The following is a 57,671-nucleotide window of genomic DNA, read 5'->3' as shown; positions in this document are numbered from 1 at the left end:
AATACTCATTTTACCAAAATCTTCTGTCGGTAAAAGTTTAATGATAAACAATGAGGAAAGAAAAGCACAAAGTTTTCCAATCAATAAAGAAACAAGAACATACTGCCCCTGATTTTTAAGAAAGTTCTGTAAAAAAATCTGTAGACTTTTCATTCATTAAAAGTACAGTTTAAAAATAGATAAAATATTAATTGCCTGACATTTATGGTAAAACAATTTTGACGAAAAAAGATTAATGACATCATCACGAAGTTCAGGATACTCTTGTAATCTATCCAGATTTTCTTCAAAATAATCATTATAATTTTTTTGAATGCTGATATCAGAATCATAATAATATTGATAAGGATACATGCTCGTTTTCTCTGGTTTTTTTAATATTTTATCATAGAAAGCATTATAAGCTCCTTTTAAATATTTTTCACCGAAAGGAATTTTCCATTGTGCATCAGGCTTCATTAAAGTACGTTCCCAAGTATATTTTGAGGCTTCATTACAATGTTTTAAAAGCCATTGAAGATAAAATTTATGTTTATACTTCCACTGTTCCGGAAGACTTATGGAGAATTTTATAAACTCTTTTGTCATAAAAGGAGAAAGTAGATATGCTTTATCCTGCATTACCTGGACTCCTAATACCGTTCTATTGTAAGCAAGATTTTTCAACAAGAAAATCTCTTCTCTTTCATAATTTTTAAAAACTTGATCTAAATTTTCCTGTATTTTTGGCAGAAATGATTTATTCACAATAATTTTATACTGTGAAGGAGCTTTACTTTTAGGCTCAGAATTGAACCCTCCTAAAATACCATCCCCAATCTGTCCACCATGAAAGATTGAAAAACCATCAAATTTTAATTGGTCTAAAGCGTAACTTACATGCACTCCGCCTGTATAAAGGCTTGTACCCTCGGAAATTCTTGTAAGTTCATCAATTTTATTTAAAAAAGAACCTTTATCCAGCGGAACAAATTCATAATTAATATTATAATTAGAAGCTATTTTTCTGGATATTTTTTCATCAAAATAATCTTTTTGAGAAAAACATAATGCACAATCGATATCAAAATTATTTTTAATTGCATACATCATTGCCATACGGCTATCTAAACCACCACTGAGTAAAGCTAAATGTGACCCACCAAGTTCAATATCTTTTTCATATTCCATTTTTACACCTTCTGTAAAAATTTCATGAATTTGGTCTAATGCACTGTCTTGAGATTTGTTATAATATGGGATATTATTTACATCAAAATACTCTATCTTCTTAAAATTCAGACTCTCGCAATCAATTTCTAAAATTTGAGAATCTAACATTTTATAAGCGTTTTCAATTGGAGTTCTGTCTTCTAAAAGATTTCCAATGGCAAGGATTTGATAGATCGATGTCATATCTGGTTTCAAAGTATAACCGTGATTTTTAATCGTCTGGCTTAATCTTACAAGATCAGAATCTATAAAAAAAGTGTCCTTAATTTTAGAATAGAAAACTCTTTGTGTCGCAGTAGGATTGGTAAAAACATAAAGTTTATTTTGTTTTTTATCCCAAATACATCCTCTGAATTCACCTTCAAACTGTTGTATAATTTTCCACCCGAATTTATTATATTTTTTTTTGATACAATCATTGAAATCAGAAACTGAATCTTCTTTTAAAAGCTGTTTTTTATTCAAAATAATTCCTTCCAGCAAAATATCAAATTCTGAGGATTCAATCAATACAGAATTAAAGCTATTTTCATTGAAAAAGCTTTTTGTATCAACCTGATTTTTTTTTATAATAACAGAAAAGCCTTTTGTCATGATATTATTTCTTTATAAACCTCTGTAAACTGATTGGCAATAGACTCTCTTGAATAGCCGTTTACAGAAAACTGTCTGATTTCCGATTCATTTTTAAAAGAATATTCCTGATTACAGATTTTTTCTAAAACGTTATAAAGCTGATCTGTATTGTTTTTTTCAATTCCAATTCCTAAACCATCAATGATAAATTCGGCAGCACCACCAACTTTTGTTGAAATTACAGGTTTTCCACATGCATAAGATTCTAAAATTACACAACCTTGAGTCTCATTTTCACTGAATAAAATGAAATAATCTGAGTTCTGCATTTTTTCAGCAACTTCAGCGTAACTTATTGCATCAAAAACTTTTATATAATTTTCAGCACGTAAATCCTTAACCAAATTGATTAAAGATTCAGTTTCACCATCGCCTCCGATTTCTAAACTAACCTGAAATCCGTTTTGATGTAACAAATGGACAGCATTAATGATATCTTTCGGTCTTTTGCGGGGAATTAAGCTTGATACGTGGAGAAATTTGATTTCTGATTGTACAGTTTTAGGCTTAACAGTAAAAAGCTCAGTATCAACAACATTTGAAATTACTTTCATTGGAGTTGTAATTCCTAATTGTTTTAAACTGTCTTTTAAATTATAACTTACAGGCAGAATATAGCCCGCATTTTTTGCTATATATTTTGCAATTCGTTTAACAGTATTGGATGTTTTGTCAAGATTCTGCTCCTGTAAAGCCGTCCAATGTTCTGTAACAACGAATGGAATTTTATATTTTTTCTTCAAATAGACTGCAAAAAGCATGTTATTATGAAGAACACTGGCATGAACCAAATCTGGCTTTTGCATCTTGGCAAATCCCATTTTGTAGGCCTTCATTCGCCTGAAAAAATTTAGAGCCGGATTGTTGGAATTTTTATAATAAATAATAAGCGTTTTGATTCCGTTTATTAATTTATCATCAAAAATAAATTCTTCTTTTTGGTTGATATCTCCGATCGTATGCAGTATTTCCACATCATGTAACAATGCAGCCGCTTCCGCATGACGCTGCACAAAATTACCGTTTGTAGGCTCCAATTTGTTCGGGAACCATGAGGAAATAAAAAGTATTTTCAAGAGAAATTATTTTATAGAAGCAGCCCAGCTTTTATCGATCGGTAAAAGAAAATGACCTAAGAAATCAAGATACGTGTTTTTTGAAAAATCAAAAACCTCGATGTCTCTTGATAATTCTCCGTTTCTCAATTTTGTTTTAAAATCGATCAATTTTAAGGTTTTAATTTCGCCATTCTCTACAAAACTCGCCTTCATTCTGTCGAATAAACCTAATTGATATTCTTCATCGATCTCTCTCATGATCTTGCCCAGCGCATCGATACTACATCCGGAAGCCATTTCCTTCTCCTCATCCACACAAACCACGATAAACTGATTTTTCTCTATCTTAAAAGATGATGAAAGCGGTTTTCCGTGTGCAGCCCAAGTTGCCAGAAAATCATACAATTTTTCAGTAACTGTCTTTGCTTCTTTCGTTGTGAAAGGTCTTGATGCCGGATATATAATAACTCTGTAGTCGTTAGCTTCTACGATACTTGATTCTTCAATCTTCATTTTAGATGATTTTTAAAGTATAAAATTACGATTTTTTCTTCAAATAGTAAGAGTTGTAACTTATTGCAACCTATCCGAATTATTGAATAAACTCAAAAACAGCGTTATAAGAATTTTCGTTTTGGCTGAGTACTTTTGTTTTGGTGTAGCCTTTTTCTGTAAGTAATTGGATTAATTCTTTTTCGCTGCGGTTGGAAGCTTTGAGGGCGATATTGTTTATTTCTATTATAATTTTTGGACGGATGTCGGTTAATACCTTTTCCATTCCTTTTAAAGCAAAATATTCGGCACCTTCGATGTCTATTTTAATTAAATCTATATGCGAAATTCCATTTTCTTTTACATAATTATCCAAGCTAATGCTTTCAACTTTTTCTTTTGAAGTATATTCCTGAAGGTAAGAAGATGCCATTCCAACATTATCATAAGTTTCGTTATAAAGAATCTCGATAAATCCCTTCTGATCAGAAATTGCCAGATGCTCTAAAGTAATATTTTTAAAATCATTTATTTTAATATGATTTTTAAACTGCTCATAATTTAGTTGAAAAGCTTCAAATGAATAAATATTGCCTTTTTCTTTAACAATTTTAGATGCATTAAGTGAAAATAAGCCAATATTTCCTCCGATATCGATAAAAGTATCGTCTTCTTTTAAGGTCTTATATAAAAAATCGATTTCATCTTTTTCATATTCTCCCAAGAAGTAAATCTGTTGCTGGATCCAATCATCAAGATTGATATTGAGTTTGATAGAATCTCTATAAATTATCGTTTTTTTTACATTCCGAAAAAGATGATATCGCTTAAAAATATATTTATGGAACGCAAAATATTTCTGCCTGAAAAAATTAAAGCTTAAAATAAATCTAAAAAATGAAGCCAGAATACTTCTCATATTGGTTTTCTATGTTCTTGCAAGATACAATTTTGAATTAAAAACAAAAAACTCAAGATCACTCCTGAGTTTTAATACTATATAAAATAATTATTTTCTTATAAATCTTCTGCTTCAGCCAAAAGCTCAACAATATCTTTCACAACAACTTCTTCATTCTTGTTAAAGTGCTTCACTCCATCCGTCATCATTGTATTACAGAATGGGCAACCTGTAGCGATTACTTTGGGCCCTAAAGCTAGAGCTTCTTCTGTTCTTTCGATGTTGATATCTTTAATTCCTCTTTCAGGCTCTTTAAACATCTGTGCACCTCCTGCTCCACAACAAAGACCATTAGTCTTGCAACGCTTCATTTCTACAAGCTCGGCATCTAATTTTTCAAGCAACATTCTTGGAGCTTCATACTCACCATTTGCTCTTCCTAAATAACAAGGATCATGGAAAGTGATTTTTTTACCTCTGAAAGCTCCGCCTTCAATTTTCAATCTACCTTCTTCCATTAGCTTTCTAAGGAATTGTGTATGATGTATCACTTCAAAATTCCCTCCTAAACTTGGATATTCGTTTTTAAGTGTATTGAAACAATGTGGACAAGCCGTTACTATTTTTTTAACATCATAAGCGTTCAGAACTTCAATATTCGTTAAAGCCATCATCTGGAAAACGAATTCGTTTCCGGCACGTTTTGCAGGATCTCCAGTACAGCTTTCTTCCTGTCCTAGAACAGCAAATTCAACGCCTATTTTGTTAAGTATTTTGCAAAATGCTTTCGTAATTTTTTTGGCACGGTCGTCAAAACTTCCTGCACAGCCAACCCAAAATAAAACTTCGGGTGATTTCCCTTCGGCAGCGTATTCTGCCATTGTTTTTATATGTAAATCCATAATTAATTACTAAAAGTTAATTCATTACCAATGAATAAATTTGGACAACCTGTTTCTGTAAGCAGTTTATTAATTCTAACCTGTTCTGCAACTTGAATGCTTTGAGTAAAAGTTGGTAAATTTGGCTTTAGACAAATAATTCCATATATATGTATCAAGCTTATTGTAGGGAACCTTAATTTTATTTTTTTTATTGTCTCTATTATCTGATCTAGGGCATCATCTTTTTTTGAATCAGATTTCCATGAATTAGAAAAATCTGTTAAAGATTTTATCTCAATAAAACAGGCAATCGTATCATCATTTAATAAAAAATCACATTTTCTGCCATCGTTTGCATGATACACACAACTATCTATTTTAGTAAAATCAATTTTTTTATTTTTAGGATTAATAACTTTAAAATCGTAACTAGTCGAGTCTGATATCCTACATGGTATGCCCACGCCCCCATCATCACAAATATAAAATACTTCATCCGTTATCGTTGATAAACAAGTAGAAAAATTAGTATTATTAAATATACTTTTCATATTATTCAACTGAAGCAACCGCTATTTTTCTAAAATCATTCATTATATCTTCTGAAACCTGGTCAATTACATTATTTTCAATTAATCCACTATTTTTATTAAATATTGATTTAGTTTTACCATTAATTATTTGATATGCGGAAAAATCTTTTGGATTTATCCACGATTTGCTAGAAATAATAGAATCAATATTTGAAAATTTTTTCTTTTCATTTTCATTCCCCTTAATGTAGGCAAATAATAAATTATTTAATGACGAAAGAAAAAAAGGACTATGAGTAGTATAAAAATGCATAGTTCCTTTATCTATTTTTCCAAAATCATCCCCTCTTCCACTTTCTAGTAATTTTAAAAGATCATATTGAGCTCTAGGAAATAAATTAGTTTCAGGCTCCTCAATGACGAAAGAATAATTAACATATCCTTTATCTCTATTCTTTACATATTCTATAGGTAGAATAATTGGAATTATACTTTGGAATCCCGAAGCACTTTCAGTTAACTTAATACTTTTTCTTTTAGAAAAATATATTCTATCTTCCCCATTAATATTTTTATAAATAATTCCTTCTTTTAGAAATCCAATATCAAATTCTTTAATTTCAAATGAAGCATTACTATAAATACTAGCAAAATTCAATAAGTGCTTAGGTATTGGTATCTCTAAATTTTGAAATGAAAGCGCTGCTTGTTTTAATAAATTAACTATAACTCTTTCGGCAGGAATATATAAAGGTGATTTAAAAAAATAATCTCTTTTAGTGCTATTTATTGCATCTATAACTCGCAAAATTTCTTCCTCCTTTAGATCCAAATCATAATCGAAAGTACTCAAAAATTCATTATATAATTTAGAAACATTGTCTGACATTTTTTCAGCATGACTTAGTCTCTGCCACATTATTGAAAACTTATAAGAAAAGTCAAAGTTATCGGATATTTTACATAGTTTCCTAAATTCTTCTTTACAATTATTGAAGTCTTTTTTTTCAAAAGATTCATTAATTTTTGATACATCTATTTTATCAATAAACGAAATAGTATTCTTTTTTATTTCAACCTTATGTGTAGTGCTTTCAAATAAAATTTCTGTTTTACTACTTAAACAGTCAATAATTGAATAATCTTCAAGTGCTTCTTTAAATTTATTAAAGCTAGGTTCTTTAAATAATTCTAAATCCTCTTTATTTTTAGTTATTGAGAAAAATGTCTTGCCCCCCTCATTAAAATTATGATAAAGTTTGGGCGAATTACATATTGTATATAATTTTGCTAAAGTACTCTTTCCACTAGCTTGTGGTCCAATAAAAACGTTTACACTTTTTAGATCTAAATTAGCACTTTCTATTGGTCCAAAATTTTTAACTATTAATTTTGATTTCATAATTCAAATTTAATCATTTGCCCAATTCAAACGGTCAGCCTGGTTATATTGCCAAGGAGCAGCATTGTTTTCCACATTCGTCATCATCAAATTCAATTCCTGTGGAGCAGCGGACTGTTCCATTACCAAGAATCTTCTCATTTCAAAAATGATAGAAAGCGGATCTAATAATATCGGACAAGCTTCGGTACAAGCGTTACATGTAGTACATGCCCAAAGTTCTTCTTTGGTAACATAATCATTCAACAGCTTTTTACCATCGTCAACGAATGATCCGTTTTTATCGATATTTCTTCCAACTTCTTCCAATCTGTCTCTTGTTTTCATCAAGATCAATCTTGGAGAAAGTTTTTTACCTGTAATATTTGCAGGACAAACAGAAGTACATCTTCCACATTCCGTACAAGAATATGCATTTAATAACTGAACCTGATTTAAATCAAAAATATCTTCAGCACCAAATTTAGACGGAACATCAGCTTCCGCACCTTCTGCCGGAGCAGCGTAAGGATCTGCATTGGGATCCATCATCAATTTAATCTCTTTAGTTACAGAATCTAAATTGTTGAATTTTCCTTTCTTATCTAAATTGGCAAACCAAGTACTTGGGAATGCTAAAATTATGTGTAAATGCTTTGAATAGTAAAGATAATTCATGAAGAAAAGGATTCCCACAAAGTGAAACCACCAAGCTGCCTTTTCTGTGAATATCAAAAATCCGTTATCAAAACTGAAAATTTCCAAAAACGGAACAAAAATCATTTCACTAATCGGGAAAGATCCAAGATGATGAAAACCTTCCACACCTCTCGTTTGTAGAATAAGATCTGAGGCATTCATTTTAAAGAAAGCCATCATTAAAGCAAACTCAATGATCAAAATCCAGTTGGCATCATTCTTTGGCCATCCGAAAAGTTCTTTCATCGTTAATCTTTTCACTCCGTAAAAATTTCTACGAATAAAGAAAGTAACAACTCCGATTACCACTAAAAGGGCTAAAATTTCTAATGTTGCGGTAAAGAAACCGTAAAAAGTATCTCCAAAAATTGTTGCTAAGAATCTATGTGTCCCGAAAATTCCGTCAACGATGATTTCTATTAATTCAATATTAATGATAACAAAACCAACGTACACGAAAAGGTGTAAAATTCCTGCAACAGGACGTGCTGACATTTTGCTTTGTCCCATCGCAACTCGTGCCATGGTTTCCCAGCGTTCCGGTTTATTATCACTTCGGTTGATCTCTCTTCCTAATCTGATATTTCTATATATCTTTTGCAGACTTTTTGCAAAAAGCCCAAACCCTGCAACTAATAAAATCAGAAAAATAATATTATCGATATATTGCATAAGGTATATTAGTCTTTATTGTTCTTACCAAAAACTGAGAAATTAATGTATCTCTTAGGATTGGCTTTCATATCTTCAATTAACGAGTTCAGGTTGGTAGATGCTGAGTTCAGATTGTTGTAAAGCTGCTCATCCTTCATCAGTTTTCCTAAACTTCCTTGTCCATTATTGATTCCCGCAACAACATCATTTAGTTTGCCAACAGTAGCATCTAGATTAGCAATAGTCGCATTCAATTTTTTAGTATCAATGCTTTCTGCTAAGTTTCCGTATTTATCTAGAGTAACTTTACCTGTCTGCATGGTTACACTTGCGTCATCCAATACTTTTTGAAGTTTCGGATCGTTATTACCAACCAAAGTATTTACACTTCCTGCAGTAGTTTGTAACGCTCCAACAGTTTTGTTAAGATTTGCAAGCAATAATCTGATCTCTTCTCTGTTTTGTGCGTTGACAACCTGATTGGCACTAGACATTAAAGAGTCTACTCTGTATAAAACAGTTTGTAATTGATCTTTAACAGGCCCTACCTGAGAAGAAAGACTTCCCAAAGTACCCAATTTGAAGGCCCCCTGTAAAGTATCGCCATCTTTTGCAGAGGCTCCACCATACGACAAATTAACTCTCATTTCTTTACCAGACATTAATCCCGGTTCAAAAATTTCAAGAGTTGATTGTTTTGAGAATTCAAAATTATTGTCAACAGTAACTTTTACGATAAAATGAATCTTCCCATCTTTTGTTCTTTGAGGAACGATTTTGTCAACCTGACCTACCTTCAATCCATTGATCGAAACAGGGGAAGATTGTGCTAATCCCTCAACGTTATCATATTTTGCGTAAAATATATTATCGGTAGTAAAAAGGCTTCTGCCTTTCATAAATTGGAATAATATCACAAAGCCAACAATGGCTAAAATTGCTATTACACCAGCTTTTAATTCTTTACTGAACTTCACTTGCTAAATTTTTTCTATGAGCAAATATAACACATTTTAAATTAATGTTTTCTTTTATTGCTCTGCGTTAAATACAAAAAATGCGGCAAAAACTTTGCCGCATTTTATATGAATGAAATTAAATTTCTTATTGTTGTTGAGCTCCTACTTTATTCCAGATCTCGATTCTGTAGTCATCGATATCAGAATTGTCTTGTAAGCTCTTTAACCAAGCCTGACCGAACATTCCTGAATTTCTCTGAGTAACAGACTCTGTGAACTGCTTAAGATCTCCAGGTTGTTTGTTAGTAGTTTCGTTCTTTTTGATTAAAACATAAACTCCTGTTCCTCCTTCAACCGGATTAGAAACTTTTCCTTTTGCAACACCAAATGCAGCACCAGCTACTTTAGGCTCCATAGAACCTGCAACTGATGGGTTTAATAAATTAACCTGTGCAGATTGTTTTGTAGTTGCAAATAATTTAGCAATTTGATCTAAGCTTGTTGCTTTAGCAGCAGCAATTTTATCAGAAATTTGTTTTGCAGCTAATTTATTTTTAACGATTGTTTCAATTTGATCTCTTACAGATTCAGGATCTGCAAGACCTTTTTCTTGTTTTCCGTTTAGGTAAACTATAATTTTATCTCCGGTTCCTTCTACAGTAAAGAATTCTGTATCACCTTTCTCTCTTTTCTTATCAAAAGCCCAACCTAGGATTTCAGCATCTTTGTCTGTTCCTAGACCTTGAATCTGTCCGTCAAATCTCTTAGCCTGTTTAGGATTTGAGAATTGATAGTTTGATTTTTTAGCAATATTTACAAAATCGTTGAAAGATTTCCCTTGAACTTGTTGGATAAATCTTCTTGCTTTCTTATCTGTATCAGCTTCAGTAGCATCAGAAGGCTTGATAGCTTTCACTAAGTTAGCTACTTTATAACCCATTGATCCCGCTTTCTTATCTTCAATATTGATGATATGATATCCGAATTGAGTTTCTACAACACCAGTTGCACCTTTAGGATTGTTCGCCAAATACGTCAAGAATTCAGGAACAAAAGGAGTTTCAGGAGTTGTCCATCCTAGGCTACCACCTTGAGCAGCAGAGTTTGGATCGTTAGATAGCTTAAGAAATTCAGTGAATTTAGCCGGAGTTGCTTTTACGATAGCTCCGATAGAATCTGCTAATTTCTTAGCTTGTTCTTTAGACCTTGTAACGCCTTCTCCTGCAGGACTTCCTTTGAATGCAATAAGAATATGTCTAGACAATGTAGAATCCGAAGTCTTTTTACCAACTAATTTAGAAACTACATAGAAGTTTTGCTCTTTGTAAGGTCCAAAAATCTGTCCAACCGCTGCAGTAGCAATCTGCGCTTGCATAGCTTGTGGCAATTGGTTTGGCTTTAAATACTGATTGTTAAAAGGCATATCAGAATTAGCCGTTACAAACATAGAATCGTTTGTTGTATTCTGGAAGTTTTCTTTTCCTCCACTTGCATCAGTACCTCCAGAGAACAATTTCGTGATCTCTTTCTGAGCTGCTGCATCATCAGCTGCACTTGGCTGAGAAGGAAAATAAACTACACCGATATTTCTGCTCGCTTCTGTTTTAAACATCACAGGGTGTTGCTTAATATAGTTCGCAAGATCTTCAGTCTTAACGTTGATTTTAGTTTTTTGAAGATAAGCAGTGTAATCAACTTTCACAAAATCGATATCAGCTAACTGATCTCTTTGTCTCATTAATTCTTCCGCTTCTTTCTTACCTGTTGTAACACCTGTAGAAATATTTGCAAAGACCTGTCTCGCCATTAGTCTGTATTCAACAGATTTTCTGGTTTTCAACCACTGGTTGTAACCTTCCGGACTTGAAGCCTTCATTTCTTCGATCTGTTTTTTAAGCTCCTGAGTCTTAAAGTTTCCTTTTTCGTCAAAGAACTGTTTTTGTTGAGCAAACATTTGATCATACTGGATCTGGTTCCAGAAGTAATCTTCCGTCATTTCAAACCCCATTTTCTCGAATTGCTGCTTAATCAGTTTGGATTGCACCAATAACTGCCAAGCCTGTTCTTCAAGACCATTTTTCGGTTGATTTTGCTGCTCAGCCTGCTGTTGTAGAACGAAAAGCTGATCATTATACTCCTCACGGGTAATTTTTTCACCATTTACTTTTCCTAAAACATCAGGATTTTTACCAAAAACCTTATCAATACTATCGGGATTCACCAGGAACGCCAAAAGCGCCAGTGCAATTACTCCCATCAAAAGCCAAGGCTTACTCCTAATCTGTCCTAAAATTGCCATTTTATAAATTATAGTTTTTTATCAGTTTGCGAAAATACACATTTTTAAGAAATTACGGAAATCCTAGTTCTTTATTTTAGTTTTTAAAATTTTATTTATTCAAAAAAGGAAATTTTGACCGTATTTTTTAGCAAAAAACAAATGGCATAGGTATTGTGCATTTTAGAACAATATAATATGCCGCGCATTTTCAAAGCATATTATGAAAATCTACTTTAACGATTTAAAACGGAAATGACAATTTGTCATTCGATTAACTATGACAGAATTTGAAGATATAAGTTTAGAGGAAATGATAAGTGACGGATTTGATATTGTAGCTGAGGAAATCAATCTTTCTGATCTTGCGGAGACTGAAAAAAATTCAGAACAAAAGATATTCCCTATCCTTCCTGTAAGAAATATGGTGATGTTCCCTAATGTGGTAATTCCTATTACTGCAGGAAGAAAAGCATCTATTCAACTCCTTGAAGAAGCACAAATAAACGGAGATTTTATTGGCATTGTAAGTCAGAAAAATTCAGATATTGAGCAACCTACAGAAAAAGATCTGTATCACACAGGAACTTTAGCAAAAATCATTAAAATAATAAAACTTCCTGAAGGTAATATTACGGCTATTACTAAGGGTTTCCATAGATTTAAGATTAAAAAAATTCTTGAAACTCAACCTTATTTCAAGGCTGAAATTTCAAAATTAAAGGATGGAAAAGCTAAGAATAAGGAAGAATATGAAGCTTTATTGGAAAATGTTAAAGATTTAGCGTTAAAAATTATCGAGCTTGACCCGAATATTCCTAATGCAGCCAATTTCGCTATAAAAAACATCAATAATAATGATGATCTTTTAAATTTCATCTGTACGAACGCTAATTTTCCATCAAGTGCAAAGCAAAGTCTGCTTGAAGAGAAAAACTTAATGGAAAGAGCCAACAAGTGCTATGAAATGATGCATGAAGATTTCAGAAAATTAGAATTAAGAAATCAGATTCATCAAAAAACATCAAAAGATCTTGACAAACAACAGAAGGAATACTTTCTAAATCAACAGATTAGAACAATTCAGGAAGAGTTGGGTGGCGGACCGGAAAGTGATGTTGAAGATTTGATTGCAAAAGCAAGCACGAAGAAATGGAATGCCGAAGTTGAAGAGCATTTCCAAAAGGAAATCAACCGATTACAAAGACAAAACCCAAATTCGCCGGATTATAATGTTCAGAGAAATTATTTAGATTTCTTTACAGACTTGCCTTGGGATACCTTTACCAAAGATACTTTTGATATTGAAAAAGCTGAAAAGATCTTAGATAAAGCTCATTTCGGACTTGAAGATATTAAAAAAAGAATTTTAGAGCACATGGCTGTTTTAAAATTGAAAAACAACATGAAATCTCCAATTTTATTATTGGTAGGACCTCCCGGAGTTGGTAAAACTTCGCTAGGAAAGTCCGTTGCTGATGCTTTGGGAAGAAAATACGTTCGTGTTTCTTTGGGTGGACTTCATGACGAAAGCGAAATCCGTGGACACAGAAAAACGTACATCGGAGCGATGGCAGGAAGAATTCTTCAATCCATCAAAAAAGCAGGAACATCAAATCCTGTGATTGTGTTGGACGAGATTGACAAAGTTGGAAAAGGAATCCACGGAGATCCAAGTTCTGCACTTCTTGAAGTTCTTGATCCTGAGCAAAATAAAGCTTTCTATGATAATTTCTTAGAAATGGGTTACGATTTGTCTAAAGTAATGTTTATTGCAACAGCCAACTCATTATCAACCATTCAAACTCCGTTGTTGGACAGAATGGAGATCATCCAAATTGCCGGTTATACTTTGGAGGAGAAAATTGAGATCGCTAAGAGACATTTAATTAAAAAACAACAGGAAGAAAACGGTTTGACGGCAAAATCTTTCAAACTTGGAAATCCTGAATTAAAACATATCGTTGAAGCACATACTTCTGAAAGTGGTGTAAGATCTTTAGAAAAAAGACTTGCTTCCATCGCTCGTTGGGTTGCTTTACAAACCGCTTTGGTGAAAGAATATGACTCTAAAATTTCGCTTGAAAAAGTAGATGAAATTTTAGGAGTTCCAAGACCGAAAAGTTTATCTGAATTAACAGATGTTCCGGGAGTTGTAACTGGTCTTGCATGGACAAGCGTTGGCGGAGATATCTTATTCATTGAAAGCATTTTAAGCAATGGAAAAGGTGCTTTAACCATGACGGGTAACTTGGGAACGGTAATGAAAGAATCTGCAACTATTGCTTTGGAATATATTAAAGCAAAACACGATGAACTGGGAATTTCTCAAGAAGATATCGAAAAGAAAAACATCCACGTTCACGTACCCGAGGGAGCTACTCCAAAAGATGGACCTTCTGCGGGAATCGCAATGCTGACTTCAATGGTTTCTTCTTTTAAAAATAAAAAGGTAAAACCACATCTTGCCATGACGGGAGAAATTACGCTTAGAGGAAAAGTTCTTCCTGTAGGCGGAATCAAAGAAAAGCTTCTTGCCGCAACCAGAGCAGGAATTAAAGATGTTATTCTTTGCGAAGCCAACAGAAAAGATGTTGAGGAAATCAAGAAAGATTATCTTAAAAATCTAAACGTACATTACGTAAACAGAATGGAAGAAGTGGTAGAAATTGCCCTTGAAAAGTAAAATTTCACAATCAACTTCTCAATACATAAAAAACACGTCTCAAATCTTTGGGACGTGTTTTATTTTCGCCATTTTCAAATAGAAATTTAGTTAATTAAGTGAAAAAAGGCCATCAAGTCGGAGGGTTTTAGTATTTTTATGCTACAGATTTTGAATTATGAATTTTCTTAAACTCCCTTTCCTTGTTAAGCTTACTTTGGTTGTTATTTCAATCATCGGACTTGGATATCTTTTGGCATTAGGTCAGAGTATTTTAGCTCCTTTCTTTTTAGCATTTTTGATGGCGATGCTCTTTTTACCGATCGCAAATTTAATGGAAACAAAATTGAGATTTCCAAGAACCGTATCAACAATGGCTTCTGTAATGATCATGTTAACGATTTTAACAGGGCTTATTTACTTTTTCGGATCACAATTATCAAGTTTCAGCAAAGATCTTCCGCATTTGAGAATGCAGTTTAATACTGTTTTTAATAGTCTTCAAAACTGGGTTTCAGATACTTTTCATGTTAAAATTGATGAGCAGCTAGATTATATAAATCAAGGTTTAAGCAAACTTTTATCTTCATCCGGCGTTATTTTAGGCTTTACTTTTGGAATATTTTCAACCGGACTTGGCTTTATTGTGTTTTTTATTCTTTTCTTCATTTTTATATTAAATTATAGAAGGATTTTAAACAATTTCATCGTTACAGTTTTTAATGAAAAACATAAAGCAAGCGTGCAGGAAGTGGTGAACGAAGTACGAGTTATGACAAAGAAATACATTATCGGGCTTTGTCTGCAGGTATTTATTGTATCCATCCTTACTTCAATCCTTCTTACTATTTTAGGGGTAAAGTATGCTATTCTTTTGGGAGTATTAACCGGATTATTAAATGTTATTCCTTATTTGGGAGTATGTATTTCCTTACTGATATCGTGTTTTATAGCTTTTGCAACTTCTACTCCATCTACTTGTATATACGTTTTGATAGGTTATGTTGCCGTACATATTGTTGACGGAAATATTATTTTACCGTTTGTCGTAGGTTCAAAAGTCAAAATCAATGCGTTGTTTTCTTTTCTCGGAATTCTTCTGGGAGAACATCTTTGGGGTATTGCGGGGATGTTTCTTTGCATTCCGGCTATTGCCATTATTAAAATTATATTTGAAAGAGTCGATGGATTAAAACCTTGGGGAAAATTATTGGGTGAAGAAGAAAAACCTCACAAAAAGAAGAAGAGCTATAAAATATCAAAGAATATTACTTTGAAAGAAATGGATTAAAATATGAGTAATCTACACCAACTATAATAATTAAGCCCTCAAATTGAGGGCTTTTATTTTTTATTATAGAGCGCAAAGAGGACTCATTCCATTTGGACAACTTTCAGTACAAGGAATGTAATTCTGGCTGTCCGGACAGTATCCAAGAGGGGGATCAACCGGACCACCAGGGCCACCACCTCCACCAAGACAAGGGTCTCCAGGAGGAATTATGCAAGGACACCCTACAGGACCTATATCGCAGATACGACCACCTCCGTTAATTTCTTTTAAATCTCCACGATTTAGTTTTTTAAGATTTTTCAACATAATAATATTTGTTTAATTATAACTTGTGTAACAAATATATAAAATAACCTATTATTAAAGAAAAATATTTCATCAAAAAGAGAATTTTATTAAATTTATTTCAAACCACTTAACGAATAAGAATTTTATTTACATTTGATAAAAATCCATTAATTATGAAAATCGTAAAATTTATTCTATGTCTGCTTTTCGGACTTATGTTTATTAATGCTGGTCTCGACAAGTTTTTACACCACATGCCAATGCCACCCCTTACAGCTGATCAGACAAAGCTTTTTGCAGCATTCGGAGAAATCGGATGGCTAATGCCTTTAGTTGGTGCCGTAGAAGTTATCGGAGGATTATTATTTATCTTTCCAAAAACAAGAGCTTTAGGTGCAATCGTAATTCTACCTGTAATGGTCGGAATACTTTTACACAACGTTTGTAGAACCCCATCTTCACAAGGAATTACAATCTCTGTCGTTTTATTTTTAATCAATCTTTGGATCATTATTGATAGCAAAGAAAAATATAAAGCTTTAGTAAGCTGAAAATTGTGAATGGTGAATAGTCAATTCGCTCCGCAAGTGAATTTTTAAAATTGACAAGCAAAGCGAATTGACTATTCACCATTCACATTTTATACAAATGCACTGAACCCCGTAATCGATCTTCCGACAATCAGTGAATTGATCTCTTTTGTTCCTTCGTAAGAATAAATTGCTTCTGCATCAGCAACAAATCTCGCAACATCATATTCAAGCAAAATTCCGTTTCCACCCAGAACTTCTCTCGCTCTGGAAACGATATCTCTTGTTCTCAGCGTACAGAAAACTTTGGCTAAAGAAGCATGTTCATCCTTTAAAATACCTTCATCTTGCATTTCAGATAACCTGAAAACCATCGTTTGCATTGCGGTAAGATTAGATAACATTTCAACTAAATGTCCCTGAATCATTTGAAAAGAAGCAATCGGCTTTCCGAATTGTTCTCTCATTCTTGTGTAAGCTAAAGCACTTTCGTAAGCTCCTCTCGCGCAACCTGTTGCCATCCAAGCCACTCCAGCTCTGGTCATTCTTAATACCTTTCCTGTATCTTTAAATGAATTCGCATTTTGTAGTCTGTTTTCTTCGGTAACTAGACAATTTGTTAGCGTAATTAATCCGTTTTGAACGATTCTCAACGCCATTTTCCCTTTAATTTTCTCAACAGCATAGCCAGGATTGTCTTTTTCAACAATAAAACCTTTCACTTCACCATCGTCTAAATCTCTTGCCCAAATAATGATTAAATCGGCAAATGTTGCGTTCCCGATCCATTTTTTCTGTCCATTTAAAATCCAGCCTTCAAGAGTTTTTTTGCAGGTTACCGTTAAACCACCTGCTGCTCCGGAACCGACTTCAGGTTCTGTTAAACCAAATGCTCCAATCTTTTCGAATTTTTGCATTTGTGGGAGCCATTTTTGCTTTTGTTCTTCAGATCCACAGATATAAATGGAACCCATCGCCAAGCCGGATTGAACTCCAAAAAATGTAGCAATAGAAGCATCAATTCTCGCCATTTCCATCGCAATAACTCCTTCCATTAAAAATGGCATTCCGGGACAGCCATAACCTTCGTAGGTTACACCGCAAATATTCAATTTTTGAAATTTTGGGATTAATTCATGAGGAAATTCGTCTCTAAGCCAATAATGATTTACCAAAGGCTTCACTTCTTTTTCCATGAAAGCCCTTACTTTAAGCTGAATTTCTCGTTGTTCAGGCGTCAAAGTGTGATAAATATCGTAGAAATCTCCGTCAATTGGAGGAAGTTCTTTCTTTTTCTTATTTGGATCGAGCATTTTCATCAATCCTCCCAATTGTTTATCATCTAATTTTGAGAAGCTTTGCATCAATTTCGGCAAATCTACCTTTTGAGAAATAGCACTCAGCTGATCAAAATCTATTGATCTGAATAATTCTATCGTGTTTCTGATTTTGGAAAAAGTATTAGACATAGTTATCGTGTGGTTTTGATTTGTAAAAAATATGCAAAAATCAATCCGAAAAATAACTCATTCAGCTTTATTTATTTTACAAAACACTGATTTATAATTAATTAAATCAACTTTTCGCTTTACAAATTTTTTACTCGCGATTTTCAAACATTACAAACGATTCAGTCTGAACTTTGGAATAAGCAAAAACATTAAAAAATCTACTTATGAAAACTACTTACATCAAATTATCATTAGCAACAGTTCTTTTATTAGGAATTTATTCATGCAAAAAAGGAGAAGCTACAGCAAGTAAATATGAGCTTGAAGGGACAGCAGATTCCGCGGTAATTGTGGTTTCAGACAGCGTTTCGTCTGCTGCAACCATGAAAGTGAAAGACAAACAATTCATCAAAACTGCAGAGGTTAATATGGAAGTGAAAGACGTCTATGAAGCAACAATTTCCATTGAAAAATCTATTCAGGAACTTGGCGGATTTGTTACAAAAAGTAATTTGCAGAGTAATGTTGTTTCAGAAGACACCTATAATACTTCAAGCAATGATGCGATGTTGGTTAAAAAATTTCAGACTGAAAATACGATGCAGGTTCGTGTTCCGACTGATAAATTGGGCGAACTTTTGACTTTAATTAATGATAAAAAATTGTTCTTAAACTCAAGAATTATCAATGCAGAAGATGTAACTGCCGGAATCAAATACGCTGAACTGGAAGGAAAAAGAATAAAGAAAAGCAGTGAAAATATTTCTCAATTAAAAGCCAATAAAGACAAAGTGAACTTAGACGACGATAATATGTCTGAAAATAATCAACAGCAATTGGCAAATATGAATGTAGCTGATAATTTGAAATACAGCACGGTTGACATCTATATTAAAGAACCTAAACTTAGAATTGCAGAAATCGCTGTTACCAACACTCAAAATATTGACAATAAATATAAATTCAATTTCATTTATGATGCAAAAAATGCTTTTGTGGAAGGTTTTTATTTAATTCAAAGAATTGCGGTGGGATTAATTACCATTTGGCCCATTTTATTGATCGCAGCAGCTATTATTTATTTGTTGAGAAAAAGAAAATATTTTAAAAAGCCTAATCAGATTTAATTAAAACTATCCTAACCATTATGGTTATCAACATAATTTTAGATTTTACAAACCTCCATTCCAGGAGGTTTTTTATTTTTTTCAAAAAAAAACTGTAACGATTATAATACTGCCCTTACCTACTGTTTAAAGAGTAAATAATTAAAAACTTAATCATATGAAAAATTTAGTAAAACTTGGGTTCGCAGTATTATTATCAGCAACCTTCACAACAGCAAAAGCGCAAAACAGCAACCCAGAAAACAGTACACTTTGGGAAATTTCAGGGAACGGGCTCACAAAACCTTCTTATATTGCAGGAACGTTTCATACACTGTGTAGTTCGGATTTTGAGATAAAATCGAAAGTTATGAAAGCTCTTGAAAAATCTGATAATTTCGTCATGGAGGTTAATTATACAGATCCTGCTGAAATGGCAGCCATGCAGAAAATGTATCAGACGGATAAGAAACTATCAGATCAGCTTACTCCTGCAGAAGCAAAGGAATTAAACAAGATCCTCAACGATTATGGAACAGATTTAAAGAAAATGGATAATTCAAGTTCACAAGGTTTGTATTCACTTATTGCATTGAAATCTACACCGTGTCCTCAAACTGAAATGAAATTTTATGAAATAGAACTTCTTAAAAATGCTATTAAAAGTAAAAAGAAAGTCTACGGACTTGAAAAAGTAGAAGAGCAATTTACATCCATCAATAAAGCTTATGATTTGAAAGCTGTCATTGAGCAGTTAAAAATGGGAAAAGAATATGAAATCCTTCTTAAGAAAATGGTAGTTGCATTTAAAAATGAAGATGTAACATCTCTTTACACACACTTTAAGAATGACAAAATAATGAATGCCAAACAGGAAAAAGCCATGCTTACGGACAGAAATAATAACTGGGCAGAAAAAATGCCGGAAATTATGAAAAAAGAAAGTTCGTTCTTTGCAGTAGGAGGTGCTCATCTTATGGGTAAAAACGGAGTAATCCAGCTTTTAAAATCGAAAGGATATACCTTGAAACCAGTATCAAGCCTTTAACATACAACCAAACCGTGAAAACATTGTGAGCAATCCAACCGAAACTGCTTTTTTAAATCTCGTCAACAAGCACAAAGGCATTTTGTATAAGGCCTCGCGCATCTATGCAGATTCTTTGGAAGACCGGGAAGATCTTCAGCAGGAAATTCTTATCCAACTTTGGAAATCTTATCAGAACTTCAAGGGGAATAGTGAATTTTCAACCTGGATGTACCGCGTAGCCATTAACACCGCCATTACTTATTTAAAAAAAGAAAAAAAGCGGACAAACAATCAAACGGATGTGCCCGATCACTTTGAAGTCCAAAACGAAGATTACAATCCTGCAAAAGACAAGCAATTGGAAGTTTTTTACGCTGCGGTTCAAGAACTTAAACCTTTAGAAAAAGCTATTATATTTTATTTTATGGAAGGTATGTCGCATAAAGAAATCGGGGACAACTTAGGACTTAGTGAAGGCAATGCCCGTGTAAAACTGAACAGAACCAAAGAAAAAATACAGCAAATCATAAAAAAATCAGGCTATGAATTTTGATAAATTAAAAGAACAGTGGAATAATGAAGACGCCAATAGCGTCAACATTCCCAACAATATAGAACAGCTAAAAAAGAGCAAACATCCTATTGAAAAGATCCAAAAAAGTATGAAAATGGAATTTCCATTTCAGATTATTGCCATCATTCTTCTCGGATTCTTTCCACAACAATTAGATTTCCCTGCTTCACAACATGTTATTTATTATACCTCTTACGCCATGCTTGTGGTAATATCTTCTTATTACTTTTTCGGATTTTATAAATTTTATAAGCAGACCGAATTGTATACCGGAAATACCCAAAACAGCCTCTGGAAAATATATCATGAATTGAAACTAAACATGGAAAGATACCAATCTTTCGGATTTCTCCTTCTTCCTCATTTTATGATCACATTAGGACTGGTGCTTTATAATATGTTGGAGAAAAAAGGAGCGTCTTTAGAAAATATGTCAAGCCATTATCAGCAGGTTTTGATACTGAGCGTTCTCATAGGAACTATCGCGATTGTAGCAAGTATTGTTTTATGGACAAAATATTTCTACGGAAAAAGTGCCAAACAACTCGAAAACATATTGAACGAAATAGACGAATAATTTTACAATTCATCTTTCAAAAAATAATAACCATGAAACCTCAGACTTGATCTGGGGTTTGTTTTTTAAAAAATTGTTATTTATAACGCTCAAATTTATCTGAGGTTTTATTTTTCCTTAAATTTGCAAATTAGAAATTTAACAACACCAAATTTTTTAGAAATTTTTATTCAAAAAATTAATTTCTAGAATTAATAATCTAAATCCCTAAGAAATATATGTTATCAAAAATAAATCCTACACAAACAAACAGCTGGAAAGCTCTTGACGAACACTTTGCAGGAAATGATTTCGAATTAAGAAGCCTTTTTCAATACAATTCGAACCGTTTTGAAGAGTTTTCATTAAAAAAAGACAATTTTCTTTTTGATTATTCTAAAAACTTAATTGATTCAAGAACGAAAGAACTTTTATTAAATTTAGCAGAAGAATGTCAGTTAAAAGGTGCTATTTCTAAGATGTTTTCAGGAGATAAAATCAACGAAACAGAAGGAAGAGCAGTTTTGCATACAGCTTTGAGGGATTTTTCTGATAAAGAAATTTTGGTTGACGGTGAAAACATCAAACCACAGATCAAAAGAGTTTTGGATCACATGAAATCTTTCTCTGAAAGCATTATTTCAGGATCACATAAAGGTTTCAGCGGAAAAGAAATCACTGATGTTGTGAATATCGGAATCGGAGGCTCAGATTTGGGACCTGTAATGGTGGTTTCGGCTTTAAAGCATTTTAAAACGAGATTAGACGTTCATTTCGTTTCAAACGTAGACGGAAATCATATCGCAGAAGTTGTAAAGAACTTAAATCCCGAAACAACTTTATTTATCATTGCTTCTAAAACCTTTACGACTCAGGAGACAATGACGAATGCAAATTCAGCAAAAGATTGGTTCTTAAAAGCTGGAAAACAGGAAGATGTGGCCAAACACTTTGTAGCTTTATCAACTAATGTTCAAGTAGTTAAAGACTTTGGAATAGCAGAAGAGAACATCTTCGAATTCTGGGATTGGGTTGGCGGAAGATATTCACTTTGGAGTGCGATCGGTTTAAGTATCGTTCTTTCAGTTGGATATGAAAACTTCGAACAATTATTAAAAGGAGCATCTGATACAGATCAACATTTCCAGACTGCAGATTTTGCTGAAAACATTCCTGTTTTGATGGGATTAATGGGAATTTGGTATCGTAATTTCTATGCGGCAACAACGTATGCAATTCTTCCCTACTCTCAATATTTAGACAGATTTGCAGCCTATCTTCAACAGGGAGATATGGAAAGTAATGGAAAATGTGTTGACAGAAACGGTGAATTCGTAGAATATGAAACTGGGCCAATTATTTGGGGCGAACCTGGAACAAACGGACAACACGCTTTCTATCAATTGATTCACCAGGGAACAGAATTAATTCCTGCAGATTTTATTGCGTATGCGAAAAGCCCAAATAAAGTTTCTGATCATCAGGATAAATTATTAGCTAACTTTTTCGCTCAGACTGAAGCACTTGCCTTCGGAAAAACAGAAGAAGAAGTTGAAGAAGAATTAAAAAACGCAGGAAAATCTGATGAAGAAATTGATTTCTTGCTAAATTATAAAGTCTTCCAAGGAAACACCCCTACTAACTCTATTATTTTCAATGAATTAACTCCATTTGCATTAGGACAATTAATTGCATTGTACGAGCATAAAATATTTGTTCAGGGAGTTATCTGGAATATTTTCAGTTTTGACCAATTTGGAGTTGAATTAGGAAAAGTTTTAGCAAATAAAATCTTACCGGAACTTGAAAATAATGAAGCAATTAGCTCTCATGACTCTTCAACAAATGGGTTGATTAATTATTATAAATCAAACAAATAACTGTTGTAGTTTTTCATTAATTTTAATAAAAAATAAAAAATATGACACAGATTATCATTAACCTAAGCAATAAGGAAGAAGAGACCTTTGTGGAAACTTTTTTGAAAAAAATGAAGATCAGCTTTGAAAAAAATGAGGATGATTTTCAAATGACCGATGAAATGGTTGAAGCTATAGAAGTCGCTTTAAAGCAAGATAAATCAAAAGCAGTAGATGGAAAAGAATCTTTGAAAAGAATTAGATCTAAATATGGACTTTAGTTTTAAATTTTTACCTATTGCGGAAGAAAATATTGAAGAGGCAACAGATTATTATGCTAATATTTCATTGAAAGTTTTAAAGAATTTTAATAAACAATTAGATCTTTCGATAAGCAGAATTGTAAGCAGCCCTTATTTTCAAAAAAGGTTTAAAAATGTGAGAGCTCTTCCTGTAAAGAAGTTTCCTTACATCATATTTTATGAAATTAATGAAGAAGAAAAAATAATTTACATACTATCCGTATTCTGCACTCATCAGAATCCAGAGAAATATCCTTAAAAATCTAATAAAGTAATAAAAAGTAAAATGGCACAAATTCTTGACGGATTAAAAGTATCCAAAGAAATAAAAGCAGAAATCAAGGTTGAAGTTGATAAAATCATTGCAAGCAAAAGAAGAGCTCCGCACTTGGTTGCAATTCTTGTTGGAAACAACGGAGCTAGCAAGGCGTATGTAAATGCTAAAGTGAAAGATTGCGAAGAAGTTGGTTTTCAATCTAGCTTAGTTAAATTTCCAAGCACGGTTTCTGAATCTGAATTATTGGAAAAAATTGAGGAACTTAATAAAGATAAATCTGTAGACGGATTTATCGTTCAGTTGCCTTTACCCGATCAGGTTGATCAGGAGAAAATAATTAACGCGATCGATCCAAGGAAAGATGTTGACGGTTTCCACCCTACCAATTTCGGGAAAATGGCTTTGGAAATGGATACTTTCTTACCAGCTACTCCATTCGGGATCTTGACTTTATTAGAAAGATACAATATCGAAACAAAAGGAAAAGACTGTGTCATTATCGGAAGAAGTAAAATTGTAGGAAGACCAATGAGTATTTTGATGGGAAGAAAAGATTTCCCGGGAAACTCAACGGTTACGCTTACACACTCTTACACAAAAGACATTGAAGAATATACTAAAAAAGCAGACATCGTAATTACAGCTTTAGGAGATCCTCATTTCTTAAAAGGTGAAATGATCAAAGATGGAGCAGTAATTGTTGACGTAGGAATCACAAGAGTAGATAATGATTCTCCAAAAGGATATTATTTGGCTGGTGATGTAGATTTCGACAGCTGTGCAGAAAAAGCAAGCTGGATTACGCCGGTTCCGGGAGGAGTTGGACCTATGACAAGAGCGATGTTGATGAAAAACACCATCATTGCTTATAAGACTTCAGTCTATAACGACTAATTTTAAAATGAATAAAGAAGAAGATATTTTATTAAAAGAAGGTAAAATGCTCCCTGTGATGGAGCATTTTTACACTCTTCAGGGAGAAGGAGCACACACGGGAAAAGCATCATACTTCATTAGATTGGGTGGTTGCGACGTCGGGTGTCATTGGTGTGATGTAAAAGAAAGTTGGGACCCAACTTTGCATCCGCTAATGAATGCAGAAGAAATTGCAGAAACAGCTGCCAAACATTGTAAAACCGTTGTTTTAACAGGCGGTGAGCCATTAATGTGGAATCTTGATATTTTAACATCTAAATTGAAAGAATTGGGATGCACCATTCATATCGAAACTTCGGGAGCCTATCCTATGAGCGGACATATCGACTGGATCACGCTTTCACCTAAGAAAACGGGACTTCCGAAAGAGGAAATTTATGAAAAGGCAAGTGAACTTAAAGTAATCGTTTTCAATAACAACGATCTTAAATTTGCAGAAGAACAAGCTGCAAAAGTTTCAGCAAACTGTAGATTATATCTTCAAAGCGAATGGAGCAAACGCGATGAGATGTATCCTAAAATTACAGATTTTATTTTAGAGCATCCGGAATGGCAGGCGTCAGTTCAGACTCATAAATATCTTAATATACCATAAAAAAAGCGTAATTTAGCTCTTCGTATCCGTTATAAAAGCCGATAGATGCAAAGAATTCGATATTCTAGATATTTAAAATCGATAATTATCTTGCTAGACCTTTTGGTTATAGCGTCTGTTTTCGTATTCTTTTTTGTCAGCAGAAATGAAAATTTAAAGTACAATCAGGAAACCTGGTATCAAAATATTTTTTCTCTAGCCTTATTATTTATGTTCTGGATGCTGTTGAGCGGCAGAACAAAAATTTATAACATTCCGAGAAACTTAACGTATACTTTATTTCTTGAGCGGCTCTTAATTCACTTTTTACTGTTTATTCTTGGAGTTTTATTGATAGGAAAGGTAAGCTACAACGTATTTTTTAATTCTGATATTTATTGGCTTTCTTTTTATCTGTTTTTCTTTATATTTCTTGCTAAATCCCTTATCTATTTCGGAATCAAATACTTCCGAAGTTTGGGTATTAATTATAGAAATATAATGTTCCTGAATGAAAACAGTTCTACGGAAATATTAAAAAATATATTCAGCGAAAGAAAAGATTACGGTTACAAAATTTTTGAATACGATAAAGCTGAAATCAATTCTTTTGAGTTGGTAGAATTCTGGAAAAACCATGGAATACATACTTTATTTTTTCCATCAGAAAACTCTTTTGATGAAAAAACTGAAGATGAAATATTCCGATTGGCAGAAGCTAATAAAGTTCACATTTCATTGGTTCCGAGTATCACACAAAATGATTTTTTCCTTTATGATCTGGCGTATATTCAGACTCAGCCCGTATTAAATCAGGCTAGATATCCTTTAGATTATTATTCGAATCATTTATTGAAAAGGATTTTTGATATTACTTTTTCGTTTTTTATATTAATTTTCATCTGTTCGTGGCTATTTCCCATCATTGCTATATTAATAAAGAGTACATCTAAAGGTCCGGTCTTATTTTTGCAGAAACGATATGGCTTTCATGAAGAGGTTTTTAATTGTATTAAATTTCGAACCATGATTGTTAATGAGGAATCTTCCACTAAAACAACGGAGGAAAATGATTCCAGAATTACGAAAATCGGTAAATTTTTAAGGAAAACAAGTCTTGACGAAATGCCACAGTTCATCAACGTATTGAAAGGCGAAATGTCAATCGTAGGGCCAAGACCCCACATGCTTGCTGTTGATAATTATTATAAACCGAAGATCGGAAGATACAGTTTAAGAAGCATGGTAAGCCCCGGAATTACAGGTCTTGCACAGGTAAACGGTCTCCGTGGAGATTCGGGTGATAAAGAGGTAGAAATGAATAAACGTATTCTGGCAGATGCCTTTTACGTTAGAAACTGGAGTTTTGTCTTAGATATGGTCATCATTTTAAAAACCGTTTTACTGGTGATCACAGGGGATAAAAATGCAAAATAAGAATTTAGGTTAAGGCTAATATGGAGCTTAAATAGTTTTAATTTTAACATTAAACAGAGCTTTAGACTTAACTTCAACCTTAATCTAATTAAATAAAAAAGTCTAATTTAGCAGAATGTTAAAAAAGTTTTTTTCAGCGATAGGAGAATACATTATCCTCATGGGTAAATCCGTGCAGAAGCCTCAGAAAATGAGGGTTTTCTGGAAGCTGTTCATGAGGGAAATTAATGATTTAGGAGTCAACTCTTTTGGGTTGGTTATCTTCACATCTATATTCGTAGGGGCAGTAGTTGCCATTCAGATGTATAATAACTTCCACTCTTCATCTTTCCCAATTCCACCTGCATTTGTAGGATATGCAACGAAAGCAGTATTGGTTTTAGAATTTTCACCTACCATTATCAGTCTGATTCTTGCAGGAAAAGTTGGCTCATATATTGCTTCCAGTATTGGAACAATGAGGGTTTCAGAACAAATCGACGCATTAGATATTATGGGAGTAAATTCACCTAACTTTTTGATACTTCCTAAAATACTTGCTTGCGTTATTTTTAATCCACTCCTTATTGCCATCAGTATCGTTTTTGGTATTGGCGGAGGATATCTTGCAGGAGTTTTAACAGGAAACTGGACAAAAGCCGATTATATAACTGGTATACAAATGTTTATGCCTAATTTATTTATCTTCTATGCATTTTTAAAAACAATTGTTTTTGCTTTTATCATTGCAACAGTCCCTTCTTATTTCGGATATAACGTAAAAGGAGGCTCATTAGAAGTAGGTAGAGCAAGTACGCAGGCCGTGGTTTGGACGATGGTTTTCATTATCCTTTCAGAATTAGTATTAACCCAATTAGTATTAAGCTAATGATTGAGGTAAAAAATCTTAAGAAAAGTTTTGAAGAAGTTGAAGTACTTAAAGGTATTACAACCACTTTTGATAAAGGAAAAGTCAACTTAATTATTGGACAGAGTGGTTCCGGAAAAACAGTTTTCCTTAAAAGTTTATTGAATGTTTATCAACCTTCATCAGGAGAAATCCTTTTCGACGGAAGAGACATTAATGTGATGAACAGAGAAGAAAAACAGCATTTACGTTCTGAAATCGGAACTTTATTCCAGGGAAGTGCCTTGTTTGACTCTTTAACAGTAGAAGAAAATATTATGTTTCCTTTGGATATGTTCACGAACCTAACTTTCAGAGAGAAAAAAAGAAGGGTTTTTGAGGTAATCGGAAGGGTACATTTAGATAAAGCCAACAGAAAATTTCCATCTGAAATTTCCGGAGGTATGCAAAAAAGGGTTGCGATTGCAAGAGCAATTGTAAATCACCCGAAATATTTATTTTGTGATGAACCCAACTCAGGATTAGATCCTTATACATCTAATGTAATTGATGATCTTTTGCTCGAAATCACCAAAGAATACAACACGACGACCATTATCAACACCCACGATATGAACTCTGTAATGACGATTGGTGAAAAGATCGTTTATCTGAGATTAGGAATCAAAGAATGGGAAGGAAATAAAGACGTGCTGATCACAGCGGGCAATAAAAACCTTATTGACTTCGTTTATTCATCAGAACTATTTAAAGAATTGAGAGAGTATTTACTCGAAAATCATAAAACTATTGAGAATACAATAACTAAACTAGACGATAATGAAAAAGGTATTTAGTATAGCATTAATAGGGTTTTCTATGTTTGCAACTGCACAGATTTCGCTTGCAGGTAAGGCAAATTTAATCTTTCCAACGGGTTCGCCTTCTTGGAAAAACATTTCTAACACAGCCAATGCTGCAATAGAAAATACAGGTAAAAATAATGTAGGATTCAACATTGGGCTTTCATTGAAAGCAAGTCTTCCAATGTCATTTTTCCTAATGCCGGAATTATATTACACCACTTTTAAAAACGAATTTACAGATCCTGTTTCTAATACAACTTTTGATATTAAAAACAACCGTATCGATTTACCGGTTCTTGTAGGCCACAAAGTAGTTGGAGATATGTTGGGTGTATTTATCGGGCCTGTTGCAAGCTATAACTTGAGCAAAGAAGATACTTACAATGATTTCTCAGAAAATGCGAGAGATAATTTCACGGTTGGTTACCAATTCGGAGCTCAGCTTGAAATCAAGAAATTAATTGTAAACGCAAAATATGAAGGTGCATTCGGTAAGGATAGCAGAAACTTCATCAATAAAGTATCTGGAGAAGAAATCAGATATGATAACAGACCCAACTTATTTATGGTGGGTGTAGGTTATAAATTTTAATTGATTCGAAAATAACAATTATAAATAATCCTCAAATTTTAAATTTGAGGATTATTATTTTGAGCCTGAAGTTCCGCTTCACGTTTTGCAATATCTGCAGCCTGCTTTTCGAGATCTTCTTTATCTTTTTGTAATTGTTTGAATTCTTTTTTCTTTTGATCAGCTTTGATGGCACTTCCTTTACTTACATAACCAACCATTCCGCCAATTATTAAACCAATACCAACTCCTGCCATCACTCCCATGATGTGTGGAAGCCCTATTTTTTCAACAGTAAAATCGGTTGTAAGATAAAACAGCAATGTGGAGACTGCCAAAAGTATAAGTCCTGTAATTGATAAACTCTTCATAATATTGTGTTTAAGTGATTAAATTAAAAAGCCTTACCAAATTTACTAAAAATTTAATAAGGTCTTATTCAAGATTAAAATTCTATCTTAATTAAATTTTTCCTCCCGCAGCCTTATAATATTCTAAAGCTTTTGGCAGATCTTTATTAATATCTGAAATTCTTGTTTCAGGATTCGGGTGAGTTGATAAAAACTCTGGCTGTCTGCCTCCAGTAGATGCAGATTCCATTCTATTCCAGAAAGGAACGGCTTCTCTTGGGTCATATCCTGCCATCGACATTAAATATAATCCCATTTCATCTGCCTCCGATTCCTGATTTCTTCCATACTTCAATAAAGCAACCTGAGAACCAATTGGATAAACCTTTTCAAAGATTCCAGCCCATTGAGAGTTAGAAATTGTTCCACCTAAAATAGAACCTCCATATTGAGCTACCATTGCCTGAGAAATTCTTTCATTTCCATGACCGGCTAATGCGTGAGAAACCTCGTGCCCCATTACAACAGCAAGACCGTTATCATTTTTAGTTACAGGTAAAATCCCTGTGTAAACGGCAACTTTTCCGCCCGGCATACACCATGCGTTCAGTTCGCTACTTTGTAAAAGATTAAATTCCCAACTGTAATTCGCAAGATCTGCAGATCTACCAATGGTTTGGTAATATCTTTCTGCAGCACTTTTAATTCTGCTTCCTACACTTACCACTCTTTTAGCATCTGTTGTTCCGCTGATTACTTTACCTTTAGACAATGTCGTTTTATATTCCTGAGCAGACATTGTTAAAATTTCTGAATTATTTGCGATCTGCAAAGAAGACCTTCCCGTAATAGGGTTTGTTGTACAAGCTGAAACCGATAGAGCAACAGCTCCGATTCCTAATAGATGTGTTATTTTCATATATTCGAGTGTTATTAATTCAAGCCTAACAATTTCTATTCCAAAATATATTTTAACAATATATTTGCATACATTTTGCTATATAAATTTAATAATTATTTTACTATCATGAAAAAGTATATTTCAATCATATTCGTTTTTGGATTTCTGTTTTTCTTCCAGAGTTTTTCTGCGCAGGATACAGATTCCAAAACAGTCGATGCATTGGTAAATTCTCAAGAGTTTACATTCCATGCTGAAAGAGCCAACCCTACCAATTATGATGTTATCCGAGTGATGAATTCTATGCCGAATTCTACCGCAACGAGAATTTTAGATCTAAACGGAAACTACACCGTTGAAATAAAAAATAATGTTTTGGATGTTGTACTTCCTTATTTCGGAAGATCATTTAAAGCAAATTATAGTGGAGATAACAGTTACAGATTTACTTCAAAAGATTTTACCGTGAATAAATCTCAGAACAAAAAAGGAAAATGGGTCATTAAAATCAAACCTAACGATGTAAATAATGTAGATGAAATCATCATAGAAGTGTATAAAAATGGAAAAGCATTTACTTCAATGAGAAGTAATGACAGACAGCCGATTTCTTACGATGGATTTATTTCAAAAAATGAAGAGGTGAAAGATCAACCTTAATTAATCTTTAGAAAGAAATTTTTCAACAAATAATTTTGCTTCGGTACTTGGATTTGAAACCATTGTCGAAGCATTTTTTTTATGATCAAGGTAAGCTTCTTCTACGGAATCACTTTTCTTCATCATCGCTAAAATATATTCCTGAACCCAATATTCAAAGCGTTTTTCGGCTTGTTGAGTTCTTACGGTTTCAAAGCGTTGGGTTTTCTTTTTTAAATCGATAAACTCATCAATTTTAGCATAAATTTCTCCTAAACCTTCATTATTTAGCGCAGAACCTAGCAAAACAGGAATTTTCCAGTCTTTTTCTTTGGGTGGAATAAAATCTAGCGCTCTTTTTAATTCAAGCCTTGTATTTTTTGCTTTTTGAAGATTGTCCTGATCTACTTTATTAATAAAAATTAAGTCAACCATTTCCATGATACCTCTTTTTATCCCTTGAAGTTCATCGCCGCCGCCAATAATTTTTAAAAATAAAAACACATCAGTAATATCGGCTACCAAAACTTCAGACTGTCCTACTCCAACGGTTTCAATTAAAATATAGTCGTAGCCCGCCGCTTCGCAGATCATCATCGTTTCAAAAGTTGTGTTGGCAACTCCACCCAAAAATCCGGAACTCGGGGAAGGTCGGATAAAAGCATTTTCTTCTTTGGAAAGTTCTTCCATTCGGGTTTTATCACCCAAAATACTTCCTTTATTAATGGCAGAGCTTGGATCAATAGCCAAAACCGCTACCTTTTTACCATTAGAAATGGCCAGTCTTCCAAAATTTTCTATAAAAGTTGATTTTCCTGCTCCAGGAACACCTGTAATTCCTACACGAACAGACTTTCCAGTGAAAGGCATGATTTGTTTTAATAAATCCTCGGCCTGAATTCTGTGTTCGGCTTTTTTGCTTTCAACCAAAGTAATAGCTTTTGCGATCAAACGTTTATTGCCCGACCGTATTCCTTCTATAAGCTCTTGTGTAGAAAATTTCATTAGTTCAAAAATAAGGATTAAACGGTGAATGGTCAATAGTGAATTTGCTTTGCTTGTGAATTTTTTAATCTTATTTAAATTACACTTTATTATTTAGCATTAAAAAATTCACCCTTGACAAGTGAAACGAATTCACCATTCACCTTTTCTAATTTGTATTTCTTCTAAATTAAGCGTTGTATCATCAATGAAAAAGGGAATTTCCTACATTTGTTTCAATCAAATAGTTTAAACATGAAAAAAATATTCGCCATAGCATCATTCACTGCTGTTTTATTAGCATCTTGTACGCCAAAAGCAACGACAGCAACCGCTCCGATGGCTTCAACTTCTACAGCAGAGCAGATCGCTCAGGGAAAAACAATCTTTGAAAACTCATGCACAAGATGTCATAAATTACCAGATCCTACAGCACACACATCTGTTCAATGGGTTGGAATTATGAATTCTATGGCTCCAAAAGCGAAGTTGACAGATGAACAACATCAATGGGTTTACGATTATGTTGTTTCCGTGAAAAAGTAATTTCTTAAAATTATATACACTTAAAGTCTTCATTTGGAGGCTTTTTTTATTTTAACTCGATTCCCAATCCCGATTTTCCGGACAAAATTATTTTACCGTTTTCTACGAAATTTCCGATCGCATAATCATTTGAAATTAGGTTTGCTCCATCTAAATCTGCATAATCCACAAGGCTTGCAAAAACGCAACCTGCGGAAATCCCGACAGTAGATTCTGTCATACAGCCAATCATGATTTTATAGTTTAATTCTCGGGCTTTTTTGATCATTTCTAAAGCAGGAGTTAAACCGCCAGATTTCATCAATTTGATATTGATACTTTTATAATATGGAATTAATTCGTCCAAAGAATCTAAATTTTGACAGTCTTCATCTGCCATCCAATTCGCAAAACCATTTTTGTTCAATAATTTATATTGATCAATCGGTCTTGGCTGTTCTAAATAGGAAAACTTTTGAACCTCAGCATTTTCCTGAAGCCAAATACAATCTTCATCGGTAAAACTTGCATTAGAATCTAAGGCAATATTTCGATTTAATTCTAAAAGTTTTTTAATATGAGTTTTATTTAAACCTTTACATTTTACTTTGAATTTATTCCAACTGCTTTTTTCAATTTTTTGAATCTGTTTATCAATATCTCCAACAGAAATTGTGATTGAGCTTTCAACTAAATTTTCGGAAGAAAGTTGATTTAATTCAATAAAACTTTTGTTTTCCAGTTTCCCGAAAAGATCCCAGTAAGCGCAATCCAACGCAGAAAGTAAAAATGGATGAAGATTTAAACTGAATAAAATTTTGAAAAATTCTTTTGGATGAATAATTTTCTGAGCTTCAATGTGAGATTGAATTTCCTTTAATTTTAAAACAAAACTCGAAAGATCGATTTGATAATAATCAATCGCAACGCATTCTCCGTAACCTTTGTTGTTTTGATGAGACAATTCTATCAATAATGCTTCTCTTTTATCATAATTTCCATAAGCAATTGAGAATGTTTCTTTTAAATGTAATTGATTAAGTTCAAACCGTAATTCCATTATTAAATTTACAAAAAAAGGAGACTTATTTCGTCTCCTCTTTCTTTTTAGTTCGTTTTTTCTTCGGCATTTTAGATTTCACAAATCTTTTACGTTCTTTTATTGAATCAAGACTGCAGGATGTGAAACAGTACTTTTCGGCTTCATTTAAAAATTTTAAAGCATTTCTTAGACTTCCTCTTTTCTCGGAAAGCAAAGATCGATGAAGCCATATAACTGATTTATCAATCCCTTTAATTTTCAAAGAATATCGGATCAGTTTTTCTGCTTCATGGAAATCTTCATTATCCAAAAGACATTTGATATAATATTGTGGAACATTTAAGTTCGTCACATCGCATAGCATTGCTTCTTCAAAATAGAGCTTTGCTTTTTCGTAATCGATTAACATTTCGCTGTAGATTCTTCCCATCAAACACAGGCTGTCTGCATCTTCAGGATCGTAGGACAGCGCATAATTCAGCGCTTCCAGACAATCTGGTAAGCTGTAAGGATAATTATCTAGAGCCTCGAAGTAATATTTACTTTTAGTTAAGGTCATTTTTGTAGTTTTTTAATTCGTTTTTCAGGACGTTTCTTTGTTTTTTGAAAGACTTTTCCTGATAATTCTTTTTAAAATCTGTTCCGGAAAATGTACGGATCGGACTTCCTCTTTGCACCTGCAAATGATTGTTCCATGTTTCCTGCATTCTTTTTTGAAGTTGAATAATATTCTGTTCCAAAACTTTTTCTTTCAGTCGTCCAATCGAAAGCTTTTTATTCTCCAATTGTGAGCGCGTATCTTGTACGAAAACACTTTGTCCCGTTGGTAAATGGGTCGCGCGAACAGCTGTGTTCACTTTATTTACATTCTGTCCGCCACTTCCCTGACTTCTTGTTGTCTGGAATTGAATATCTTTTTCATTAAAATTTATTTTCTCCAAACCCTCCAGTTCAAAAATACCGATGAACCAATTGCTTCTTTTATGCAGTTTTCGGAATGTACTTTTCCCTGTCCAACAAATGCTTCCTAGCCAAGTTTTTAAAAATTCATTTAAATTTTTTGCTTTTAAAAGTAGGGTTACGGATTTCAATGTAAGATTTTCATCACCATTTTCGCGGTGTATGATTTCGTAATCTATATTATTATATTTTGCTTCCTCAAGGAAAACCTTCAAAACTTTGGCAACTACCCATTGGCATTCTAAAGGTCCTCTTCCTGAGGTTATTTGTATGAGTTTTTCCATTTTTGTAAAATTTTTAAGATAGCATCTCTGTTTTTTGCTTCTTTAATAAATGTTGGTAATTTTTCTACCATTCGCATTCTGTAAGGCAGTCGTGTTCTAAGATCTGATGAAACATAATTTTCCATTTCCAAAAGGTGTTCTTTATTTCTAGCCCAGAATAATTTCCCTTTGAAATCTTCCTGAAAATAATAAGGACATCCAAAAACCTTATCATGGATCAACCCCTCTTCTCTTAAAATAGAATTGAGATATTTCTCAAATTTTGGTTGAATATCAAATCTTGAATCACACTCATCACATTTCACCGGTACATTTTTAGGCTTTTCCTTTAAATTACCTTGCTCATTATGAATATGATGACCGCAAATAGGACAGTTAAGTTTAATTATTGCTTTATAAACGACCAAATCCAGTCCGCTCTTTTTCAAATCACAGTGTTTGCATTCTAAGGTTGCCTGTTTGTAATTGTATTCATTTTTCACAACAGCATCTTCTCCGCAATCCGGACAGATAACGAGAATACTTTCGTGATAGTTGAAATATTCTTGTTTGTATATCTTTTTCATTTTAAATTATTTTTGGCATTTCACTTAATCTCGGATGACCGACAGGATTAATTCCTTTTTCTAATAAATCTTTTGCAGCCATGACCGCCCAACATTTATCACTCGAATGAATATTACTGTAAAATGAAAGTAAAACATCAGGTCTTACAACAGTAAATCCGTTTGTTTCTGCGGTTTCTAAATCGTTTCTTTCAAAGAAATCAATTGTTATTCTGTGGAACTTTTCGTTTTCTAATTCGATTGTTTTCTCATACCTTCGGAAATTTTCTTCGCTTGGCAAATGATCGTAACGCGTCCATACTTTCTGAAAACCTTCCCGCTGAAGAATCATAACAACTTCAGAAACATTTTCTTTTTTTACAAAAACATCAATATCCTTATGGTCGTGAGCGTGTTTATATTCTGTATGTCCAATTTCAGACATAAAATGCCACGCCCATCCTCCTGATAAAATGACTTTATTTTTTAATTTTTCTAAAATTTCCAGTCCGTGTTGAATTCTAAATTCCGGCCAGACTTCACCGTATCTTTTTATATTATGTGGTGCTCCCATTTTTATAATTTTTGTTGATTGCTGATGGTTTATAGTTGTCAGTCAAAATCCATCAACCAACAACTATAACCTATCAACCAATTTACTTATCCATTCTTACAATTCTAGGTTGAAAAGTACCGAGGATATCTACCAATTCGCTTTGGGCGTTCATGACCTCGTTGATGTCTTTGTATGCCATCGGTGCTTCTTCCGTATTTCCGCCCATCAAAGTGACATTTTTGAGTTTTAATTCTTTTTTGATGTCATTTTGAGTGAAAAGGCTTCTACATTCTCCTCTTGAAAAAGCTCTTCCCGCTCCATGGGAAGCCGAATTCAACGAATTTGGATTTCCTTTTCCACGAACGATGAAACCTTTTGCAGTCATCGATCCGGGAATCATACCCAATTCATTTTCATTGGCTGGAGTTGCACCTTTTCTATGGACGATCATTTCTCTTCCGTTGTGAATTTCTTTCCAAGCAAAATTGTGATGATTTTCAATTCGGGCTTTTACTCTACCTCCAACAGCTTTCACCAATCTTCGGTGAATATCATCATGACAGGCTGAAGCGTAATCTCCTGCTAAGTTCATCGCCGTCCAATATTCTAAACCGAGATGCGTGTTCAAATCCAGCCAGGCAAAGTTTTGGGCTTCTTTTGGTAGCGGACATTGTTCTGTTGCAACTCTTGAATAGTATTGAGCGATCTCGGCCCCCAATCCACGCGAACCGCTGTGAGAAAGAATTCCAAGGTATTTTCCTTTTGGAAGTCCGATTTGCTCATCTTCTTCCGTAATTTCAACTTCTCCAAATTCCACAAAATGATTTCCACCGCCGGAACTACCCATTTGTTTGATAGCTTTTCCTTTTAATCTTTTCAAAATCGGGATCATGTCGAAAGTATCTCTGTCGAAAATTTCGTGATCGACGTGAGATTTATGCGTTTCATACATCCCGAATTTGGTATGTTCGGCAAGAGCTTTTTCATATTTGTCTCTTGCTCCATCCAGATATGAAATAGGAGTATCCAAAATACTGAGGCTCATTCTGCAGCCAATATCCATCCCGACTCCGTAAGGAATTACTGCATTTTCTACTGCGAGAACTCCACCTATTGGAAGTCCGTAACCACTGTGGGCATCGGGCATCAGAGCACCTTGTAATGCAATCGGAAGTTTCAATCCTGTGTATAATTGATTTTTTGCTTCATCCGAAATATTGTTCCCGAAAATCTGGAAAGAAGTACGGTTGGCATTCAACATTCTTTTTTCTGTTTTCTTGGATGAAAGCAAAGCTTCCGCGATTTGTCCGAAGGTTAAATCTTTTTCGAAATCTTCCGGATTAGTCAGAATTTCCTTTAAAAGAGATTTCACGTGATGAATGTTTTTCGTTGCAAAATTTCTTTTCATGACTTCCAAAGCGATGTTGACGCTCTGATTGTTTGGATAGCCTATTTTTAATATATCTTTTCCTTTAAGTTTTAAATTTCCCATTGTTTTTGTTTTAAACATTTGTTGGACTCATTCGTCCATAAAATAATCTGCAAACTCTGTTGCGGACATTTTTTTGTAGTGAAAGTATTTTCTACTCTCGATAAGATCAATTTTTTCATCTTCATATCTTAATTTGCCTAATCCCCCATTTATTTTTTTACAAATAATTCCTTTAATTTTATCTTGATTTAAATAAGAATCTAGTTCATCTATTTCTTTTTCTAAATCAGAGTTTAAAGGTTTGTAATGAGTGATCATATACGGTTTTACTTGTAAGGTAAATCTCCATGGCTCAATGAATTCGTAATAAACGTTGTATCTTTTTCTGAACGGATTGTATTCTTCTCTTTTCAGAAAGTATTGTTTTTCTCTGGTTGTTAATCCCAATTTTGGATCATTCCATTGGTAGGGTAAAAGACGACCTAGCTTCTGATCTCTTGGTACATATATTTTTCTTCCGAATTTTCTTTTCTTTTTTAAAAATTTTCGGGTTTCAGAATACATGTAGGTGTTGATCTTCGTAAGAATTCCTTCAAAAAATTCTCCGTCTTTAGTTCTTTTCACATCATCTCTTACAACAAAGAATCTTACAAATCCCTTCTGATAAGGTTTTTCCAATGAAACTAACGGAATTTTTCTTCTTAATTTCCAAAGCTCATTACTACGTTTATACTTTTTTCTGATCTGCTTTTCTACATCTTTTTTTATTATTCTTTTTCTGCTTCTCAGACTTCTTAATCTTGAAAACAGAAGGTTATCATTTTCCATTAATTATAGATATTAGAGGTGAGGTATGGAAGTTTGATTTCTATACACCACATTAAATCTTTGTCAACTAATATTTTAGTTGATGAGTTCTTCAAACCTCATAGGTTTTTGAAACCTATGAGGTTTATTGGCAGAGCGTTATCATTAGCCCCGATTGCAGCGACATCCTTTTTTTGCGATGGCTTGAAAAAAGCAAAGGCAAAAAAGATATAGCGGAAAGCGGGAAATAGCTCCTAAATTGTATTAAAAATGATTTCAGGGAAACTTGAAGTTTGAATTATTGCGCAATAAAAAACCCGAAATCTTACGACTTCGGGTTTTGATATATCATTGTACTGTTATTCTAAGAGTGTACCAAACCACGAAGCCTCACCACCATAAGTGGCAAACCGAAAGGAGAATTATGATCTAATTTGAACATTGCTTCGTTGTTTTTTTTATTGGTTAAACTTTATTTTCTGGTGCAAATATATAAAAATTCTTGAAAATCAAGATTTTATTTTTATTTTTTTGATATTTAGCTGTAAATAAGTCTCTTTGAAATGAAATTTCATTCTCATTACCCACAAAAGAGTATATTTGTTTTCTTATAATAAAACTATGAAAAACACTTTATTGAGAACGTTATTTTACGTCTTCGCGGTCGCGATCCTATTCTCCTGTAATTCTAACAAAAACAGTGACATTCTGAATTATACCACAGATGCAACATTAGGATTATCAAGAGTAAATCTTAAAACAATTTCTGATAAAATTCCTGTTGAAAAGATACTAAAGGAAAAGAAAGACCTAAAAGAAGAAGAGAAATTCTTCTTGCAATTAGTCAGCAAACCTAAAGAATCAGGGATTAATGTTGACAAACCTCTTTATTTTATCGTTGATCAGGGGAAATCCACTTACGATCCTGATGTAAAAGCTTTTTTCTGGGTTGATGACAAGGCGAAATTCCAAAAAAGCATGTCTGATCTTACTAAAAGCAAAGTAACCGTAGACAAAAAAGATTACATCTATGTAGACGGTAAATTGAGCGGAAGCATAAAAGGTGATATGGCCATCGTAACAACTGATAAGAGCTATAGTCCTTATGCAGGCGGTTATGACTCTATGAATACGCCAGGTATTGACACTTCTTCTAAACTTAATGAGAAATATTTCACAGATTTCTGGAGCCGTAAAGGAACTTCAAATTCTGCGATAAAAGATCAGGTAGATCAATCTTTGGTTGGTGATAAAGACGTTAGCGGATGGATAAATCTTGCCGCTATTGCGAGCTATGCATCAAAAGGTTATATCGAAACACTTGCTGTGAATAAATTAATAAAAGATTCTGGAATTGGTTTCGATTTTAATTTTGACAAAGGGAAATCTGAAATGGATACCAAAACTTTCTTCAACGCAGATATGAAGAAGATTGTTGAAAAATATTACAGTAAAAACAACATCAATTACGATTTAGTAAAAAATGTAGAGCTTGATAATGCTAAATCTTTCTCAATCGGATTTTTCAGTTTAGATTTTATGAAATATCTGATTAAAGAAGCCGGTTTTGAAGCTACAATCAATCATTATTTATCTTCAACTGACAAAACTTTGGAAGACATTACTTCTACTTTCACGGGAGATTATGCATTTGTAGATTTCAAATCTCTTCCTTCGGATTCTATGGATTATTACAGATCAAACAATGCGGTTGTATTAGGCTTTAATCCTAAGAAAAAGGCAGATCTTACAGCTCTACTTGCAGGTCCTCTAGGTCAGAGTAAAAAGTATATGATCACCGATAATCAGGTGATTTTCTCTGAAGACAACAACGCAATTTATCAGTTCCAAAATAAAAAAGCTGGGAAGAATGCTAAACTTGACAAAAAATCAGGTGTTACAGCTTATTCTTGGTCTGATGGAAAAGAGTACAATACGAAAGAAAAACCCGCGGTGAAGATCATTGATATGGTGAACGAAACTAAAGAAGACGCCGGAAACATGGTTTCTAAAACGGTATTTACTTTAGACAAAAAAGACGAAAACGCATTGTATTATTTGATAATGAATGGATAATATTGTTTTAGAAAATATTTCTCCTAAATATTTCACTCCCAAAGATTTGGAACAGTCACAGATCTGGAAAAAGAACATCACTTTCCAGAAAGGGAAGAAATTCCTGATTGTTGCGCCCTCTGGGAGTGGAAAATCTACTTTGGCGACGGCTATTCTCGGAACCCATTTTCAGTATGAAGGTAATATAAAATACGATCAGCAGATTGTAAAAAACCTTCATCTTGAGAAAATTGTAGAGAATAGAAAAGACGGTGTAAGTTTATTATTTCAGGACGTGAGATTGATTAAAAATCTTACGATTTCTGAGAATATTTTGCTGCGTGTTTTTAATCAGGATCGAAAAAAATTCATTCCGATTATGGAAGAATACGCATCAAGGTTAGGCGTGGAAAGTTTATTAAACAAGAAAGCAGAAAACTGCTCTTATGGAGAAAGACAAAGAAGCGCGATCGTGAGAAGTTTGGTGAATCCTACCGATTTTCTGATCTACGACGAATGTTTCAGTCACCTGGATATGGAGAACAAAAAGATTGCTTTTTCATTAATTAATGAAGTGTCTCAAAAAAGTGGAAGTTCAGTTTTATTTTTTGAACTGAATGAATTCCCTTTTGAGCATGATTATCAAATTCTTCATTTATAAGCTTATGAAGAAAATTTTTAACTCAATCATATTGTACGCAGGATTGTTTATTGCATTCATTCTTGTGATTTCGTGTCTGCAACTGTACGAAAATGCCAACAGACTTTTCGGAAGTAAAAGCAGTGACAGCAATTATTGGCTGACTTTCAGTAAAAAACTGACGCCAGATAATATCGGAAGAAAAGAACTTCTCGGTTTTAATGAAAATGATGTTGCAAAACTGAAAAAATGGTCTGAAATAAAGACCGTTTATCCGTTTTCTGCGAATGAATTTAAGGCGTCTGCGAATGGCGGCGATTTTATTCCTTTTTATACCGATCTTTATTTTGAAGGTTTAGATTTAAAAGCAATTGATGTTCCGCTGACAGACGAAGAATTTCAGGTGAAAGGAGATGTAATTCCGATCATTATTTCAAGGGAATATCTTAATCTTTATAATTACGGATTTGCTCTAAATCAAGGTCTTCCACAAATTTCAGAAGATTTTGCCAAGAAAATTGAGATCAACATTAATATTGTGGTCAATAAACAAAACAAGACGTATAAAGGACGAATGGTTGGACTTTCAGACCGAATCCATTCCGTTTTAATTCCGAAAAAATTTCTTGATTCTTTGAATTTGGCGGAAAAACCTCAACTGGCGAATCAACCTAAAATCTACAACAGAGTTTTGGTTCAGGTGAAAGATTCCGGAGATGAAGGTTTGATCTCAAAAATGAAGGAAAACAATTATGAATCTAATCAGGAAAGTCTGCGATCTGCCAAGATAAAATCTAAACTTTTCCTTGTTTTAAAGGCGATTGCGGTATTAGGTATTTTCATTTTTGCGTTGTGCCTTTATATTATTGTAAGCTTTATTAAAATTCAGTTTTTAGAAAAGCAGGAAGAAGTTTCTATTAAAAATAGCTTGGGATATTCTCCGAAAAAAATGGTGAGTGATATCAGCAAACGTTTTAGTATTAACTTAATGATTGTCTTATCTTTAAGTTTAATTTTAATAGCTGCCGGACAGTATTTTCTGGCAAAATCCAGTGTTTCGAACGGATTGTTATCAATCTATATTAATCCTTGGCTCTGGACGGCAATTATTATTATCCCGATCTTGGTTTATTTCTTTGTGAAAGAATTGATTTATCGATGGTTGCTCCGTTCATGGAAAATATAAAATAAACAAATGGCTATCAATTTTTTGGTAGCCATTTTTCTTTACTCTAAATGAATTAAGCTGAGGAAAATTCCGTCAATTACTTTTGTCATTCTCTTTAAATCCAATGTTTCCAATGTGTCTGTTGTTTGATGATAATTTTTATTTCTGAAAAAAGAAGTATCGGTGATCATCATCGCGGAATAGCCAAACTTCCAATAGTTTAAATGATCAGAATAATCAATTCCGGTCACAAATTTTGGAGCGGAAAAGGTTTTCGTTTTGACTTGATTGGAATCTTTAAATTCTTCAATAAAATTTTTCGCAAAATTTCCTGCTTCAATTTTTCTAACCAACGTAATATAATTTCCTTTATTTCCATACACCCAAGAAAGGATTCCCAAAGGATAATCCTGAGAATTTTTTTCATCTTTAAAATATCCTATCATTTCTACACTTGCCATTCCGTACACATCGATATTATTGTCTTTCAGATATTTTGCATGGATGTAACTTCCCATATTTTCAGTTCTGAAATACGGAGGTTCTTCTAAAGTATAAGCGACCAAATCTATTCTGTAATTGAGTTTTTGACCTTTAAGCATTCTTGCCAATTCCAGCAATGCCGTAACTCCTGTTGCATTATCATCCGCTCCCTGCTGATCTCCGCAGACGTCATAATGAGCCCCAATAATGATTCTTTTTTTGTTTTCTGTACCGAAAGAACAGATCACATTTTTATAGGTTTCTTCGCCGACTTTATATTCTTGAAAACTTGTATTATCGCTGTATTTATTGAAGTTTTGATGAATATATTCTGCAATTGTATTGAGCTGATCCAGATTTTTATAGTTTCTGAATTGTGGAGTTTTCGTAAGTGCGGTTAAATGTTCTTTAACCAAATTTATATCAGCCGGAACAGGTAATTTTTCCTCTACTTGACTCCTTTTAAAAGAATTAAAAAGAAAAATACCTATAAAAAATAAACCCACAAAAAGAATGATTTTTCTTTTCGTAGGTTTTAATATGTTTTTAAGATTCATTTTATATCGTGGTCATTTAATCTTTTGAGCCAAGATCATCCATCGTGTCATCCATTCCTCTGCTGCTTGGTCGGTAAATTCTTTCAGTATCAAGGAAATAAACATCATGCTTTGCCTTTGCAATGATTCCGTTGTATTTTTCTTGAGACATTCCCTCAGGTGCTTGAGATTCAGGTTCATTTTCATGAACTTCAACCGCGCCTTTTGCATTGAGAATTGCCTTCGCTTTGTGAGCCTCTTCGAGATTATCAGCATAGACAACAACATTATTTTTTCCTACGCTATGTTTGCTGTAAGCATCCAATAACTCTACATCCTGAGCAAAAACATAGTCCCAAAAGCTTCTTGTTTTTACATCTTCCTGATAATTTTGGTGTGATGATTCATTTTCTAATTTGGATGTTGAAACAATGACGTTGGCATCATCAAAACCCTGATCTCTTAAATCTTTTTTAATTTCCTCTGTATTTACAGTTGAAGGAAATACTGAAATTACTGTATAAGCCATAATATTTTGTTTTAGTTATGGTCTACAATACAAATGTTATGCAACTTATACTTTATAAAAGTTAATTTAATTCAAAAATCTCTCTAAAATATCAACAGCACACTTCGGAAGGTTTGTTCCAGGACCAAAGATAAAATCTGCTCCGTTGGCATACAAAAATTCATAATCCTGTTGCGGAATTACTCCGCCAACAACGATCGTGATATCATCGGCTCCAAGTTTCTTCAACTCTTCAACAACTTGTGGAACCAACGTTTTGTGACCGGCCGCCAGAGAAGATACTCCTAAAATATGAATATCATTTTCCACCGCCTGTTTAGCCACCTCTTCCGGTGTTTGGAATAACGGTGCAACATCGACGTCAAATCCCATGTCGGCAAATGCTGTTGCTACCACTTTTGCACCTCTGTCGTGACCATCCTGGCCCATTTTAGCAACCATCAATCTTGGACGGCGTCCTTCTTCTTCTTCAAATTTTTGAGTGAGTGCAAGGGCTTGTCCGAAATATTCATTTTTTCCTGCATTCATGGCATATACTCCAGAAATTGTTCTAATATTTGCTTTATATCTTCCGAAACTTTCTTCCATGGCATCGCTCATTTCGCCAAGCGTTACTCTTCTGCGAGCTGCCTCGATACATAATGCCAGAAGATTTCCTTTTCCGGTTTTTGCAGATTCTCTGATTTCATTTAAAATCTGTTCAACGGCTTCGTTATTTCTATCTTTTTTTATTGATTCTAATCTTTCGATTTGTTTTCTACGAACTTCCGTATTATCGATATCTAAAATCTCAATTTGAGTTTGTTTTAATGATGATCTGAACGAATTTACACCAATGATAAATTCTTCCCCACTATCAATTTTAGCCTGTTTTTTGGCTGCGGCTTCTTCAATTCTCATTTTTGGAATTCCCGCTTCGATGGCTTTTGTCATTCCGCCTTCTTTCTCAACCTCATCGATGTATTTCATCGCTTCCTCGATCATTTGCTGGGTTAAGCTTTCCACTAAATTACTTCCTCCCATCGGATCTACGACATCGCAAATTCCGCTTTCCTGTTGAAGGATAATTTGTGTATTTCTGGCAATTTTAGCTGAATAATCTGTTGGAAGAGCAATTGCTTCATCCAAAGCATTCGTATGTAAAGACTGAGTTCCTCCTAACGCTGAAGACAATGCTTCAATCGCCGTTCTTGTGATATTATTAAAAGGTTCTTGCTCTGTTAAAGACCAACCAGAAGTTTGGGAATGGGTTCTTAATGCTAACGATTTTGGATTTTGAGGATTGAATTGCTTCAATAATTCAGCCCAAATATATCTCGCCGCACGCATTTTAGCAATTTCCATGAAGTGATTCATTCCGATTGCCCAGAAGAATGATAATCTTGGTGCGAACTCATCAACATTCATTCCTGCTTTTATTCCTGTTCTAACATATTCTAAGCCGTCTGCTAATGTGTAAGCCATTTCCAAAACCGGAGTAGCTCCAGCTTCCTGCATGTGATAGCCTGAAATAGAAATTGAGTTGAACTTAGGAATGTTTTGCGCCGTATATTCAAAAATATCAGCGATAATTTTCATGGAAGGTGCTGGCGGATAAATATATGTATTTCTCACCATGAATTCCTTCAAAATATCATTCTGAATAGTTCCTGAAAGAAGTTCCTGCTTTACACCCTGTTCTTCTGCTGCTACAATATAAAAAGATAAAATCGGCAATACTGCTCCATTCATCGTCATGGAAACCGAAATCTGATCTAATGGAATTTCATTAAATAAAATCTTCATATCCTCAACAGAATCAATCGCAACACCCGCTTTTCCGACGTCACCAACAACTCTTGCATGATCTGAATCATACCCTCTGTGCGTCGCTAAATCAAAAGCTACGGAAAGTCCTTTTTGACCTGCCGCTAAGTTTCTTCTGTAAAATGCATTAGACTCTTCTGCTGTAGAAAAACCTGCATACTGACGAACCGTCCAAGGTTTTTGAACATACATCGTAGAATAAGGACCTCTCAGATAAGGTGCAATTCCCGGAGAAGTCTCTGTTAAAGCTTCATTTTTAACATCGTCTTTTGTATAAGATGATTTTAATTCTAATCCATCTTTTTCGAAACTATATACTTCTCTTTCCTGAGGTAATACACTGAAGTCCGGTTTTTTTACAGAAATTATCTTTCGCATTCCACTAATTTTATCTCCGTAAAGTTAATTTTTTTGCATGAAACATGAAACTTACATTAACCTTAAGTTTATCTGATACTTAACAAAAGAAAAATCCGGATGCGTATCCGGATTTTATCAAATATAATAGGTTAACTTATTACTTTAAAGTTTTAATTCCCATCTCATACAAAGCGAAAGACAATTTATCTGCACTTTCACCAATGATCTGTTCTGTAGATCTTCCTGCGCCGTGGCCTGCATTCTTTTCAATTCTTAATAAAACAGGGTTATCACAGCTTTGTTTTTCCTGTAATTCTGCTCCGAATTTGAATGAATGGGCAGGAACTACTCTGTCATCATGATCACTTGTTGTTACCATTGTTGATGGGTAGCAAACTTTTTTCACATTATGTAAAGGTGAATATGATTTTAAGTATTCAAACATTTCTTTACTGTCTTCTGCCGTTCCGTAGTCATAAGACCAACCTGCACCAGCCGTGAATTTATTATATCTCAACATATCCAAAACTCCAACTGCAGGAAATGCTACTCTTGCTAAATCTGGACGAATGGTCATCGTTGCTCCAACTAATAAACCTCCGTTTGAACCTCCGGAAATAGCCATATATTCTTTAGATGTATAGCCTTTGCTTTGCAGATATTCTCCTGCAGCAATGAAATCATCAAAAACATTTTTCTTTTGAAGTTTTGTTCCTGCATCATGCCATTTTTTTCCGTATTCTCCACCTCCACGGATGTTTGGAACAGCGTAAACTCCTCCATTTTCCATCCAGATCGCATTAGAAACAGAGAAACCTGGCTGTAAACTTACATTGAAACCTCCATAAGCATAAAGGATGGTAGGATTTTTACCGTTTAATTTTGTTCCTTTTTTATAGTTGATCATCATAGGAACTTTTGTTCCGTCTTTTGAGGTATAAAAAACTTGCTCAGAAACATAATCTTCAGGATTAAATTTCACTTTTGGCTTCTGGTATACTTCCGATTTTCCTGAATCTGCATTGAATTTATAAATGGTTCCCGGCGTAATATAATTTCCGAATGAGAAATACAATTCTTTCTCTGTTTTCTTTCCGCCAAAACCACCGACAGTTCCTTTTCCTGGAAGAGCGATTTCTCTGATCAGTTTTCCTGTTTTGTCATATTGCTTCACCTGATCAATAGCATCAATCATATAAGTTGCAAAGAAATATCCGCCTGCAGAATTAACTCCAAGAACATTTTCTGTTTCAGGAATTACATTTTTCCAAGTTTCAGGAGCCGGATTTTTGATCGTTGTTTTTACCAAACGCATGTTGGGAGCATCTTTATCCGTAGAAATAAAGATATCATCTCCGTCTGTATCAATGATATTGGCATTGATGTCAAATCCTTTATTAATCTGAACAAAATCACCACCTTTTTTTAGATCTTTTATGTATAATTCGTTTCCGTTGGTTGCATTTGCTGCTGAAATAACCAGATATCTTTGGTCTTCCGTTACATACGCTCCCAAATATCTTCTAGGCGTTTTTTCACCTCCAAAAATCAATTGATCTTCCGACTGTTTTGTTCCTAATTTATGGTAAAATACTTTATGCTTATCTGTCATTCCGGAAAGTACAGTTCCCTCTTTCGGCTTGTCATAGCTTGAATAATAGAACCCGTCATCACCCAACCAAGAAATTCCGCTAAATTTTACATCAACTAAAGTTTCATCGATCTGCTTTTTTGTAATGGCATCAATGATGATGATTTTGTTCCAGTCGCTTCCGCCTTCAGAAATAGAATATCCTGCTAAAGTTCCTTTTTTATTGAATGATAACTGAGCTAAAGAAGTTGTTCCTTTCTCTGAAAATTTATTCGGATCTAAGAAAATTTCAGTTGCCTTGGTTTTATTATTTGTTCTGTAATAAACTGACTGCGCTTGTAGACCGTCATTTTTAGAATAATATGTATAATCACCTTCTTTGAATGGCGCAGAAATTTTTTCGTAATTCCAAACCTCTTTTAGTTGATTTTTGATCTGATCTCTGAAAGGGATTTTTGAAAGATAGTTTTGAGTAAAATTCACCTCTTCATCAACCCATTTTTTGGTCGCTTCAGAATCATTTTCTAAATCTCTGAAAGGATCTGCCACCGCAGTTCCGAAATAAGTATCTGTCTGATTACCTTTTAATGCTTTAGGATAATTCATTTTTTGAGAATAAAATGTTGCTGAAAACAAAACTCCAGCCGTTAATAAGATAGGTTTAAAATTCATTTCGAACGATTTTCTCAAAAATACACAATCTGGTTTAAATAAAAAAGTTGTTTCGTTTCAATCAATTTACGGGAAACAAAATACGTTATGCGGAGGTTTCCCGCAAGTTGCAGGACACCTCCGAAGATCTACAGAAGTTTAAAACAAGTCTGTTTGTAACCTTTGTAAAATGTATTTTGTTTCCCACAATGTTGTTTGGAACTTCTGTAGTCCGTCGGAGGTTACAAACATACTTGCGACAGGTTTTGGAAATTCACCAACAAAAAAAGCAGCCGAAACCGACTGCTTTTATGATATAATTGAATGATTATTTTCCTGAATTGATATTTTTAAAATAGAAATTATTCAGTTTCCATAAGAGTTCCTGAGGGCCACCGTTCCAGTAAAAAACGTCAGTCCCTTTATAGATTTGATATAAATTAAACTTCTCTGAAAGTGAAATCTCTTTATCTGCATTCACAAGTTCATTCGTTAAATTTTTAAGATATTCTTTTAATTCTTTAGCGCTGATCTTTTTTATCTTTTTAAGATCTATGATGGTAACCTTGGCAGGAACTTTAATCGTTACATCATAAGAAACTTCCGAAATATCCTGACTTTGAGAATAGTCATTTCTCATCGTTTCCATATTTTTTATGGTGAAGGTGGCTGTTTTGTACCTGTCAAACAAAGCAATAAAATAATTTTTAGCATCCTGACTGCATTCTTCACGAATATTTTCGGAAAATCCTGAAAGAAAAAGATTTGTTAACCCTTTTATTTCTTCCTGATAGGCAGTTTCTGTATTATTTTTATAGATCCCATCTTCTCCTACAAAGCCTTTAAGATAAGTATTGAGGTTGTTTAAAGCATTTTCGTCATGCTTCACAAAAGTATCAAAGTATAATCCGAATACTTTATCGGGTTTCAAAACAGTTGATTGAGCGCTTAAGTTTTTGACACAAAAAATTAGCATTAAAAACAGTATACCTTTAATTCGTCCCATAATGTTTATTAGTTATTTTGAAGTTTTCATAGTTTTTATGGCCAAAAAAAGCTCTTGATTCACAAGAGCTTGATTTATTTTATTTACGTATTAGTAATTTTCTTCTTCACCTTTCATCTTCTCGGCGTTTTCTGCCATGATCACGGCATCGATCATTTCAGATATATCACCATTCATGTAAGCATCAAGATTATACATCGATTTGTTGATTCTGTGATCGGTAACTCTTCCCTGAGGATAGTTGTAGGTTTTGATCTTTGCAGAACGGTCACCTGTAGAAACCATAGATTTACGTTGTGCAGCAATATCTCCGACAGATTTCTGTACTTCGATATCATATAATTTGGTACGAAGCATTTCCATCGCCAATTCTCTGTTGGCCAACTGAGAACGTGCCTGCTGACAAACAACCACCATTCCTGAAGGTTTGTGTGTTAACTGTACTTTGGTTTCAACCTTGTTTACGTTTTGTCCACCAGCTCCACCTGAACGTGAAGTCTGCATTTCGATATCGGCAGGATTTAATTCAAAATCAATTTCTTCAGCTTCCGGTAAAACAGCAACGGTAATTGCAGAAGTATGCACTCTACCTTGAGATTCTGTTTCAGGAACACGTTGTACACGGTGAACACCCGATTCAAACTTCATGACTCCATAAACACCGTCTCCTTCAATCTTTAAAATAAGTTCTTTATAACCTTTTGCAGCTTCGCTAGAATCTGTTATTTCGTGCTTCCATCCTTTAGTCTTGAAGAACATTGCATATGCTCTGTAAACGTCTTCCACGAAAATAGCAGCTTCATCTCCACCGGTTCCGGCACGAAGTTCTACGATTACGTTTTTATCGTCTGTTGGATCTTTAGGAATTAAAAGCACCTTCAGTTCTTCTTCCAGACCTGGAAGTTTGCCCTGAGCTTCAACTTTTTCTTCTTTAGCCATATCGACCAAGTCTCTGTCTGAACCATCAGCGATGATTTCCTCAGATTCTGCGATATTATCTAAAGCGCCTTTGTACTGATCGTAAACTCTTACAATTTTTCCTAAATCGCTGTATTCTTTATTTAATGAAGAATATTTTTTTTGATCTGAAATTACATCAGGCTGTATAATAAGGTCTGCTACCTCATTATATCTTTGTTTTATAGCTTCTAGTTTTGGAATTAACGACTTAGACATTGTAGAAATTTTGTGGATGCAAAGATAAGAATTATTAATTCAATACTCAATAGTCTTTGGATAAACTGTAACTATTTGATATGTAATATTTTGTCTGTAAATTAATATTATATCGATTTGATTTTAAAATAAGATCTAGATTTTTATTTAAGTCCTTTTGTCTTGAAACAAAAGAACGAAAAATTCAAGACTGGAAACTTTGACTAAAAATTATAAATTACTCCTAAAATCCCCAAAACTCGCACGAATCATAAACTTGTCCCTCGATTTAAATTTATCTCGTGCTCAAACAGTGGGAATTTTTTAACGGATTAATTTCTAATTTTCTTAACGTCAAAACTTCCTAGGTCGCTTCTACACTTCTGACTTAGAAAGCTTTTTATCAATTAAATACAAAACAATTCCTACAGCAATAATTCCTAATCCAATGAGACTTTCTTTAGGATTATGAACAAACGTAAAGTATAAAATATAGACACTGAACAACATGAAAACGGTTGGAAAGACGTAAAAAATATTAGATTTAAATATTTTCCGCTGGCTTTTTTTAAGAAAGAAAACCGTAGAAATAGCCAACGTCGCAAACAGTTGAAGAATAAAAGAAGTGTAGACAAAAATTTCTTTAAAACTTCCTGTCAGAATAATCAAAGTGGCGATAACCGCGTGTGCAAAAATGGCACGAACCGGAATTCCTTTTTTATTATTAACCGATAAAGATTTCCATAACTTATTTTCTTTAGCAAAAGCCTGTGTCAATCTGGAACCAACCCACAAATATCCACTGATCGTTGCGACCAATTGTAAGGCAATAAAAACATTCACTATTTTTCCAAAAGAATGACCAAGCATATTATTGGCGGCCTCTCTCATCACATCTTCTTTTCCTGCCAATTGATGGATCGGAGCATGCTTTAACATGATATAATTGATCAAAATGTAACAAACCGTCACGAAAACGGTTCCTACAATCAATGCTTTGGGAAGATTTTTTTGAACATTTTTAATTTCTCCTGCAATGTAAGATGCAGAGTTCCAGCCTGTGTAAGAATAGGTTACAAAAACCAACGAGGTTGCGAATGCGGGAAGCATCATTTCGTCTTTCCAACTGTCGGTGAAACTTAGGCTGTTTCCAATTTGAGGTTCTGAAAGTACAACGCCCAAAATAATCAGGACAACAATAAAAGCAACTTTAATAAACGTAAAAAAGTTATGAAATCTGCTCGAAGCTTTTAAACTAAAAGATAAAGACAACGCCACCAAAAAGATCACTACAATCGAAAACCAAGTTCCAAAAGTGAAATCAAAAGCGGAAAGATATTGTGACATCGCTAATGCCGCTAATGCAACAGGTGAAGAAAAGCCGATAATCAAAGAAATCCAACTCACCAAATAGCCCAAAAGTGGATGATAGGTTTCTTTTAGATAAATAAAATCACCTCCGTTTCCTTTAAAATGAGAGCCTAATTCGGCATAACAAAATGCTCCAAATAGAGCCAACACCCCGCCAATCATCCAAAGCAGAAAAATGCTGTACGTATTGGTAACATCCACCAACTGAAAACCTAAGGTCGTGAAAATCCCCGTCCCGATCATATTGGATACAACGATGGCGACTGCTGTTTTCCAGCCTATTTGATGTGAAGTAGTGCTCATTTTTATATAGATGCTAGATTTTATATTTAAATAATTGGGCAGTTTAAACTAATTAAAAATTTAACCACAAAAGAATTAAGCACTTAAGTTATTTGAAGTTAAAATTTTATTACAAAGAAGAACACATTAGTTTTTGAAAATCTTTGATTTTCTTCTTATGTGAACTTTTTATTTTCGAAGTAGTAAGCTTTTTTAAACTAAAGTGCTCTAAAGTGTCAAGAAGCTTTTGTGGTTAAAATTAGATCTTAAATTTATTCAATTAAAAATTAAAATTAACTCTTCCGAAGAAATAACTTCCCAACGTTCCCATCTGAACCGGCGCATATTTGAAAACTCCGTAATAAGAATTCTCGTAGATCTGCAGATCAGGGAAAACATCTAATAAATTATTGGCTCCAATCGTAAGGTTTACATTTTTAGTTATATCATAGCCAACACTTACGTCTGTAACAATTTTAGGAGCAAATTCCTGAACACCACCGAAAGGATAACCGTCTCTGATGACCTTACCAAAATACGTATTTCTCACCAAGAAATTGAATTTACCAATCCCGTAATTCAAACCTAGTGTCGCTTTCGCTTTCGGAGAAAGAGTTTCAATAATATTGATTTGATCTGGTCCAAAAAATTCGTTTTGAGGCGTTCCTAAATTCTGAGGGAAATGAAAGTCTGTGATCTTTGTTTCCGTGTAATTTCCTGCTAAATTGATGTTTAAATTCCCACCAGCTAATTTCAAGTCGTAGGAAACAACCAAATCAACCCCTTTTGTTTCGGTATCAATTGCGTTGGCGAAGAATCTTCCACTTTCTGCTACATTATTTTCTCCAACTAATTTAGGATCAGACAATCTTTCATCAGTGATATTGCTGGTGATCACAATTCTGTCCTTTACTCCAATCCAATATCCATCTAATGTGATGAAAAGTCCTTTGGCAGGTTTTAAAGTAAATCCAAGACTTGCATTGACAGAAGTTTCCTGTTTTAATTTATCAAAACCAAGAACCTCAGCCGCTTTACTGTCAGTAGTAAAAATTCCTTTTCTTACAATCCCAATTCCTGAAGTTGAAATATCTGCATATGAGTTATTAAAATATTGCTGTTGCAAAGAAGGTGCTCTGAAACCTGTTCCCACCGCTCCACGAATTGCATAGTTTTTTATAAATTCATATCTCACTGCTAATTTTCCATTCAAAGTATTTCCGAAATCAGAATAATTTTCAAATCTTGCAGCAGCATCGATATTTAATTTTTTATCTAAATCATAAGAAACATCCGCATAAACCGCAGTAGAATGTCTTGATTTTTTTAATGCATTATCAGGCGAAAAGCCCATAAATGATTGTGATCCACCCGCGCCAATTACATCGGAATCCGGTGTGGTAGACGTCGCTACATTTCCATAAATGTCATAAGTTGCGTAGGATGCTTCATCTCCAGCCTTGATTTGATATTGCTCAAATCTAAATTCTCCTCCAAAAGCAACATTGAAATTATTTAAGTTTTTAGAAACATCAAGGTTAATGGTATTTTGAAGAAAACTGTGTGCTCCTGCATAAAAACTTGTCGGAGATTTCGCGCCTAAAGAAGCATTATTGGTATTGTTAACATTATAATTGAATGTATTGCTTCCGAAAGTATTGCTCAGATCAAAAAGCCAGTCGTTTACATTGTATTTCGTTCCGACAGCGTAAGAAAGATCGTAGACCTGAGATTTTAAATTAGCCTGAAAACCGTTTGGATAAATTGAAGAAACAATATTCGAAGTCTCACTTGGAAGCCTTCTAAAGCCAAAACCTTCGCCTTCTTTTAAACTAAATCCTCCAAAAGTGTAGAGTTTAAAATGATCATTAAAAGGATATTCTGCATTGAAAAATAACTGAGCCTGTTTTATCTGCGCGTCACCGATTTGGAAATTGAAATCGTCGCGGGTTAAACCATTTTGAGCAATTAAGACATCATCATAAGCTCTTGAAATCTGACTTCCTGTTCCGCCGTCTGTAGGATCTGCAAAAGGATAAGCAAAATAATTTCCATAACTTCCTGATGCGATCGGAGAAACATTGGGAAGAGCTATTCCGTTTACAGAAATTGCTCCGTTATTGTTGACAACATTTAAATTTGATTGATCATAAATAATCAAATCGTGATTCTGTGTTCTCGTCGTTTTCCCTCTTTGACTTAGCTGTAAAGACAAATTGATATAACTTTTATCCTTTCCTAAAGAAGTTCCGTAATTGACTGCTCCCTGATAGGTTTCGCCGTCATTTCTACCTGATAATCCGTAGTTCAAACTTGCAGAAGCGCCTATATCTTTTTTAAGAATGATATTAATGACACCTGCAATGGCATCAGAACCGTATTGTGCAGCCGCTCCATCTCTCAAAACCTCAATTCTGTCGATCGCAATCACAGGAACTGTGCTTAAGTCTGTCCCAACAGAGCCGTTCCCAACTGTATTTTGATAATTAACTAATGATGTAGTGTGCCTTCTTTTTCCATTCACCAAAACCAAAACCTGATCGGGTCCCATTCCTCTTAACGTCATCGGATCAATATGTTCTGTTCCATCAGATGCAGATTGTCTCACCGCATTGAAAGAAGGAATTACATAATTTAATAGATCCTGAACCGTTGTTTGAGGTGCAGATTTTTGTATTTTTTCAATATTGATAACATCTACCGGAACAGGTGTTTCCAGTTTCGTTCTTTTAGCATTTCGGTTTCCGACGATAATGACGTCTTCGATTTGTTTTTCTTTTTCAAGTTCCTGAGCCGATACGAAAACCGCTCCAAGCAATAGTACAGATATGCTTAGTTTCTTCATCTTTTGTTTTTTGCAAAATTAATAATAAACCCGGACGGACAAAAATCCGCCAACAAAGATTGTCAAGAAATGGAATGAATATTGAGAATATTGACTTCACTTATCTTCTCCCAATTGGGTTGGAGTTAGCACCTTTACACATTGAAAACGTGCCGGTTGCTAAGGTTTCACAGGGCCAAATCCCTCCACCTTTCTTGATAAATCTACAGCAAAGGTAGACTAATAATTTTAATTGGCAAAAATTGTGAATTTTTAAAGGTGAATGGTCAATGGTGAAATGTGAATTTTAGTGTGAATGAAAAAGAGAGGCAATTTTCATTACCTCTCTTTTGTTTAATTATACATTATGTTTATCTTATTTAATAATCATCTTTTGGATAGCAATTCCTGTTTCAGATTTTAAATGAACAAGATAAGTCCCGGCAGGATAATTTGCTTTTAATTCATAAGTTCCGGATTCATTTTTAAGCTTAATGGAATCCATTTTTTTACCACTCATGTCATAAATTATAATTTCGCCGTTTTTGGCTTTATGATAAACTAATTTCGCTAAACCGTTTTTAACAGGATTGTCTGCAATTTGAAGTGATAATTTATTTTCTGCATTTACATCGACTGTAGATAAAGTTCCTGTGTAGTTTCCGAAAATCCTAAATTCTCCCGGCTGAAGATTAATCGGAGTCGTTGTAGAAGAAACTACTGATACTGTGTTATCCAGTAAGTTTTTCCACTGTCCAGCGTACGGGAAGTAAGGCACAACATCTTTTGCAGAAGTATCATAATTAGCTATAACTACAACATTCTGAACAGTACTCGCCGTGTTATCATACACATAAATTCTGGTAATTAATCCATTCGGATCATTAGTAAGATTGTTTGATTCTACAGAATATGTTTTTGATTTAAATACCGGATACAAATTTCTAAGATTAATGATCTGAGCCCAAGTATCATAAACTGCCTTTCTGTTCGCATTAGTGTCATATCCTAAAGAAAAAGCAATTGGCTTCTCATCTGTTCGGCAACCATTGTTGATAGATCCGTCTCCACATCTGTTGATGCTGAATTCATAACCCAATTCACCAAACTGCCAGATCATTTTCGGGCCGGGAATCGTGAAGAATGTTGCTCCGAAAGTTTTCATTCTATTTAAAGCTGTGTTTAGACTTTTAACATCGTAAGCTCCGTTTACAGCTCCGTAAGAAATATTTTTAAACATTAATCTTTCTTCATCATGGCTTTCTCCATACCCAACTGCGTGCATATTGGTAAAACCGTGAAGCGTGTGATTCATTCTGTCAAAGTTGCTGTTTTCTTTGTAGCCCATCGTATTTTGATTGTACGCGCCATTTTGATTATTCCAAAGCATTACACCTTTTCCCTCTGCAACTCTGTAATTTGCCCATTGCTGTTCTTCTGCATCTGTTCCTAAATGTTCAAAAATCATATAAGAATTCGGGTCAATTGCCCACTGTTTGTCAGCATAATATTTCATGATGTCTACTCTGTCCTGCTGATAAGCATTGGTACAGGTTTCATCATTTTCAGAACAGCTTTGGGTGAAACCTTTTGTAAGATCCCAACGGAAACCGTCGATATGATATTCAGTTAGCCATTGTTGCAAAGTTCTTTCAACGTAATATTTAGTTGACGGACTTGTATGGTTAAAATCATTGAAAACATTGTACGAATGTTTCGGAACTGTATTAAAATATGGGTTATTTGGAGCTACATCACCGTAACCGTCTCCATCAGGATCAATATTCCAAAGTCTTACCAACGGAGAACGCCCTGTTGCATGATTGAAAGCTACATCCAGTATCACAGCGATCCCATTGTAATGGCACAAATCAACAAATTCCTTGAATTTTTCCGGTGTTCCGTATGCTTTATCTAATGCATAATGGAATGACGTATTGTATCCCCAAGAAAGATTGCCTTCAAATTCCATGATTGGCATCAATTCAATCGCATTGATTTTTAAATTCTTTAAATAAGTAATTTTATTGATTAATGACTGCCAGTTTTTTTCCTGTGTAAAGTCTCTCAATAACAATTCGTAAACAACAAGATCTTCTTTGTTGGGTCTCTGGAAACTTGTAGTCTGCCAGTTGTAAGGAGTCTGCCCAGTTTTAAACATAGAAACCTCAAAGCCCTGTCCTGCAGGAAACGGAGGTAAATTCGGATACGTTGTAGCCGAGATCCACTGATCATCATAAGAAGACAATATTTGTGGAGAAAAAGGATCTGCTACTTTTCTAAGATCGTTGGTTCTGTATTGGAAAGTATACAATTGAGAAGGCGTGATACCCGTTAATTCAATCCAATAAAGATCAGGATTTGTGGTATCTCTTTTCATTAAATAAGCATCATTCACAGCCCAGTTATTGAAACTTCCGATTACATGAACGAAATTTTTAAACGGAGCATACAACGCAAGTCCAACTCTGGTATTATCTGTCGGATGATAGTTGATTCCCTGCTTTATCCATGTCGGAATCGCTTCAGAAACAACATTTCTTGGCGTTTGTAAAATGAACGTTGCATTTTTTGTATTTGAGTTTGCATCTGTTGCAATTAATTCCATATTTGCATCTGCAGTTACGGTATAATTGTAAGAATATGAAGTAGAAGGCGTTGAAGTAGAATTCACAACAGTTCCATTGGCTTTCAACTGAAATGTAGAATTAACATTAGTTGTAGCCGTCACATTAACAGAATTTCCCACCGGAACCGATGTCAAACTGTTCGCTAAAGGATTGGTTAAGTTTAAATTTAAAACACCAACATTTACAAAACTATCTACCGTCTGGTGACTTCCCGTTTTATCTTTCAACAAAAACCCAAATCTTCCGATTCCTGTTCTGTTATAAAATGATGTCGGAGTAAAAGTTAAAGAATACGTATCTGCTGTTGAATTATAGCTTAATTTATTTAAGTCATTAGAATCTCCCCAACTCCCATTGGTAGGGCAATCCTGACTATTACTGTAATTCGTATCTAAAGACCACGTCCACATATAAACAGCATTATTGGCAACTCCCCAGGCAGACTCATCGATCTGACTTCCGGGTACCGTTAATGTAATCTGATCCGTCTCATTGAACGGATTTGGTGTAACTGTATAGCTTATCTGCCCAAAAATAAGGACTGTCATAAACAACAATACACTCGAATAAAATTTCCTCATAAAAGTTTGTTTTTTTTAGTTAGTACGATACGAATGTAATTTAATTTTTGAGAATTATTTATATTTTGATCTAAAAACATGCATTTTAACGATTTAAGTATTATGCATTGACGAGTATTTTCTGTCCCCGATATTTTTTAAGTTGTATG

General features: G+C 34.0%; 53 protein-coding genes and 1 riboswitch (1 of these 54 only partly in view). Of the genes, 21 read left to right on the top strand and 32 right to left on the bottom strand.

What is annotated here, in order from left to right; translation table 11 throughout:
• From SB689_RS10210 to SB689_RS10160, 11 genes are all read right to left on the bottom strand, one after another.
• Positions 1 to 153: the 5' end (the start) of an oligosaccharide flippase family protein gene (locus tag SB689_RS10210; RefSeq protein WP_410692021.1), read on the bottom strand. The gene continues 1,095 nt to the left of window position 1, outside the view; the window shows 153 of its 1,248 coding nt (coding positions 1–153); it begins with the start codon at positions 151 to 153; the stop codon falls past the left edge of the window.
• 3 nt (positions 154 to 156) lie between these two features.
• Positions 157 to 1,806, bottom strand: coding sequence for an asparagine synthase-related protein (locus SB689_RS10205; protein ID WP_410692019.1), 1,650 nt, complete (start codon positions 1,804 to 1,806; stop codon positions 157 to 159).
• Entirely contained in the window at positions 1,803 to 2,924 is a 1,122-nt protein-coding gene (locus SB689_RS10200; RefSeq protein WP_410692018.1) for a glycosyltransferase, read from the bottom strand. The genes SB689_RS10205 and SB689_RS10200 overlap by 4 nt, the downstream gene beginning before the upstream one ends.
• A gap of 6 nt (positions 2,925 to 2,930) precedes the next feature.
• Positions 2,931 to 3,419, bottom strand: coding sequence for a hypothetical protein (locus SB689_RS10195; protein WP_410692017.1), 489 nt, complete (start codon positions 3,417 to 3,419; stop codon positions 2,931 to 2,933).
• Between the two features lie 79 nt (positions 3,420 to 3,498).
• A complete protein-coding gene (locus SB689_RS10190) occupies positions 3,499 to 4,317 on the bottom strand; it encodes an FkbM family methyltransferase (protein WP_410692016.1) in 819 nt (272 codons plus the stop codon).
• Positions 4,318 to 4,415: 98 nt separating this feature from the next.
• A complete protein-coding gene (locus tag SB689_RS10185) occupies positions 4,416 to 5,201 on the bottom strand; it encodes a (Fe-S)-binding protein (RefSeq protein WP_410692015.1) in 786 nt (261 codons plus the stop codon).
• Between the two features lie 2 nt (positions 5,202 to 5,203).
• Entirely contained in the window at positions 5,204 to 5,734 is a 531-nt protein-coding gene (locus SB689_RS10180) for a hypothetical protein (protein ID WP_410692014.1), read from the bottom strand.
• Position 5,735: 1 nt separating this feature from the next.
• Positions 5,736 to 7,118 (bottom strand): AAA family ATPase, encoded by a 1,383-nt coding sequence (locus tag SB689_RS10175; RefSeq protein WP_410692013.1) that lies wholly within the window; start codon positions 7,116 to 7,118, stop codon positions 5,736 to 5,738.
• Between the two features lie 9 nt (positions 7,119 to 7,127).
• The gene (locus tag SB689_RS10170) at positions 7,128 to 8,468 is read right to left on the bottom strand and encodes a 4Fe-4S dicluster domain-containing protein (RefSeq protein ID WP_410692012.1); all 1,341 of its coding nucleotides are present in this window, start codon (positions 8,466 to 8,468) and stop codon (positions 7,128 to 7,130) included.
• 8 nt (positions 8,469 to 8,476) lie between these two features.
• Positions 8,477 to 9,427 (bottom strand): MlaD family protein, encoded by a 951-nt coding sequence (locus tag SB689_RS10165; RefSeq protein ID WP_066754391.1) that lies wholly within the window; start codon positions 9,425 to 9,427, stop codon positions 8,477 to 8,479.
• 127 nt (positions 9,428 to 9,554) lie between these two features.
• Entirely contained in the window at positions 9,555 to 11,708 is a 2,154-nt protein-coding gene (locus SB689_RS10160) for a SurA N-terminal domain-containing protein (RefSeq protein WP_410692011.1), read from the bottom strand.
• 259 nt (positions 11,709 to 11,967) lie between these two features.
• On the opposite strand from SB689_RS10160, the gene lon reads away from it, so the two are divergent.
• Together lon and SB689_RS10150 are read left to right on the top strand one after the other, a co-directional pair.
• Positions 11,968 to 14,373 (top strand): endopeptidase La, encoded by a 2,406-nt coding sequence (gene lon, locus SB689_RS10155; RefSeq protein WP_410692010.1) that lies wholly within the window; start codon positions 11,968 to 11,970, stop codon positions 14,371 to 14,373.
• 157 nt (positions 14,374 to 14,530) lie between these two features.
• Positions 14,531 to 15,643 (top strand): AI-2E family transporter, encoded by a 1,113-nt coding sequence (locus tag SB689_RS10150; RefSeq protein ID WP_410692009.1) that lies wholly within the window; start codon positions 14,531 to 14,533, stop codon positions 15,641 to 15,643.
• A gap of 63 nt (positions 15,644 to 15,706) precedes the next feature.
• On the opposite strand, the gene SB689_RS10145 is transcribed toward SB689_RS10150, so the two are convergent.
• Positions 15,707 to 15,952: a bacteriocin-like protein gene (locus SB689_RS10145; protein ID WP_066754385.1), complete on the bottom strand. Its 246-nt coding sequence runs from the start codon at positions 15,950 to 15,952 to the stop codon at positions 15,707 to 15,709.
• A gap of 155 nt (positions 15,953 to 16,107) precedes the next feature.
• Between SB689_RS10145 and SB689_RS10140 the strand changes: the two genes are divergently transcribed.
• Complete coding sequence (locus SB689_RS10140) at positions 16,108 to 16,485, top strand: MauE/DoxX family redox-associated membrane protein (RefSeq protein ID WP_410692008.1); 378 nt, start codon at positions 16,108 to 16,110, stop codon at positions 16,483 to 16,485.
• Between the two features lie 89 nt (positions 16,486 to 16,574).
• On the opposite strand, the gene SB689_RS10135 is transcribed toward SB689_RS10140, so the two are convergent.
• Positions 16,575 to 17,933, bottom strand: a complete 1,359-nt coding sequence (locus SB689_RS10135) for an acyl-CoA dehydrogenase family protein (RefSeq protein WP_410692007.1) — start codon at positions 17,931 to 17,933, stop codon at positions 16,575 to 16,577.
• A gap of 206 nt (positions 17,934 to 18,139) precedes the next feature.
• Between SB689_RS10135 and SB689_RS10130 the strand changes: the two genes are divergently transcribed.
• The 13 genes from SB689_RS10130 (at position 18,140) to SB689_RS10070 (ending at position 28,850) form a co-directional block, all read left to right on the top strand.
• Positions 18,140 to 19,042, top strand: a complete 903-nt coding sequence (locus SB689_RS10130) for a DUF4349 domain-containing protein (RefSeq protein ID WP_410692006.1) — start codon at positions 18,140 to 18,142, stop codon at positions 19,040 to 19,042.
• Between the two features lie 157 nt (positions 19,043 to 19,199).
• Positions 19,200 to 20,069: a TraB/GumN family protein gene (locus SB689_RS10125; protein ID WP_410692005.1), complete on the top strand. Its 870-nt coding sequence runs from the start codon at positions 19,200 to 19,202 to the stop codon at positions 20,067 to 20,069.
• A 25-nt stretch (positions 20,070 to 20,094) separates the two neighbouring features.
• Positions 20,095 to 20,604 carry an RNA polymerase sigma factor gene (locus SB689_RS10120; RefSeq protein WP_410692004.1) on the top strand — a complete coding sequence of 170 codons (510 nt, stop codon included), beginning with the start codon at positions 20,095 to 20,097 and terminating at the stop codon, positions 20,602 to 20,604.
• Entirely contained in the window at positions 20,594 to 21,202 is a 609-nt protein-coding gene (locus SB689_RS10115; protein ID WP_410692003.1) for a hypothetical protein, read from the top strand. The genes SB689_RS10120 and SB689_RS10115 overlap by 11 nt, the downstream gene beginning before the upstream one ends.
• A 218-nt stretch (positions 21,203 to 21,420) precedes the next feature.
• Positions 21,421 to 23,061 carry a glucose-6-phosphate isomerase gene (gene pgi, locus SB689_RS10110; protein WP_410692002.1) on the top strand — a complete coding sequence of 547 codons (1,641 nt, stop codon included), beginning with the start codon at positions 21,421 to 21,423 and terminating at the stop codon, positions 23,059 to 23,061.
• Between the two features lie 41 nt (positions 23,062 to 23,102).
• Positions 23,103 to 23,321 carry a hypothetical protein gene (locus SB689_RS10105; protein WP_410692001.1) on the top strand — a complete coding sequence of 73 codons (219 nt, stop codon included), beginning with the start codon at positions 23,103 to 23,105 and terminating at the stop codon, positions 23,319 to 23,321.
• Complete coding sequence (locus tag SB689_RS10100) at positions 23,311 to 23,601, top strand: type II toxin-antitoxin system RelE/ParE family toxin (RefSeq protein WP_410692000.1); 291 nt, start codon at positions 23,311 to 23,313, stop codon at positions 23,599 to 23,601. Before SB689_RS10105 ends, SB689_RS10100 begins: the two co-directional genes overlap by 11 nt.
• 27 nt (positions 23,602 to 23,628) lie before the next feature.
• A complete protein-coding gene (locus tag SB689_RS10095; protein WP_066754366.1) occupies positions 23,629 to 24,513 on the top strand; it encodes a bifunctional 5,10-methylenetetrahydrofolate dehydrogenase/5,10-methenyltetrahydrofolate cyclohydrolase in 885 nt (294 codons plus the stop codon).
• A gap of 7 nt (positions 24,514 to 24,520) precedes the next feature.
• Complete coding sequence (locus SB689_RS10090; protein WP_066754362.1) at positions 24,521 to 25,150, top strand: 7-carboxy-7-deazaguanine synthase QueE; 630 nt, start codon at positions 24,521 to 24,523, stop codon at positions 25,148 to 25,150.
• Positions 25,151 to 25,195: 45 nt separating this feature from the next.
• The gene (locus SB689_RS10085; RefSeq protein ID WP_410691998.1) at positions 25,196 to 26,566 is read left to right on the top strand and encodes an exopolysaccharide biosynthesis polyprenyl glycosylphosphotransferase; all 1,371 of its coding nucleotides are present in this window, start codon (positions 25,196 to 25,198) and stop codon (positions 26,564 to 26,566) included.
• A gap of 115 nt (positions 26,567 to 26,681) precedes the next feature.
• Positions 26,682 to 27,434: an MlaE family ABC transporter permease gene (locus SB689_RS10080; RefSeq protein WP_066754358.1), complete on the top strand. Its 753-nt coding sequence runs from the start codon at positions 26,682 to 26,684 to the stop codon at positions 27,432 to 27,434.
• Positions 27,434 to 28,249: an ABC transporter ATP-binding protein gene (locus SB689_RS10075; protein ID WP_410691997.1), complete on the top strand. Its 816-nt coding sequence runs from the start codon at positions 27,434 to 27,436 to the stop codon at positions 28,247 to 28,249. The genes SB689_RS10080 and SB689_RS10075 overlap by 1 nt, the downstream gene beginning before the upstream one ends.
• Positions 28,233 to 28,850: an outer membrane beta-barrel protein gene (locus SB689_RS10070; RefSeq protein ID WP_066754354.1), complete on the top strand. Its 618-nt coding sequence runs from the start codon at positions 28,233 to 28,235 to the stop codon at positions 28,848 to 28,850. The genes SB689_RS10075 and SB689_RS10070 overlap by 17 nt, the downstream gene beginning before the upstream one ends.
• Positions 28,851 to 28,888: 38 nt before the next feature.
• On the opposite strand, the gene SB689_RS10065 is transcribed toward SB689_RS10070, so the two are convergent.
• Positions 28,889 to 29,200, bottom strand: a complete 312-nt coding sequence (locus SB689_RS10065; RefSeq protein WP_066754352.1) for a hypothetical protein — start codon at positions 29,198 to 29,200, stop codon at positions 28,889 to 28,891.
• 91 nt (positions 29,201 to 29,291) lie between these two features.
• Positions 29,292 to 30,098 (bottom strand): M48 family metallopeptidase, encoded by an 807-nt coding sequence (locus SB689_RS10060; RefSeq protein WP_410691996.1) that lies wholly within the window; start codon positions 30,096 to 30,098, stop codon positions 29,292 to 29,294.
• A 108-nt stretch (positions 30,099 to 30,206) separates the two neighbouring features.
• Here SB689_RS10060 and SB689_RS10055 point away from each other — a divergent pair, with 108 nt between their 5' ends.
• The gene (locus SB689_RS10055; RefSeq protein WP_410691995.1) at positions 30,207 to 30,740 is read left to right on the top strand and encodes a DUF4251 domain-containing protein; all 534 of its coding nucleotides are present in this window, start codon (positions 30,207 to 30,209) and stop codon (positions 30,738 to 30,740) included.
• On the opposite strand, the gene meaB is transcribed toward SB689_RS10055, so the two are convergent.
• Positions 30,741 to 31,724: a methylmalonyl Co-A mutase-associated GTPase MeaB gene (meaB, locus tag SB689_RS10050; protein ID WP_410691993.1), complete on the bottom strand. Its 984-nt coding sequence runs from the start codon at positions 31,722 to 31,724 to the stop codon at positions 30,741 to 30,743.
• A gap of 234 nt (positions 31,725 to 31,958) precedes the next feature.
• Here meaB and SB689_RS10045 point away from each other — a divergent pair, with 234 nt between their 5' ends.
• Positions 31,959 to 32,249 carry a c-type cytochrome gene (locus tag SB689_RS10045; RefSeq protein WP_410691992.1) on the top strand — a complete coding sequence of 97 codons (291 nt, stop codon included), beginning with the start codon at positions 31,959 to 31,961 and terminating at the stop codon, positions 32,247 to 32,249.
• A 46-nt stretch (positions 32,250 to 32,295) separates the two neighbouring features.
• On the opposite strand, the gene SB689_RS10040 is transcribed toward SB689_RS10045, so the two are convergent.
• From SB689_RS10040 to SB689_RS10010, 7 genes are all read right to left on the bottom strand, one after another.
• On the bottom strand, positions 32,296 to 33,288 hold the full coding sequence (locus SB689_RS10040) for an enolase C-terminal domain-like protein (protein ID WP_410691991.1): 993 nt from the start codon (positions 33,286 to 33,288) through the stop codon (positions 32,296 to 32,298).
• A 25-nt stretch (positions 33,289 to 33,313) separates the two neighbouring features.
• Entirely contained in the window at positions 33,314 to 33,829 is a 516-nt protein-coding gene (locus tag SB689_RS10035) for a tetratricopeptide repeat protein (RefSeq protein ID WP_410691990.1), read from the bottom strand.
• The gene (gene prfH / locus SB689_RS10030) at positions 33,816 to 34,514 is read right to left on the bottom strand and encodes a peptide chain release factor H (protein ID WP_410691988.1); all 699 of its coding nucleotides are present in this window, start codon (positions 34,512 to 34,514) and stop codon (positions 33,816 to 33,818) included. The genes SB689_RS10035 and prfH overlap by 14 nt, the downstream gene beginning before the upstream one ends.
• A complete protein-coding gene (locus SB689_RS10025) occupies positions 34,493 to 35,080 on the bottom strand; it encodes a hypothetical protein (protein WP_410691986.1) in 588 nt (195 codons plus the stop codon). The genes prfH and SB689_RS10025 overlap by 22 nt, the downstream gene beginning before the upstream one ends.
• Before the next feature lies 1 nt (position 35,081).
• On the bottom strand, positions 35,082 to 35,633 hold the full coding sequence (locus tag SB689_RS10020) for a hypothetical protein (protein WP_410691984.1): 552 nt from the start codon (positions 35,631 to 35,633) through the stop codon (positions 35,082 to 35,084).
• An 82-nt stretch (positions 35,634 to 35,715) separates the two neighbouring features.
• Positions 35,716 to 37,107 (bottom strand): RtcB family protein, encoded by a 1,392-nt coding sequence (locus SB689_RS10015; protein ID WP_410691982.1) that lies wholly within the window; start codon positions 37,105 to 37,107, stop codon positions 35,716 to 35,718.
• A gap of 27 nt (positions 37,108 to 37,134) precedes the next feature.
• Positions 37,135 to 37,875 (bottom strand): hypothetical protein, encoded by a 741-nt coding sequence (locus SB689_RS10010; RefSeq protein ID WP_410691980.1) that lies wholly within the window; start codon positions 37,873 to 37,875, stop codon positions 37,135 to 37,137.
• Between the two features lie 600 nt (positions 37,876 to 38,475).
• Between SB689_RS10010 and SB689_RS10005 the strand changes: the two genes are divergently transcribed.
• The 3 genes from SB689_RS10005 to SB689_RS09995 are packed head-to-tail and all read left to right on the top strand — an operon-like array spanning position 38,476 to position 41,735.
• On the top strand, positions 38,476 to 39,930 hold the full coding sequence (locus SB689_RS10005) for a hypothetical protein (protein WP_410691979.1): 1,455 nt from the start codon (positions 38,476 to 38,478) through the stop codon (positions 39,928 to 39,930).
• Positions 39,923 to 40,570: an ATP-binding cassette domain-containing protein gene (locus SB689_RS10000; protein WP_410691978.1), complete on the top strand. Its 648-nt coding sequence runs from the start codon at positions 39,923 to 39,925 to the stop codon at positions 40,568 to 40,570. Before SB689_RS10005 ends, SB689_RS10000 begins: the two co-directional genes overlap by 8 nt.
• Positions 40,571 to 40,574: 4 nt before the next feature.
• Positions 40,575 to 41,735: an FtsX-like permease family protein gene (locus SB689_RS09995; protein ID WP_410691977.1), complete on the top strand. Its 1,161-nt coding sequence runs from the start codon at positions 40,575 to 40,577 to the stop codon at positions 41,733 to 41,735.
• A 41-nt stretch (positions 41,736 to 41,776) separates the two neighbouring features.
• Here the strand turns inward: SB689_RS09995 and SB689_RS09990 are convergent, their stop codons facing one another.
• The 9 genes from SB689_RS09990 to SB689_RS09950 form a co-directional block, all read right to left on the bottom strand.
• Positions 41,777 to 42,757, bottom strand: coding sequence for a M28 family peptidase (locus SB689_RS09990; protein ID WP_410691976.1), 981 nt, complete (start codon positions 42,755 to 42,757; stop codon positions 41,777 to 41,779).
• 16 nt (positions 42,758 to 42,773) lie between these two features.
• Entirely contained in the window at positions 42,774 to 43,265 is a 492-nt protein-coding gene (locus tag SB689_RS09985; RefSeq protein WP_410691975.1) for a hypothetical protein, read from the bottom strand.
• 66 nt (positions 43,266 to 43,331) lie between these two features.
• On the bottom strand, positions 43,332 to 45,449 hold the full coding sequence (gene scpA, locus SB689_RS09980) for a methylmalonyl-CoA mutase (RefSeq protein ID WP_410691974.1): 2,118 nt from the start codon (positions 45,447 to 45,449) through the stop codon (positions 43,332 to 43,334).
• Positions 45,450 to 45,588: 139 nt separating this feature from the next.
• Positions 45,589 to 47,694 (bottom strand): prolyl oligopeptidase family serine peptidase, encoded by a 2,106-nt coding sequence (locus SB689_RS09975; protein WP_410691973.1) that lies wholly within the window; start codon positions 47,692 to 47,694, stop codon positions 45,589 to 45,591.
• A 307-nt stretch (positions 47,695 to 48,001) separates the two neighbouring features.
• Complete coding sequence (locus SB689_RS09970) at positions 48,002 to 48,604, bottom strand: hypothetical protein (RefSeq protein WP_410691972.1); 603 nt, start codon at positions 48,602 to 48,604, stop codon at positions 48,002 to 48,004.
• Between the two features lie 165 nt (positions 48,605 to 48,769).
• Positions 48,770 to 49,855, bottom strand: coding sequence for a peptide chain release factor 1 (gene prfA / locus SB689_RS09965; RefSeq protein ID WP_066754320.1), 1,086 nt, complete (start codon positions 49,853 to 49,855; stop codon positions 48,770 to 48,772).
• Between the two features lie 354 nt (positions 49,856 to 50,209).
• Entirely contained in the window at positions 50,210 to 51,508 is a 1,299-nt protein-coding gene (locus SB689_RS09960; RefSeq protein WP_410691970.1) for an APC family permease, read from the bottom strand.
• Positions 51,509 to 51,767: 259 nt separating this feature from the next.
• Positions 51,768 to 54,332: a TonB-dependent receptor plug domain-containing protein gene (locus SB689_RS09955; RefSeq protein ID WP_410691968.1), complete on the bottom strand. Its 2,565-nt coding sequence runs from the start codon at positions 54,330 to 54,332 to the stop codon at positions 51,768 to 51,770.
• Between the two features lie 97 nt (positions 54,333 to 54,429).
• Positions 54,430 to 54,536, bottom strand: a riboswitch (SAM riboswitch).
• Positions 54,537 to 54,687: 151 nt separating this feature from the next.
• Positions 54,688 to 57,522, bottom strand: a complete 2,835-nt coding sequence (locus SB689_RS09950) for an alpha-amylase family glycosyl hydrolase (RefSeq protein ID WP_410691967.1) — start codon at positions 57,520 to 57,522, stop codon at positions 54,688 to 54,690.
• Between the last annotated feature and the right edge of the window lie 149 nt (positions 57,523 to 57,671).

Source organism: Chryseobacterium sp. SIMBA_038 (assembly GCF_046535115.1).
Taxonomy (GTDB): Bacteria; Bacteroidota; Bacteroidia; order Flavobacteriales; family Weeksellaceae; genus Chryseobacterium.
The sequence above is the reverse complement of the archived record's forward strand: the minus strand, read 5'-3'. Positions and strand labels throughout refer to the sequence as shown.

Coding starts and splice junctions, on each gene's coding strand:
- SB689_RS09975 (WP_410691973.1), bottom strand. CDS start 47,694: ATGAATTTTAAACCTATCTTATTAACGGCTGGAGTTTTGTTTTCAGCA.
- SB689_RS10035 (WP_410691990.1), bottom strand. CDS start 33,829: ATGACCTTAACTAAAAGTAAATATTACTTCGAGGCTCTAGATAATTAT.
- SB689_RS10185 (WP_410692015.1), bottom strand. CDS start 5,201: ATGGATTTACATATAAAAACAATGGCAGAATACGCTGCCGAAGGGAAA.
- SB689_RS10150 (WP_410692009.1), top strand. CDS start 14,531: ATGAATTTTCTTAAACTCCCTTTCCTTGTTAAGCTTACTTTGGTTGTT.
- SB689_RS10065 (WP_066754352.1), bottom strand. CDS start 29,200: ATGAAGAGTTTATCAATTACAGGACTTATACTTTTGGCAGTCTCCACA.
- SB689_RS10025 (WP_410691986.1), bottom strand. CDS start 35,080: ATGAAAAAGATATACAAACAAGAATATTTCAACTATCACGAAAGTATT.
- SB689_RS10205 (WP_410692019.1), bottom strand. CDS start 1,806: ATGACAAAAGGCTTTTCTGTTATTATAAAAAAAAATCAGGTTGATACA.
- SB689_RS10095 (WP_066754366.1), top strand. CDS start 23,629: ATGGCACAAATTCTTGACGGATTAAAAGTATCCAAAGAAATAAAAGCA.
- SB689_RS10170 (WP_410692012.1), bottom strand. CDS start 8,468: ATGCAATATATCGATAATATTATTTTTCTGATTTTATTAGTTGCAGGG.
- SB689_RS10085 (WP_410691998.1), top strand. CDS start 25,196: ATGCAAAGAATTCGATATTCTAGATATTTAAAATCGATAATTATCTTG.
- SB689_RS10015 (WP_410691982.1), bottom strand. CDS start 37,107: ATGGGAAATTTAAAACTTAAAGGAAAAGATATATTAAAAATAGGCTAT.
- SB689_RS09990 (WP_410691976.1), bottom strand. CDS start 42,757: ATGAATCTTAAAAACATATTAAAACCTACGAAAAGAAAAATCATTCTT.
- SB689_RS10135 (WP_410692007.1), bottom strand. CDS start 17,933: ATGTCTAATACTTTTTCCAAAATCAGAAACACGATAGAATTATTCAGA.
- SB689_RS10010 (WP_410691980.1), bottom strand. CDS start 37,875: ATGGAAAATGATAACCTTCTGTTTTCAAGATTAAGAAGTCTGAGAAGC.
- SB689_RS09985 (WP_410691975.1), bottom strand. CDS start 43,265: ATGGCTTATACAGTAATTTCAGTATTTCCTTCAACTGTAAATACAGAG.
- SB689_RS10080 (WP_066754358.1), top strand. CDS start 26,682: ATGTTAAAAAAGTTTTTTTCAGCGATAGGAGAATACATTATCCTCATG.
- SB689_RS10040 (WP_410691991.1), bottom strand. CDS start 33,288: ATGGAATTACGGTTTGAACTTAATCAATTACATTTAAAAGAAACATTC.
- SB689_RS10070 (WP_066754354.1), top strand. CDS start 28,233: ATGAAAAAGGTATTTAGTATAGCATTAATAGGGTTTTCTATGTTTGCA.
- SB689_RS10125 (WP_410692005.1), top strand. CDS start 19,200: ATGAAAAATTTAGTAAAACTTGGGTTCGCAGTATTATTATCAGCAACC.
- lon (WP_410692010.1), top strand. CDS start 11,968: ATGACAGAATTTGAAGATATAAGTTTAGAGGAAATGATAAGTGACGGA.
- SB689_RS10115 (WP_410692003.1), top strand. CDS start 20,594: ATGAATTTTGATAAATTAAAAGAACAGTGGAATAATGAAGACGCCAAT.
- SB689_RS09995 (WP_410691977.1), top strand. CDS start 40,575: ATGAAGAAAATTTTTAACTCAATCATATTGTACGCAGGATTGTTTATT.
- meaB (WP_410691993.1), bottom strand. CDS start 31,724: ATGAAATTTTCTACACAAGAGCTTATAGAAGGAATACGGTCGGGCAAT.
- SB689_RS10130 (WP_410692006.1), top strand. CDS start 18,140: ATGAAAACTACTTACATCAAATTATCATTAGCAACAGTTCTTTTATTA.
- SB689_RS10175 (WP_410692013.1), bottom strand. CDS start 7,118: ATGAAATCAAAATTAATAGTTAAAAATTTTGGACCAATAGAAAGTGCT.
- SB689_RS10190 (WP_410692016.1), bottom strand. CDS start 4,317: ATGAGAAGTATTCTGGCTTCATTTTTTAGATTTATTTTAAGCTTTAAT.
- SB689_RS10105 (WP_410692001.1), top strand. CDS start 23,103: ATGACACAGATTATCATTAACCTAAGCAATAAGGAAGAAGAGACCTTT.
- SB689_RS10140 (WP_410692008.1), top strand. CDS start 16,108: ATGAAAATCGTAAAATTTATTCTATGTCTGCTTTTCGGACTTATGTTT.
- SB689_RS10195 (WP_410692017.1), bottom strand. CDS start 3,419: ATGAAGATTGAAGAATCAAGTATCGTAGAAGCTAACGACTACAGAGTT.
- SB689_RS10000 (WP_410691978.1), top strand. CDS start 39,923: ATGGATAATATTGTTTTAGAAAATATTTCTCCTAAATATTTCACTCCC.
- SB689_RS10160 (WP_410692011.1), bottom strand. CDS start 11,708: ATGGCAATTTTAGGACAGATTAGGAGTAAGCCTTGGCTTTTGATGGGA.
- SB689_RS10020 (WP_410691984.1), bottom strand. CDS start 35,633: ATGGGAGCACCACATAATATAAAAAGATACGGTGAAGTCTGGCCGGAA.
- scpA (WP_410691974.1), bottom strand. CDS start 45,449: ATGCGAAAGATAATTTCTGTAAAAAAACCGGACTTCAGTGTATTACCT.
- SB689_RS09960 (WP_410691970.1), bottom strand. CDS start 51,508: ATGAGCACTACTTCACATCAAATAGGCTGGAAAACAGCAGTCGCCATC.
- prfA (WP_066754320.1), bottom strand. CDS start 49,855: ATGTCTAAGTCGTTAATTCCAAAACTAGAAGCTATAAAACAAAGATAT.
- SB689_RS10100 (WP_410692000.1), top strand. CDS start 23,311: ATGGACTTTAGTTTTAAATTTTTACCTATTGCGGAAGAAAATATTGAA.
- SB689_RS10090 (WP_066754362.1), top strand. CDS start 24,521: ATGAATAAAGAAGAAGATATTTTATTAAAAGAAGGTAAAATGCTCCCT.
- SB689_RS10180 (WP_410692014.1), bottom strand. CDS start 5,734: ATGAAAAGTATATTTAATAATACTAATTTTTCTACTTGTTTATCAACG.
- SB689_RS09955 (WP_410691968.1), bottom strand. CDS start 54,332: ATGAAGAAACTAAGCATATCTGTACTATTGCTTGGAGCGGTTTTCGTA.
- SB689_RS10075 (WP_410691997.1), top strand. CDS start 27,434: ATGATTGAGGTAAAAAATCTTAAGAAAAGTTTTGAAGAAGTTGAAGTA.
- SB689_RS10145 (WP_066754385.1), bottom strand. CDS start 15,952: ATGTTGAAAAATCTTAAAAAACTAAATCGTGGAGATTTAAAAGAAATT.
- SB689_RS09950 (WP_410691967.1), bottom strand. CDS start 57,522: ATGAGGAAATTTTATTCGAGTGTATTGTTGTTTATGACAGTCCTTATT.
- SB689_RS10005 (WP_410691979.1), top strand. CDS start 38,476: ATGAAAAACACTTTATTGAGAACGTTATTTTACGTCTTCGCGGTCGCG.
- prfH (WP_410691988.1), bottom strand. CDS start 34,514: ATGGAAAAACTCATACAAATAACCTCAGGAAGAGGACCTTTAGAATGC.
- pgi (WP_410692002.1), top strand. CDS start 21,421: ATGTTATCAAAAATAAATCCTACACAAACAAACAGCTGGAAAGCTCTT.
- SB689_RS10060 (WP_410691996.1), bottom strand. CDS start 30,098: ATGAAAATAACACATCTATTAGGAATCGGAGCTGTTGCTCTATCGGTT.
- SB689_RS10055 (WP_410691995.1), top strand. CDS start 30,207: ATGAAAAAGTATATTTCAATCATATTCGTTTTTGGATTTCTGTTTTTC.
- SB689_RS10045 (WP_410691992.1), top strand. CDS start 31,959: ATGAAAAAAATATTCGCCATAGCATCATTCACTGCTGTTTTATTAGCA.